We start from the raw sequence: 55704 nt of genomic DNA, 5'->3' as shown, positions 1-55704 counted from the left end.
GGGCCCAGTGGTCGAGCACGACCTCGTCCCCGCCGATGTGGAAGAAGGGCACCTCGCCCAGCGCGCCGATGATCTCGTCGAAGATCGTGATCAGGAACTCGACGGTCGGCGGCAGCGGCGACAGGATCGCCGGCGAGATGCCCCACCGGTCGAGCACGTCGTAGGGCTCGCCGGTGGCGCCGAGCGCCGGGTAGGCGGCCAGGATCGCCGAGGCGTGCCCCGGCACGTCGATCTCGGGCACCACCGTGACGAACCTGGACCGCGCGTACGCGCCGATCTCGGCCAGGTCCTCCAGCGTGTAGTAGCCACCGTGCGGGATGTCGTCGTACGCCTCCGGCTCCCGGTAGTAGTTGACGGCCGTGCGCGGCCGGTGCGAGGAGACCTCGTGAAGCAGCGGGTACGCCCGGCTCTCCACCCGCCAGCCCTGGTCGTCGACCAGGTGGAGGTGCAGCCGGTTCAGCTTGTGCACGGCCATCAGGTCGATCAGCCGGAGCACCTCCCGCTTGGGGGAGAAATGCCGGGCCACGTCGAGGTGCAGCCCTCGCCAGGCGAACCGCGGCGCGTCCTCGATCCGCACCCCGGGCACGGGCCACGACGCGCCCTCGGCGAACCGGTAGGAGGCGTCCGGCAGCAACTGGTGCAACGACTGCGCGGCGTAGAACGCGCCCGCCGCCCCGCCGGCGACGATCTCGATCCCCCGCGACCCGGTGATCAGCCGGTAGGCCTCCGCGCCGAGCGCGGGGTCCTGGCGTACCTCGATCTCGCCCGAGTCACCCGGGCGCAGGTCGAGGAGGGGCAGCGCGCGACGTACCGCGTCCGCGTACGGACCGGCGACGGTCGCGCCCGAGGTCAGCTCGAAGGAGCCGGAAAGATCACTGAGCAGCTCTGGGCGAGGAATCATGCTTCGAGATAGTGCTGCATCCCGTTCGCGAGCGCCAATGCGATCCGCTGCCTGAACTTCGGATCCTGGAACTTGGCCGCGTCGACGGCGTTGCGCATGTTGCCGCACTCGACGAGCACCTTCGGCACGGTCGAGAGGTTGAGCCCGCCGATGTCGTTGCGGAAGTCCAGTGCCTTGCTGCCGATGTAGTTGGAGTAGGGGATGCCCGTGCCCTTGAGGTAGGCGTCGCGTACGTCGATCCCCAGCTTGGTCGAGGCGCCCACGACCTTGTCGACCGGCCCGTTGATCTTCTTCGGCAGGATCACGTGGAATCCCCGGTGCGAGGGGTTGTCCGAGCCGTCGCCGTGGACCGAGATCGCGGCGTCGGCCCCGGCCTTGTTGCCGATCGCGGCCCGCTGGGTGATGCACGGCCCGACGCTGTCGTTGTCGGACCTGGTCAGCTTGACGGTCGCGCCGCGCTGCTTGAGGATCTTCGCCATGCGGTTGGAGACGTCCCAGGTGAAGGCGGCCTCGGTGTAGCCGCTCTTCGTGGCCGTGCCGGTCGTGTCGCAGGCCTTCTTCTTGGTCAGCACGTCGACTTGGCGGTTGATCTCGGCCGGATGGCGGTAGTTGCCGCCGTTGTGCCCGGGGTCGATGACGATGACCTTGCCGGCGAGCGGTTTGGCGCCGGGCGGCGCCTGCTTCGCCGTGGCCGTCTCCTTCGGCCCGTCCTGGACGGCCGCAGTGCCGGGCTCCTGGGCGGTGGAGGGGGCCTGACCTGCCGCGGCGCCACCAGGCTCGGTGCCGCCGCACGCGGAGGCGATCAGGCCGCAGACGGCGAGGACGGTGGCTGGTAGAGCACGCATGAGCTCCAACTTACGTGAAGCCACGCGTTCAGGCCCGTATCAACAGCAATCCTGCGAGTCGGGCCGCGACCCTGCCGAAGTGCCGGACCGGGACCGCTGCGACGGTCCGCCTGGCGGTTTCGCCGTCCGCTTCACCACACGTGCTCGCCAACCTCCTGCCGTTCGAGCAGGGCGGCCAGCTCCCGCGCGTCCTCGGCGTCCAGGCCGAGGACGACGCGGGGGCGGCCCCACGGATGGTCGAGGGAATGCGCCACGTAGCTGGCGACGGACTCGGCGCCGACGTCGGTGCCCCGCCCCCTGCCCGCGCGCCAGTGCCCCCAGGCGCGTTCGAGCTCGGCCGCCGCGCGCTGGGCGCAGGACACCAGTTCTGGATCACGCATGACTGTCCCCCGGATCAGATCGTGACCGAACCAGATTCGGCCACAATTAGCATGACCCTGACGAGTAAACCGCCGTCCGGCGACGCTGCCGTACGGCTTGACCCAGGCTTTGGGCGGGCTTGCTGACGAGAGACCTGCGCATTGGCCCGCCGTGCCATTGCGGCGCCGGTAAAGGCCCGCAACGGCAGCGCAACCGGCAGATATCCCCTCAGGCGGGTCCCGTGCTGCGGCGCACGATCAGCTCGGGTTGGATCTCGCGCAGCCGGGCGCCCTTGGCCGGCTCGCCTATCCTGTCGCTCAGCAGCGCGGCCGCCGACCGGCCCATGGCGCGGCGCGGCTGGTCGACCGAGGTGAGCGAGATGTGCCGCGAGGCCGACAGGTGGGTGTTGTCGTAGCCGACCACGGACAGGTCGTCCGGCACCCGCAGCCCCAGCTCGGCCGCGGCGGCCAGCACGCCCAGCGCCACCACGTCGTTGGCCGCGAACACGGCCGTCGGCCGCGGGTCGCGGGTCAGCAGGGCGATCGCCGCCTCGCGGCCGCCCTCCTCGGTCGCGTCCGCCGCCTCGACCATGATGTACGGGGCCAGCGAATGCCTGCGCATCGCCACGAGGTAGCCCTCGCAGCGCGAGGACCGGGGGCCCTCGATGTGCGCGATCCGCTTGTGCCCCAGGTTCACCAGGTGGTCGATGGCCAGCCTGGCGCCGAGCTGGTCGTCGTCGACCACGATGTCGACGCCGTCGAGCTCGATGTCACGTTCCCCCACGACGACGGTCGGGGTGTAGGCGGTCGCCTCGATCAGCGTCTCGCTGGTCGGCGCGATGCCTAAGAGCACCAGCCCGTCGACCCGGAGCTCCAGGAAGGCCTCGACGGCCTCGTCCTCGAACGCCGGGTCCCACTGGCTGTTCCCGATCAGCATGCGCAGCCCGTCGCCGTGCAGGCTCTCCTGCAGGCCGTCGAGGAACTCGGCGTAGAACGGGTTGTGCAGGTCGGCGACGAGCGCCCCGACCAGATGTGTACGTCCTTCCACCAGGCTGCGCGCGACCGCGTTCGGCCGGTAGCCGAGCTCGCGCGCCGCCTGGAGCACTGCCTGCCGCCGATGCTCGCTCACGTGCGGGGATCCGCGCAGCACGAGTGAGACCAGCGACTTCGAGACGCCGGCTCGCTCGGCGACGTTGCGGATGGTGGGTCGTGGCCGAGGCAATGGGTCTACCTCGCGGAGCTCGGCGATGGTTGAAGTGTTGACGGGCGGTCCTGACATGTGTCTCCCCCGCGATGCGGATATGGGCACCTGTCTCACCAAACGATCGAGTAAGCCGCAGGGTACGGCTTCGGGTTAGGGAAGCCCGATATTGACCCATTCGCCACACGTCCGCTATTGGGCATGCCGTCGGATACTGTGCAGGTGTGACACCCGGGAAGTCAGCCGAGACGGCACGCCCCGCACGCCGAAGGCTGAGCGTGGACCGCCGTCGCGAGGAGCTCATGGCGGCCGCGCTGGAGCTGTTCAGCACCCGTGACGCCGAGGACGTCTCGATCGACGACGTCGCCTCCGCGGCAGGCGCCTCGCGGGCGCTCGTCTACCACTACTTCGGCGGCAAGCAGGAGCTCTACGTGGCCGCGCTGAGGAGCGCGGCCGAGCAGCTGGAGTCGCGGCTGCGCCCGGCCGAGGGCGGCAGGCCGCTCGACGAGCTGGCCGCGGGCCTCGGGCGTTACTTCGACTTCGTCGAGGAGCACGCCGCCGGCTTCGCCGCGCTGCTGCGCGGGGGGCCCGCCAACCGGGCGGGCGAGGTGGGGGAGATCGTCGACGGCGTGCGCCGGAGGCTGTTCCGCCTCATCCAGAAGCAGATGCGCGTCGAGGAGCCGAGCCCGGTGCTGCGCACCACGCTGCGCTCGTGGATCGCCTCGGTGGAGACGGCCGGCCTCGACTGGCTGGAACACCGTGACGTCGAGCGGCCGATCCTGGAGAAGATGCTGGTCGACCACATGGTGGCCCTGCTGGGCGTGGCCGCCTCCTACGACGGCGAGGTCGGCGAGTTGCTCGACGTGCTCACCGGCGAGCAACTGGCGTAGCGGGGGAAGAGTGGCGCCGGGCGGGCGACGCCAACTTCCCCGTGCGACGTCACGTCGGTGGACCGGGCAAGCGTACCTGGTCCACCCTCAACCCCCCTGAGGTTCGTGACGACCCTTGCGACTACTCGGAACGCTGCTGCGGAATGCCCGCCAGCAGTGCGCGAACCTCGGTCTCCCGGTAACGCCGATGACCGCCGAGGGTACGAATCGACGTCAACTTGCCCGCCTTGGCCCACCGCGTAACGGTCTTGGGGTCGACCCTGAACATGGTCGCGACCTCAGCGGGCGTGAGCAGTGGCTCGGCCTCGGGTGTACGAGCTGACATTTGTGCGGCCTCTCCTCCGTGTGGACCGGCTTAGCGATCCTGTGACTGCCTTTGCGCGTGTCACGGATGTCCCCCTATGGCGCAGAGCGTGCGGCTTTTCTGAGCCATATGCGGCATCACCCGATGTGACCATACCGCCACGCAGAGCGATTGGCGAGCCCTTCTTTGACCCAACTGCCCGCCCCCATGGCGATGTCACGCTCGGTGATTCTAGCGACACGGTTCGTGGTATCGCAGTGAAAACGGCAAACTACTCAGTTCGCAGAAGAGAGCAGCCGCGAGACGTGACCTACTCATGCAGGTCAGACGGTTGTTTTGGGGGTCAGTTGGCAGATTCCAGCTGTTGCATTGACTTCCACCGAAGGATGACGCGCTGGTACATGGCATAGGCAAGTTCTTCTTGACCCGTGTCCAGACCGGTCAAAGCGGCCGAAAGCTCAGCAACCGACTGGTCGGCCTGGAGGGCGTCGTCGTTCATCAGGTGGACCAGGCCGCCGTAGTCGAGCTCGACCAGCGAGTGCGGGTGGAACTCCTCCAGCCAGCGCGCGATGTCCTCCACGTCGAAGTTGGAGGACGCGTCGCCGAGGTGCCGGCGCATCACGTTGAGGGCGCGGGCCGCCCGCCTCCTGGCCTGCGCCATGGAGGTGACGTAGATGAGGTTACGGCCCGTAGTGGTCGTCACGTCCTGTCCCGGGGTGGAGGAGCCGAGCACCAGCCAGCGCTCGTTCCCATCAAACGGCACGAACCACGATGGCGGCACATGCCACGCCGTGGTGCGAATGTGCGTACGCAAGGCGGACGAACCGGCCCGGCGCTTGAACCGGTCGAAGTCGTCGGCGGTCTGCTCGGCGATGGCCTTGGGCACGAGCCGGTCCATCAGCTTCACGGGAGTGGCGCCACGAAGCCGTGAGAAGGCCAGCCACGACCGCAGACGGGTCTGCCAGGGACATACGTACAAACGGTCCTCAACGCGCCGCAGATAGGCATTGGGGCTCTCCTGGGCGGGAACGGGCTGAGGGGGCATGCCGAGCAGGCGCATGACCGACTCGCTGTGCTCCGCGTTGAGCGCGTTCGCCCGGCGCGGACGGTCGCGTGAGTCGGCGTAGTCGGCCCACAGCTTGCGCTCGGACTCGGCGAACGCGGTCAGTGGCTCATAGACGCGGAGGTAGGCGGCATAGGGCAGCACGGAGGCATCGTGTCACGAAGAGCACCTGCGCGCACCGTCGGGCTCACTAGTCTGAGAGTGACCTCCGCCGCGAAGGAGCGGTGGACCGGACAGGGAGTCACTACCGTGACCGACGTCTTCGGCACGTCCCACAAGGACGTCCACGAGCAGGTCGTCTTCTGCGCCGACGAGCAGAGCGGCCTGCGTGCGATCATCGCCGTCCACAGCACGGCCCTCGGGCCCGCGCTCGGCGGCACCAGGTTCTATCCGTACGAGAACGAGCAGGCGGCCCTGGCCGACGTGCTCAATCTGGCCAAGGGCATGTCCTACAAGAACGCCCTGGCCGGCCTCGACCTCGGCGGCGGCAAGGCCGTGATCATCGGCGACCCGGCCAAGGTCAAGAGCGAGGCGCTGCTGCGCGCCTACGGCAGGTTCGTCGAGTCGCTCGGCGGGCGCTACATCACCGCCTGCGACGTCGGCACCTTCAGCGAGGACATGGACGTCGTCGCCCGCGAGTCCCGCCACGTCACCGGCCGCACGCTGGCCCACGGCGGCGCCGGCGACTCCTCCGTCCTGACCTCGTTCGGCGTCTTCCAGGGCATGCGCGCCTCGGCCGAGCGGGTCTTCGGCACGCCGTCGCTGCACGGCAGGCGGGTCGGCGTCGAGGGGGTCGGGAAGGTGGGCCACCGCCTGGTCGACCTCCTGCGCGAGGACGGCGCCGAGGTGGTGATCTGCGACGTCGACCCGCGGGCCGTCGAGCGGGTGCGCCAGCGGCATCCGGAGGTCGAGGTGGTCGCCGACGCCCAGGCGCTCACCACGTCCGACATCGACGTCTTCGCGCCCTGCGCGCTGGGCGGCGCGCTCGACGACGCCACGGTGGCCGGGCTGCGGGCGAAGATCGTCTGCGGCGCGGCCAACAACCAGCTCGCGCATCCCGGCGTGGAGAAGCAGCTGGCCGACCGCGGCATCCTGTACGCGCCCGACTACGTGGTCAACTCCGGCGGCGTCATCCAGGTCGCCGACGAGATCGAGGGCTTCAGCATGGACCGGGCCAGGGCGAAGGCGGCCCAGATCTACGACACGACTCTGAAGATCTTCGGGATCGCGGCGGACGAGGGCGTTCCTCCGGCTGTGGCAGCGGATAGGCTAGCTGAGCGCAGAATGTCGGAAGTCGGGCGTATTAGGGCCATTTGGCTGGGCCACTGACGCCCCACGCCCATACGACGTACCGAGCTGGGCACAAAACAGGTACGGTAATAGGCGAACGATAGGCTGACGTCCAAAGTCAGGCGGCGTCAGTGTGTGGTGCGTTAGCGACGAGGGGTCGGGGACGACCCCACACGAGGGGGTCGAGCCAATGGGGCGCGGCCGAGCAAAGGCCAAGCAGGTCAAGGTTGCTCGCCAGCTGAAGTACAACAGCGGTGGCACGGATCTTGACCGTCTGCGCGACGAACTCGGGGTCGGAGACTCCAGCAATGACGACGCCGACGACCTCAACGATGAGCTGGCGGATCGCTATGCCGATTACGCCGATGACTACGGCTCCGGGGACGACGAAGACGGCCGTCCTTCTGGTCGCCGATAGCCGTTCTTCAGAGTGACGTGGCCGAGGATCCGGCTGATGCCGGATCCTCGTTCATGAGCGTCGGGCCCCACGGGCAACCGTGGGGCTTTCGTCACGCTTGCGTGCGGTCGAGGAAGTCCGCGACCAGCGGCGCGATCTCGGGGAGCTTGTCCTCCAGCGCGAAATGCCCGGTGTCGAGCACGTGCAGCTCGGCGTCCGGCAGGTCCCGCAGGTAGGCGTGCGCGCCCGGCTCCGGGAAGAAGGCGTCGTTGCGGCCCCACACGATCAGCGTGGGCGGCCGGTGGCGGCGCAGCCATGCCTGCCAGTCGGCGTAGAGCGCGAGGTTGGAGCGGTAGTCGAGCGCGAGCGCGAGCTGGGCTTCCCGGCGTCCTGGCAGGTCCAGGAAGTGCTGGTCGAGGGTCCATCCGTCGGGGGCGACGGCTGAGACGTCCGACGCGCCGCCCTCGTACTGGCCGCGGGTGACGGGCAGGGTGAACAGGTCGCCCAGGCTCTCCGCGGGCGCGTGGATCGTGGTGCGCGCCAGGTCCGACAGGCCCTCGTCGTAGGCGTTGGCGTTCTGGACGATCAGGCCGGCGATCCATTCGGGGTGCCGGGTGGCCAGGCGGAAGCCGACGGGGCCGCCGAAGTCGAAGGCGTACCAGACGAAGCGGTCGAGCCCGATCTTCTGCACGAAACCCTCGACCACGTCGGCCAGGTGGTCGAAGGAGTAGACGAAGTCGCCGGGGGCCTCGGTGTGGCCGAACCCGGGATAGTCCGGCGCGATCAGGCGGTAGCGGGCGCCCAGCGCGTCCATCAGGCGCCTGTACTGGTGGGAGGCCGAGGGGAAGCCGTGCAGCAGGAGCACGGGGATGCCGTCGCGCGGGCCCGCCTCCCGGTAGAACACCTGCACGCCTGCCACGTCCACGAAACCGTGGCGGATCTGCGGGATCTCCATGCCTAATGCCTTTCTCGCGCAATGATGCGTTAGTTATAGCGAGCATGCTTCTAACGCGTCAAGGGGGAGATGTAGCATTAGGACTCATGGAGTTCCTGATCGGTGAGCCGCTCGCGCTGGACCTGGTGAACACCCGGGCCCAGGACTTCGACGTCCTCGACACGCCCGAGGTGTTCGGGAACTGGCTCGATCGTCAGGCGGGCCGGCTGAGCGCCGTCCGGGGGCCGTACACGGCGGACGACCTGGGCGCGGTCCGGGCGTTGCGGGCGCACGTGGCGGCGGCGGTCGACGCCGTTCGCCGGGGGGAGAGCCCGTCGGGCGAGGCGGTCGGGGCGATCAACGACGCGATGCGCGCCGCGCCCGCGTACGGGCATCTGGACGTCGCGGACGGCGGGCTCACCAAGGGCGCGCGCAGGGACGGCGACCGGCTCGCCCGCCTGCTCGCGCAGCTCGCCGAGGCCGCGGCCGACCTGCTCACCGATCCGGCGGCGAGCCGGATCCGGGCCTGCGAGGGGCCCCGGTGCCGCATGATCTTCCTGCCCGCCCACCCCCGGCGGCGCTGGTGCTCACCGGAGCTGTGCGGCAACCGGGTGCGCGTCGCCCGCCACTACCAGCGGCACAAGGGCGACTGAACGGAGGGCCGGACCGGGCCGGCCCTCCCGGGTCAGCGGTAGCGGGCCTCGCCCGAGCCCTGGACGATCTCGCCCAGCACCCACGCGTGCAGACCGCGCTCGGCGAGCAGGCGGATCGCCTCGTCGGCCGAGCCGGGCGCCACGACGGCCGCCATGCCCACGCCGAGGTTGAACGTACGGTCCATGTCCTTCTGGGCGATCTGCCCGTGCCCGGCCAGCACCTCGAAGATCGCCGGCGGGGTCCAGGACGACCGGTCGAGCAGCGCGTCGAGGTGGCCGGGCAGCGACCGCGACAGGTTGGCCTCCAGGCCGCCGCCCGTGATGTGCGCGAAGGCGTGCACCTCGGTCGTGCGGGCCAGGTGGAGGCAGTCGAGCGAGTAGACGCGGGTCGGCTCCAGCAGCTCCTCGCCCAGCGGACGGCCCAGCTCGGGCAGCACCGCGTCGAGCGACAGCGACGCCTCGCGCAGCACGTGCCGCACCAGCGAGTAGCCGTTGGAGTGGATGCCGGAGGAGGCCAGCCCGAGGACCACGTCGCCCTCGCGGATCCGGTCGGCGCCCAGCATGGCGTCGGCCTCGACCACGCCGGTGCCGGCTCCGGCCAGGTCGTACTCGTCGGGGCCCATGGCGCCCGGGTGCTCGGCGGTCTCGCCGCCGACCAGCGCCGCGCCGGCCAGCCGGCAGCCCTCGGCCACGCCGCCGACGATCTCGGCGACGCGCTCGGGGACGACCTTGCCGACGGCGATGTAGTCGGTCATGAACAGCGGCTCGGCCCCGCAGACCACCAGGTCGTCGAGGACCATGCCGACCAGGTCGATGCCGATCGTGTCGTGCTTGCCGTAGCGCTGGGCGATCATGACCTTGGTGCCCACGCCGTCGGTGGAGGAGGCGAGCAGCGGACGCCGGTAACGCAGCAGCGCCGAGGCGTCGAAGAGCCCGGCGAAGCCGCTGGCGTCGTCGACCACCTCCGGCCGGCGGGCCCGCGCCACCTTGTCCTTCATCAGGGTGACGGCGCGCTCGCCCGCCTCGATGTCGACGCCGGCGGCCTCGTAGGTACTCACGCTTTGCTCTCCAACACGAACTTGCCCACGTTGTCCTGGTCGATGGGGATCGGGTACGAGCCGTCGAAGCAGGCCCGGCAGAGCCGCTCGGCGGGGATGGTGGTGGCCTTGGTCAGGCCCTCCAGGGAGATGTACCCCAGCGAGTCGGCGCCCAGCGAGGCCCGGATCTCCTCGACCGACAGCGAGCCGGCGATCAGCTCGGCGCGGGTGGCGAAGTCGATGCCGTAGAAGCACGGCCAGGCCACGGGCGGCGAGGAGATGCGGACGTGCACCTCGCGCGCCCCCGCCTCGCGCAGCATCTTCACGATGGCGCGCTGGGTGTTGCCGCGCACGATCGAGTCGTCGACGACCACCAGGCGCTTGCCCGCGACGACCTCGCGCAGCGGGTTGAGCTTGAGCCGGATGCCGAGCTGGCGGATGGTCTGCGAGGGCTGGATGAACGTGCGGCCCACGTAGGAGTTCTTCACCAGGCCCTGGCCGTAGGGGATGCCGCTCTCCTCGGCGTAGCCGACGGCGGCCGGGGTGCCGGACTCGGGCGTGGGGATGACCAGGTCGGCCTCGACCGGGTGCTCGCGGGCCAGCACGCGGCCGACCTCGACCCGGGTGACCTGCACGCCGCGGCCCGCGATCGTGGTGTCGGGACGGGCGAGGTAGACGTACTCGAACAGGCAGCCCTTGGGGTCGGGCAGGGCGAACCGGCGGGACCGGACGCCGTCCTCGTCGATGGTGAGCAGCTCGCCGGGCTCGATCTCGCGGACGAACGTGGCGCCCACGATGTCGAGGGCCGCCGTCTCGGAGGCCACCACCCAGCCGCGCTCCAGGCGGCCCAGGACCAGCGGGCGGATGCCCTGCGGGTCGCGGGCCGCGTAGAGGGTCTTCTCGTCCATGAACACCAGCGAGTACGCGCCCTTGACCTGCGGCAGCAGCTCGGCCGCCGAGTCTTCGATGGAACGCGTGCGGTCCTGGGCCAGCAGCGAGGCCAGGACCTCGGTGTCGGTGGTCGCCCGGGTGGAGCCGGGAGCCAGGCGCTCGGCCAGCTCCGGCGTGTTGATCAGGTTGCCGTTGTGCGCGAGCGCGAGCCCGCCGACCTCGGTGGAGCTGAGGGTCGGCTGCGCGTTCTCCCACACGCTCGAACCCGTGGTGGAGTAACGGCAGTGGCCGATGGCCAGGTGGCCGCGGAGGGTGCCCAGCACCGACTCGTCGAAGACCTGGGCCACCAGGCCCATGTCCTTGTAGACGAGGATGCGGCTGCCCTCGCTGACCGCGATGCCCGCGGACTCCTGGCCGCGGTGCTGCAACGCGTACAGCCCGTAGTAGGTGAGTTTGGAAACTTCCTCGCCTGGTGCCCAGACGCCGAAGACACCACAAGCGTCTTTGGGTGCGCGGTCGTGGGGGTCCAGGTCATGGCCGAGCCGGCCGTCGCCCTTCAGCACATGCCTCAGTTTAGGTTGCGGGCTTCCGTGCTCGCACACCCGGGTGCTTCATCAGCCGGCGTGGGAGGATCTGCCGGCGTTGGATCCGTCGCGGACGAACTCTCCGGTGACGTTGCGGTTCGCCGCCGATCCGAGGAAATGGATCAGCGCCGCCATGTCGTCGGCGGTCGAGAGCCGGCGGCTCGGCGTGCGGGCCGCGACGCGGTCCAGGGCCTCCTGGGTGACCGGGCGCTCGGCCTCGGTGATCGTGAGCCCGGCCACGGCCACGTTGACCAGCACGCCGTCCCTGCCGGCCTCCCAGGCCAGGGCGCGGGCCATGCCGTGCAGGGCCATCTTGGCGGTGCCGTACGGGCCGGGGCCCGGCTGGCCCTCCTCGGCGGCGCCCGAGGAGACGAAGACGATCCGGCCGAAGCCGTTCCTCCGCATCGTGGGCAGCACGGCCTGGACGAGCAGGGCGTTGCCGACGACGTTCGCGTGCAGGGCGGCCGTCCATTCGGCGGCGGGCACGTCCTCAAAGCTCATGCTGTTGGGCATGATCGTGCCCCAGCGGACGGCGTTGAGCACGAGGGCGTCCACCGGGCCCGCCTGGGCGGCGGCGGGCGCGATGGTGGCGTGGTCCTCCAGGTCCAGATGCACGGCCGCCGCCTGGCCGCCCGCCTCCTCGATGCGCTTGACGACCTCGGCGGCGCGGCCGGGCCCGGTGTTGTAGGTGATGGTGACCCGCGCGCCGGCCCTGGCGTAGGCGAGCGCGGTGGCGGCGCCGATGCCGGAGGAGCCGCCGGTGATGAACGCGTGCATGGGGATGCCTCTCTTCGATTAGCCGACTAATTAGCCAGCTAAGTCGCTTTTGGGTGTCGGAGGCAAGAGGGTTTCGCTCTTGGTGAAGAGGGTTACCGGGGGGCCGTGCGGAAGAGGCGGGACAGCAGGGCGCGTTCGGCGTCGTCCAGGCCGTGCTGGAGTTCCTCGTCGGTCCTGGCCCAGATCTCCTCGACCGGCCCGCGCAGCGCCCTGCCCGCCTCAGTCAGATGGACGCGGCCCACCCGCGGGCGGTCGGGGTCGGGGGAGCGGTGGACGAAGCCCGCGCGTTCCAGGCGCTGGAGGGTCTTGGTGACGGTCGGCGGCTCCACGCCCAGCCGGGCGATCAGCTCGCCCTGGGTGAGGCCGTCCTGCCGCCACAGCTGGTTGAGCAGCAGCTCCTGGCCCGTGTGCAGGCCCAGTGGCGCCAGGGCGGCGGCCATCCGGTTGCGGTGGGTCTTCATGACCATGATCAGGGCGTACGTCAGGGTCTCGTCCAGCATGCACTCATCTTGCCCGCCGCCTGCCGCTTTGGCGCATGGTGACCCAAGGATGGCGCCCGTCTTACCGTGTCGTGCGCTTTAGCCGATGCCCTCCGCGAAAAGGTGAAGTATCCGGCATGCAGACCCGTCGGGAGACGCAGACGTGACCACACCTGGGGACCCCAACGAACCCCGCGAGGGGCAGGACCCGCAGCACCCAGAAGGCCACCCCCGCGAGGGCCGGCCCGAATCCGCGCCGCCGCCGGGGCACACGCCCGAATGGTGGCGGGAGGGGGCGGCCGAGGAGGATCGACCGGCGCCAGAGGAGGAGCCGCCGGAGATCGGGCCGTACGAGGGCGGGCCGACGAGCAGCGAGTGGCGCCCGAGCGAGTGGGCCGTCGGCGGCCCGCCCGGCGCGGGCCCGACCGGCGGCGCAGGCACCCCAGAGGGTTGGACCACCCCGGACCACGAACACCCGCCCGGACACGAGCACGCGGCGGGACACGAGCACGCGGGACACGAGCAGGGCTCTGGACGCGAGCATGATGCGGGACACGAGCAGCGGCCCGAGGGTGGGCTGCCTGGGGGTGAAGGAGCTGGGGGGCGGCCCGGGGGCGGGCGGTGGGCGGATGAGTGGCCGTTCGAGGAGGAGCGGCAGGGTGAGGAGGAGCGGGAGGGCGAGGAGCCGATCGCGCCCGTGCCGCCCGTGGTGCCACCGCCGCCGCCTGACGTGCCGCCGTCGCACGAGCCCAGGCCCGGAGGGCGTCCGGACCATCCCGACTTCCCCACCTCGCCCGAGACGCCGGGACCGGCGGAGGGCGGCCCCGGCAGGACGCGGTGGTCCGGCGGGGACGCCGAGGAGACGCAGGTCTATCCGGTGCCCGGCGGCACCCCGGCCTATCCGGGCTGGGGCACGCAACCGGACGAGGAGCCGAGCCGCCCCGCGCCCTCCCGGTACGAGTACGGCGACGTACCCACCTTCGAGCCCCCGCCCACCGGCACCCACGCGGCCAGAGGCCCCGACGAGCCAGCCGCCCGGCCGGGCGGCGCAGAGGGCGGCGCAGAGCGCGGCGCGGCGGGCGGCACGGTGGGCGCTGAGGGCGGCGCTGAACGCGGCGCGGCCCGCGCGGAGGGCGGCGCGGTGGGGGCAGAGGGCGCAGAGGGCGCAGAGGGCGCAGGAGGTGTCGAAGGCCACGGAGGCGCCGTAGGCACGGGCGCCACCGCGGGCGCGGGCGGCGTGCCGGCGCCCCCGGGAGGCGCGGCCGTGCCCCCAGGAGGACCAGGCGCGCCTTACGGCGGCGAAGGAGCTTACGGCCGGCCAGGGGCACCGTACGGCGGCGAAGGAGCCTACGGCGGACCGTCGGCGTCCGGCGGCGGTGCCGGCCCCACGACCCCCGGCGGGGCCTACGGCGGTCCCTCGGAGACCGGCGGGACCCGTGGCGGTCCCACGGCGTCCGGCGGGAGCGGCGAGGGTCCTTACGGCGGGCCGGGGGCCGGTGGTCCGGGTGAGGGGGCCTATGGGGGAGCGGGGGCTTATGAGGGGGCTCCGGGGGCGTACGAGGCTGGGGGGCGGGATGCGTCCGTGCCTGGCACCACGCCCTCCAGCCCCTACGGCGGGCCGCCCGGGTACGGGCCGCCGCCGGGAGCACCCCCCTACGGTCAGTACGGCCCCTACGGCGCCCAGCCGCCCGCGCCGCCCGGCAGCGGCCTGGCCACCGCCTCGCTGGTGCTGGGCGTGGCGAGCCCGTTCCTGGTGTTCGTCTGCTTCACCGGCGTGCTCACGGCGATCCTGTCGATCGTCTTCGGCTGTGTGGCGCTCGCCAAGCGCGTGGGCCGGGGCCGGGCCATCGCCGGGATCGTGATCAGCGCCTTGTCGCTGGTGTTGTTCGCGATCGTCGCGATCTGGTTCTGGAAGGTGGTCCAGGAGTGCGGCCAGCTTCCCGGCCAGCTCGCCGACCAGTGCTTCGAGAGCAAGTTCCCCTGGATGGGCAAGGGCCGCTAGAGCGGCAGGTGGGCTGAGAGGTCGGCGCGGGAGCCGCTGGCCGCGACCGAGCCTCTGGCCACGGCCTCGTCCCAGGTCAGGCGGCCGAGCGCGAGCTCCAGCCAGGTGCGGGCGTCGGTCTCCACCACGTTCGGCGGCGTGCCCCGGGTGTGGCGGGGGCCGGGGACGGCCTGGACGGCCGCGTACGGCGGCACGCGCACCTCGACCGTGCGGCCGGGAGCCGCGGCGGCCAGCTTCTCCAGCAGGTGGCGCACCGCCTGCCTGGCCGCGTCGCGCTCGGGGGTGAGCCCGCGGTCGTAGGCGGTGAGCACCGCGGCGACCAGGGCGTCGGGCAGGGCCGAGGCGGGGCCGTCGTAGGGCGGTTCGTCGAGGGCGACGAGCTGGCCGTCGAGGGCCGCGCGCAGCTTGTCGGGGTCCATCTTGCGTGGTGGCACGGGTCCATTCTCTCGCGGCAAGCGTTCATCGGGACGGAGGTCGTCGTTCACCCCGGGTTTCGTTGACGACCGTAACGTCCCCGCCGTACAACCGCGCACATATCTGGAGGACCTGTGGCGAACCCTGAGGCGGGGCGGCTGCTGCCGCTGCTTTCCACCCCGCACAAAGGTGGCCGATCCGCTCTGACCTGTCAGTTCCGTTGCGGGAACGCGTGCGCGCACGAGGTCGCCAACACGACGGGCAACGCCTACTTCGGCGACGTGGTGAAGGAGGCGATGTCGCGCCGCGGCGTCCTGCGCGCGGGCGCGCTCGGCGCGCTGGTGGCGGGCGTGGGCGTGGCGGGCGCGGTCCCGGCGCTCGCCGACGAGCCGGCGGCGGAGACCGCCGCCGCGCCGGTCGCGGCGGGCGGGCGCCGTCCGGGTGAGATCGCCTTCACCCCGGTGCCGCCGAACAAGGACGACGCGCTGCGCATCCCCGACGGCTACAACTCCTCCGTGGTCGTGCGCTGGGGCGACCCGGTGCTGCCCGACGCGCCGGCCTTCGACTTCGCCAACCAGACGGCCGACGCCCAGAACAAGCAGTTCGGCTACAACTGCGACTACGTGACGTTCTTCCCGATGGGCCACAACCGCGGCCTGCTGTGGGTGAACCACGAGTACACCGACGAGAACCTGATGTTCCGCGGCTACACGGGCGGCGCCGCCGCGACCGAGGAGCAGATCAAGATCGCGCTGGCCGCGCACGGCGGCTCGGTCGTGGAGATCGAGCGGGCGCACGGCACCGGCGAGTGGAAGCTCACCACCAAGGGCCGCCGCCGCTACAACCGGCGCGTCACCGCGCAGACGCCGATGCGCTTCTCCGGCCCCGCCGCCGGTCACGCCCTGCTCAGGACGGCCGCCGACCCCAAGGGCCTGGCGCCGGTGGGCATGCTGAACAACTGCTCGGGCGGTTCCACGCCGTGGGGCACGGTCCTGACCGCCGAGGAGAACTTCGACCAGTACTTCGTCAACGGCGACAAGGTGCCCGAGGCGCAGCGGCCGTACATCTCGCGGTACACGATCACGACGGGCACCCCGGCGAGCAGCCGCCGCTTCGACCGGGTCGAGGAGCGCTTCGACCTGGCCAAGCACCCGAACGAGGCCAACAGGTTCGGGTGGATCGTGGAGATCGACCCGTTCGACCCCGACTCCACGCCGATCAAGCGCACCGCGCTCGGCAGGTTCAAGCACGAGGCCGCCAACACCACCCTCGCCAGGGACGGCCGTCTGGTCGTCTACATGGGTGACGACTCGCGCTTCGAGTACATCTACAAGTTCGTCTCCAAGAACCGGTACATCCCGGGCTTCGACCGTCACAACCGCACCCTGCTGGACGAGGGCACCCTGTACGTCGCCAAGTTCACCGGCGACAGCCCGGCCGCCGAGATCGACGGCTCCGGCAAGCTGCCCTCCGACGGGCTGTTCGACGGCTCCGGCCAGTGGATCCCGCTGGTGTCGGGCGACAAGTCGTACGTGGACGGCATGACCGCCGCCGAGGTGCTGGTCTACACCCGTACGGCGGCCGACAAGGTCGGCGCGACCAAGATGGACCGTCCGGAGGACATGGAGCGCAACCCGGTCACCGGCGGCGTCTACGTGGCCCTGACCAACAACTCCAACCGCACCGCCGCCCAGGTGGACGAGGCCAACCCGCGCCCGTCCAACAAGCACGGTCACGTCCTGGAGGTGGCCGAGCGGCGCAACGACGCGGGCGAGACCACCTTCGCCTGGTCGCTCCCGCTCGTCTGCGGCGACCCGAACGACCCCACGACGTACTTCGCCGGGTTCGACAAGACCAAGGTCTCGCCGATCTCGTGCCCGGACAACGTGACGTTCGACGCCGACGGCAACCTGTGGATCTCCACCGACGGCAACCAGCTCGGCAGCAACGACGGCCTGTTCGTCATGCCGGTGCGCGGCTCCGACCGCGGCCACCTGCGCCAGTTCCTGACGGTCCCGGTCGGCGCCGAGACCTGCGGCCCGCTGGTCACCGAGGACCAGAAGAGCGTGTTCGTGGCCGTGCAGCACCCGGGCGAGATCGACGGCGCGACCCCGGACAACCCGGCCAGCCGCTGGCCCGACGGCGACCAGCCGCGCCCGTCGGTCGCGGTGGTCTGGCACGGCAGGGGCAGGAAGATCGGCAGCTGATCCCGGCGAAAACCAGTTGACCTCAAGTTAACTTGAGGAAATAGTCTCCCATGCATGAGCATGGAAGTGACCGCCTGGCATCAGCTTTACTCGATGAACAACCGGCCGGAGCGTCGCCCGCTGAACAGGGCGACGCTCCGGCGTATCGGCGGGTTCGCCCGTCCCCACCGCCGCAGGATCGTGCTGTTCCTGGTGCTCAGCGTGGTGCTGGCGGGTTTGGCCGTGGTGTCGCCGCTGCTCGCGGGGCGGGTGGTCGACGCGATCTTCAACGGTGAGCCGCTCGGCGTGGTGGTCGTGGTCGCGCTGCTGATCGCCGGCCTGGCGCTCGCCGAGGCCGGGCTCGGCCTGCTGAACCGCTGGCAGTCGGCCACCATCGGCGAAGGGCTGATCCTCGACCTGCGCACGGCGGTCTTCGACCATGTACAGCGGATGCCGGTCGCGTTCTTCATGCGGACGCGCACCGGGGCGCTGGTGAGCCGGTTGAACAACGACGTGATCGGCGCGCAGCGCGCCTTCACCGACACCTTGTCCAGCGTGGCGGGCAACCTGGTGCAGCTCGTGCTGACGCTCACCGTGATGATCGGCATCTCCTGGCAGATCACGCTGCTCGCGCTGCTGCTCCTGCCGGTGTTCGTGCTGCCCGCGCGGCGGATGGGCGTCAGGATCGCGCGGCTGCGGCGCGAGGCCGCCGACCACAACGCCGCCATGGGCACCCAGATGACCGAGCGGTTCTCCGCGCCGGGCGCGACGCTGGTGAAGCTGTTCGGCCGTCCGGCGCGCGAGTCGGCCGAGTTCGCCGCGCGGGCGCGGCGGGTGCGCGACATCGGCGTGCGCTCGGCCATGAACCAGTCGGTGTTCGTCACGGCCCTGACCCTGGTCTCGGCGCTGGCGCTGGCCCTCGTCTACGGCCTCGGCGGCTTCTACGCCCTGCGCGACCAGCTCGAACCCGGCGCCGTGGTGTCGCTGGCCCTGCTGCTGACCCGCCTTTACGCGCCCCTCACCGCCCTGGCCAGCGCCCGGGTGGACGTGATGAGCGCTCTGGTCAGTTTCGAGCGGGTCTTCGAGGTGCTCGACCTCAAGCCGCTGATCCAGGAACGCGCCGGCGCCCGCGACGTCCCCGAGGGTCCGGTCGCGGTCGAGTTCGACGACGTGCGCTTCGCCTACCCCGCCGCCGACAAGGTGTCGCTGGCCTCGCTGGAGGAGGTCGCCACGCTGGACTCGCGGGGCGGCGAGGAGGTGCTGCACGGCATCTCGTTCACGGCCCTGCCGGGCCAGATGGTGGCGCTGGTGGGCTCGTCCGGGGCCGGCAAGTCCACGATCGCCCAGCTCCTGCCCAGGCTGTACGACGTCGACTCCGGCGCGGTCCGCCTCGGCGGCGTGGACGTACGGGACCTGACCTTCGACGCCATCCGCGACACCCTCGGCATGGTCACCCAGGACGGCCACCTCTTCCACGACACGATCAGGGAGAACCTGCTGCTGGCCAGGCCGGCGGCGAGCGAGGAGGAGATCTGGGACGCCCTGTCCAGGGCCCGGCTGCGCACGCTGATCGAGTCGCTGCCCGACGGCCTGGACACGGTGGTCGGCGAGCGCGGCTACCGGCTGTCCGGCGGCGAGCGCCAGCGGCTGACGATCGCCCGGCTCCTGCTGGCCAGGCCGCGCGTGGTGATCCTGGACGAGGCCACCGCCGCGCTCGACTCCACCTCCGAGGCGGCCGTCCAGGAGGCTCTGGGGGAGGCGCTGGCGGGCCGGACCGCCGTGGTGATCGCGCACCGGCTGTCCACCGTGCGGGCGGCCGACCAGATCCTGGTGATCGAGGACGGCCGCGTGGCCGAGCGGGGCACGCACGCCGAACTGCTGGCCATGGGCGGCCGCTACGAGGAGCTGTACCGCACTCAGTTCGACGAGCCGACGGTCGCGGGGGCGGTGGCCTGAGGCTCGTCCATAACCGGCGGGCGGCGGGACGGGCGCAGCGCGTACAGGCCGAGGGGGACGGCGGCCAGCACGATCACCGCCGCGATGACGAGCGTGAACTGGTAGGCGTCGAGGAAGGCGGCCAGCGGCGGCTGGTCGCTCCCGCTCTGGCGGGAGCCGAGGATCGCGCCCAGCACGGTGATGCCGAGCAGGCCGAACACCTCGCGCGAGACGTTCAGCACGCCTGAGGCCACGCCCGCCCTGTCCTTGGGCAGGCCGCCGAGGATCGCCGAGGTCAGCGGCACCAGCAGGCCGCCGCCGAGGCCGTAGAGCAGGAACCAGGGGGCCACGTCGGCGTAGTCGCCGTCGGCGCCGACGCCGGAGATCAGGTAGATCGCCGCGCCCATGAGCGCCATGCCGAGCGCCACCGTGCGCCCGGTGCCGAGCCGCGCGGAGATCCGCTGGGACGTGATGGCGACGACCGCCATGACCAGGGCCATCGGCACGAACGCCAGGCCGGCCTGCGTGGGGGAGAAGCCGAGCACGTTCTGCAGCCACAGGGCGCTGAAGAAGTAGATGCCGAACACGCCGAACGACCAGATGCCCATGGTCAGCGCGCCGCCGCTGAACACCCGCGAGCGGAAGAGCGACAGGTCGATCATCGGGCGCTCGGAGCGCGTCTCGACCAGCGCGAACGCCAGGGCGGCCGCCGCCGCGAGCCCGAACGCCGCCAGGATCTCGGCCGACGTCCATCCGGCGCGGTCGCCCTCGATGAGCGCGTAGGTGAGGGAGACCAGCGCGAGCGCCGAGGTGGCCAGGCCGGGCCGGTCGAGCCGGTGCCGACGGCGGGTGAAGGCCGGCCGGACCGCCCACAGGGCCAGGCCGAGCGTGGCGATCCCGATCGGCACGTTGATCAGGTAGATCCAGCCCCAGTGCAGGTGCTCGCTGATGAAACCGCCGGCCGCCGGGCCGAGCGCCATGGACAGCGCCCCGGACGCGCTCCAGACGCCCACGGCCCTGCCGCGCTCGCCGGGCTCGGGGAAGATCTGGCTGATCAGGGTGAGCGACGTGGGCGTGAGCAGCGCCGCCCCCACGCCCTGGACGGCCCGCGCCGCGATCAGCGCGCCGCCCGAGGTGGCCAGCCCGGCGCCCAGCGAGGCCGCGGTGAAGACCGAGAGCCCGGCCAGGAACACCACGCGGGCCCCGAACAGGTCCGCGAGCCGCCCGCCGACCAGCATGAGCCCGGCGAAGACCAGGATGTACGAGCTCACGATCCACTCCAGCCCGGAGATCGTCAGCCCGAGCTCCCGCTGGATCGTCGGCAGCGCGACGTTCCCCACGTTGTTGTCGAGATAGGTCATGAAGGTGCCCAATGTCACGGCACCCAGCGCCCACCATCGCATGTCGCAACCCCCTATACGCCGTACTTGTACGCCGTACAGTTCAACTTGTACGGCGTATAGTTGTCAACCGTGATGGGAAAACTGGGCGCACGGGCCATCGCCGAGCGGGCGCTGGAGATCGGCGACACCGAGGGGCTCGACGCCGTGACGATCCGCCGGCTGGCGACCGACCTGGGCGTGACGCCGATGGCCCTCTACTGGCACTTCAAGAACAAGGACCAGCTCCTGGTCGGCATGGCCGACCACCTGATCGGCGGCTTCGTGCCGGAGCCGGCCGACGAGCGGCCCTGGCAGGACCAGCTCCGCGACCTGACGCAGGGGCTCATCAGGGTTCTGCGCACCCATCCCTGCGCCAAGAACGTCATCGAGCAGATCGACCCGATCTCCGTCCCGAACTTCCTGGTCGTCTGGGACAAGGCGCTGGGCCTGGCCCGTACGGCCGGGTTCGACGTGGAGGAGAGCTGCCTGATCACCAAGTACCTGCTGCAGAGCGCCCTGGCGATCGCCGACGCGCCCGTGCACCTCAAGGCGGGCCGGACCGGCGAGGAGATCGCCGAGATGGTCAGGGTCAAGCGGGCCGGCCTCCAGTCGCTGCCGCCCGAGAAGTACCCGCACCTGGTCGAGATGGCCTCACCGCTGGTCGCGAGCGCCGACCCGGCCTTCTACGACTCCTTCGGCGTCGATCTCGTGCTGCGCGGCATCGAGGCGCTGGCCGCCGGGCGTTAGGGTCGGGATCATGCCTTTCGAGCTGGTCTGCGAGATCGAACCGCCCACCAAGCCCGATCTGAAGCGCGTACGCCACCAGATCGGCACGCTCAGCCAGGTCGCCCACTCGTTCCTGATCCCCGACAACCACATCGGCCGGGCCACCGTGTCCAGCGTGGCCGTGGCCCACGAGGTGGAGGCGATGGGCGGGCGCAGCATCGCCTGTCTCAACTCCCGCGACCGCAACCTGCTCGGCTTCCACCGCGACCTGCTGACGGCCGCGGCGTACGGCGTCGACCAGTTCCTGTTCGTCCACGGCGACAAGCCCGCCAGCGGCAGCCGGACCAGCGACCTGACGGTCCGCTCGATGATCGAGGAGGCCAGGGGCTTCTCGCCGGCCTTCCGCGTCGGCGCGGCGGCCGGGCTGCGCCCGCTGCCCGCCTGGAAGCGCACGGCCGACTTCCTGTTCGCCCAGGTCAGCTTCTCGGTCGAGGCGCAGGTCCGGTGGCGCGAGGCCAACCAGGTCGACGTGCCGGTCTACGCGGGCGTCATGGTGCTGGCCAGCGAGCGCCACGCCCGTACGCTGGCCGCCGCCATCCCCGACATCGCCCTGCCCGGCGAGCTGGTCGAGCGGGTGGCCGCCGACCGCATGGCGGGCGTCGAGGCGGCCTGCGAGCAGGTGTTCGCGCTGCGCGACTCGGGCGCGTTCGACGGCGTGCACCTCATCCCGGTCTCGCGCTACCGCGACGTGGAGTCCAGGCTCGCCGGAGCCCTCTGAGACCTGGCGAGCGCGGCCAGCACCGCGCCGGCCAGCGCCACGGCGAACAGCACCGCGTACGCCCGCTGGAAGCCGTCCATGAGCTGCCCGACGGCCACCGGGGAGAGCGTGGACAGCGTGCCCGCGTACACCTGGGCGCGCAGCGCCGGGCCCACCGAGCTGGTCACGACGCTGAGCGACAGGCCCACGCTGATCACGATGCCGACGTTCATGATCATGACGCGGAAGCCGTTGACCACGCCCAGGCTGCCGCTCGGCAGGGCGGCCATGACCTGGGTGGTGTTGCCGGTCAGGAACGTCCCGCTGCCGCAGCCGGCCACGAACAGGGCGATCCCCGTCACCCAGTACGGCGTCGCCGGGTCGGCCGTCAGCATGAGCGCGCCGAGCCCGAGCGCGCTCATCGCCGCGCCGCCGATCGACAGCCCGTACGGCGAGACCCGCGGCCCGAGCAGCCCCGCGATCGGCGAGGCCAGCCCGATGCCCACCGGCACCGGCAGCACGCTCAGCCCGGCCGAGAACGCGTCGAGCCCGCGCGCCGCCTGGAAGTAGAGCGCGACCACCAGGATCAGCGCGGACCGCGCGAGCGCGTTGCAGAAGGAGGCCAGGTTCGCGTAGGCCAGCAGCCGGCCGCCGAACAGCCGCAGGTCCAGCACCGGGTTCAATGAGCGCCGCTCGGCCAGCACGATCAGCGGCACCAGCAGCACGAACAGCGCCGCCCCCGTCAGGACGACCGGGCTGGTCAGGCCGCCCGACCCGGCCTCGTTGACCGCCAGCAGCACGGCCGACAGCGCGGCGAACACCAGCACGTTGCCGAGCGCGTCCACCGGCTGCCTGGGCCTCTTCGGCATCTTGCGCAGGATCACCGCGCCCCAGCCGAGCGCGACCAGCCCGGCGGGCACGTTCACCCAGAAGATCCACTGCCAGCCGGCGGTCTCGGCGATCAGGCCGCCGAGCGTCGGGCCGGCGAGCTGGGCCACCGACAGCGTGCCGATGTAGACGCCCATGCCCTGGCTGAGCCGTTCGGGCGGGAACGCGTCGGTGATGATCACCGTGCCGTTGGCCAGGATCATGGCCGAGCCGATCGCCTGGAGCACGCGCATGCCGACCAGGAACCAGACGTCCGGCGACAGCCCGGCCAGCAGCGAGGCCACGGTGAACAGGGCGAAGCCCGCCAGGTACACCTCGCGCCTGCCGAGCAGGTCGGCGACCCGGCCGAAGAACACCAGGCTCGCGGTGTTGACCAGCAGGAACGCCAGCAGGATCCATCCCGACTGCGTCGCGTCGGCGTGGAAGTGCCGCACGACGGTCGGCAGCGCGACGTTGAGCGTGCTGCCGGCGATGCCGATGAGGACGAGGCCCAGGCTGGTGACCGAGCACACGCGCCAGGCGTAGCGCATGCGGGTGCCGGCTTCGGGGGTGACCGCGACCATGCCTCCCACTATGACGTACGACGTACGTCCGTTTTGTACCAGGGGTCACCTGGCTCGCTTGCGTAACCCCTCGACGTCGTGGATGACCACCCGGCGCCGGCCGGTCTCGATCAGCCCGCGGTCGCGCAGGCTCCGCAGCGCCTTGCTGACCGCCTCCCGCGAGGAACCCGTCCAGCCGGCCAGCTCGTCCTGGCTGAGCGGCAGGGCCACGCGCACGCCGGTGCTGGTGCGCTCGCCGTACCGGTCGGCCAGTTCGAGCAGCCGGGTCGCCACCCGGCCGGTGGTGTCGAACGCGCCGTACTCGACCCGCTTGCGGTCGGCGTCGCGCAGCCGGCCGACGAGGAGCTGCAGGAGCAGGACGGCGATGCGGCCGTGCGCGGCCAGGAAGCCGCTGAAGTCGCGGACCACGATGCCCTGGATCGGCTCCAGCGCGGTCACGGTGGCCGAGCGGGGCGAGCCGTCCACGGCCGACATGTCGCCCAGCAGCGCCCCTGGACCGCGTACCGCGAGGACCACCTCGGTGCCGCTGCTGGTGTGCGAGGACACCTTGACGCGGCCCTCCGTCAGCACGAGCACCCAGTCGGCCGTGTCGCCCTCGGTGATCACCGTCGTGCCGCGGTCCCACCGGCGCGGGCGCCCGGCGGCGCGCAGCGCCTCGATCTCCTCGGCGGTGAGCATGGAGAGGAACTCGCCGGGCTCTGGATCCATGCGCCGATTATGTACGCACGGCTATTGCCGTTCTATGGCATTCCAGTCAGAACGTACGCGGCCACGAGTTCCTCCCTGCCCTTGAGGCTGAGCCGTCCGAGGGCGTTCACCGAGGCGTCGCGGCCGAGCTGCCTGAGGGTCGTCTCGCCGATCACCACCGTCCCCGGCTCGGCCAGGGCCTGGAGCCTGGCGGCCACGTTGACGCAGTCGCCCATCGCGTTGAAGCCGCGTAACTCGGGGCTGCCGATGTTGCCGACCAGCGCGGGGCCGGTGTTGACGCCCACCCGGAAGGTCGGCCACTCCACCTCGTCCACGCGTCTCCAGGCCATCTCCTCGGCCACCTCGGCGGCGGCCCGCTGCATCTCCAGCGCGGCCCGGCAGGCCGCCCTGGCGTGACCGGCCTGCGGGGCGGGCGCGTTGAACAGGGCCAGCATCGCGTCGCCGACGAACTGCACGATCGTGCCGCCGTTGTTCAGCACGCACGGGACGGCGGCCGTGTGGTAGCGGTTGAGCATCTCGACGATCTCGCCGGGCGCGACCTGCTCGGAGAACGAGGTGAACCCCTTGAGGTCGGCGAAGAGCGCGGTCAGCTCCCGCAGCTCGCCGCCGAGCGCCGCCCGCGCCGGGTCGGCGAGCAGGGCGTTGGCCACGTCGGGCGACATGTACTGGCGGAAGAGGGTGTCCAGCTCCTGGTAGAGGCGGGCGTTCTCCAGCGAGATGGACAACTGGCCGGCGAGCGTGGCGGCCAGCGCCTCGTCGTGGCCGCCGCGGCCCACCGGCACCTCCAGCACGCCGGCGAGATGGCCCCTGACCGTGAGCGGGTAGGCCAGCCGGTGGTCGCGGCGGATCGGGGCGTCGCCCTCGAACTCGTACGCGCGGGAGCCGATCTGGGTCTTCCCCTCCGACACCAGTGCGATCTTGACGTCTCCGTACGCCTGCCTGACCCGGTCGAGCGCGGTGGTCAGCAGCTCGCCCTCCGGCAGGCCCACGCGGGTCTGCGCGCTCACCGCCACCAGCGCGGCCAGCCGCTCCGACAGCTCACGCTCGTGGGCCAGCGCCGTCCCGGCCCGGTCGAGCACGGCGGCCTGGCTCTCGTTGAGCCGGAACTTGCCCGACAACCGGGCCGCGGCCAGCGGCTCGCCCCGGCGTACGTGCTCGACCAGCTCCTCCAGGGCCTGGTCGTAGTCCTGCTGGAGGCGGGCGACGGTCGCCGCCAGCGTCACCGAGTCGAACAGCCCCGCGCTCGACCCCTCGCGCCGGAACTGCAGGTAGGCGCTGTAGGCCACGAACACGAAGGCGAGGGTGAGCAGCGCGTGCCACTCCCACCACGTCAGGTGCCAGTTGAGCTGCGACATCCCGGCGACCATCGCCTCGGCCAGCAGCGCGTACGCGGTGATCAGGCTGACCAGCATGGCCGACGGACGGCGGCGATGCAGCAGGAACATCAGCACGCCGGCCGCGCCGTACAGCAGGACGCCGGGGATCGAGGCAGGGCCCAGCCAGCTCATCGGCGCGACCGGCGGCGGCCGGCTGAGCTCGGTCAGCTCGGGCACCAGCGAGACCAGCGCCCACAGCAGCATGAACCCGAACAGCACCGCCCGGAGGAAGTGCTGCCCCGCCAGGACGCTCCTGGCGGCCCGCTCGCCCAGCGGCAGGGCCGAGGCGAACGCGAACATCGAGGCGATGGTGAGCCCCACCTGCTGGCCGAGGTCGAAGCCCAGCGAGCCGGTCGGCAGGATGATCCCGGGGGTGGCCAGGCCGTGCAGGAGGAAGAAGCCCGCGCTGCTGAGGAACACCATGGAGACCAGGAAGAGCCGGGCGTCCTGACGGCGGCGCGCGGCCTCGGTGATCAGCCCGCCGAGCGCCACGTTGATCCCGGCCACCGCGAGGATCATCCAGAAGTGCCCCGCGTTGTGCTGCCAGACGACGTTGAGGTGCGGCTGGGCGAGCAGCAACCAGAGCCCCAGCAGGGGAAGGGCGAGGTGGATGACCCAGACCACGCCTCGGACGGGCTGCGTGGCCGGCGGCAGGTAGGTGCTGGGCACAGACCCGATTATGCACGCGGGATCGCCGCCGCCAATGCGTCCTTTTACCCACTGCGACGACGACAGTCGGTCAATCCGGTCAGTAACCCTCCGTTTCGTGACAAATACGTTATGTAGTTTCTGCCAACCTTTGGAACGGTTGAAACGTGAATCTCATGCATCACCTGAGCATCACTCGTTCCCTGGAAGGAAAGCCGTGGCTATCAAGGTTCGCGGTGGGCGTACGCTCACCCTCGCCACTGTCGGAGCGCTCGCCGCCTCGCTCCTCGCCGTCGGTGGCGTGGCCACCGCCTCGTCGGCGGCGAGCGAGGTGTACGCCTGCGTGCACAAGAAGACGCGGTACGTCCGCATCGTCAACCCGACCACGCCGTGCCGCAAGACCGAAGAGCGGATCGTGATCGGCGGCAGCACGACGCAGCTGAACGGCGGCACCTCCGGCCCCAAGGGCGACCAGGGCCCCCAGGGCAAGCAGGGCCTCAAGGGCGACACCGGCGCGCAGGGCCCGCAGGGCCCGAAGGGCGACACGGGCCCGGTGGGCCCCCAGGGCAAGCAGGGTCTCCCCGGCAAGGACGGCCAGGACGGCAAGCAGGGCCTCCCCGGCAAGGACGGCAAGGACGGCCTCCCGGGCAAGGACGGCCAGGACGGCAAGCAGGGCCTTCCCGGCAAGGACGGCAAGGACGGTCTTCCCGGCAAGAACGGCCAGGACGGCAAGAACGGCCTCCCTGGCAAGGACGGCAAGGACGGCGAGCGCGGCCCGGCGGGCCCCCAGGGTCCCCAGGGCCCCAAGGGTGAGCCCGGCAAGGACGGCGCCGGCGCCACGTACGCCACCTACACCAACGACGCCTCCATCAACGGCCTCGGCTCGGTGACCGCCTCCTGCGACAAGGGCGGCACCCCCACCGGCGGCGGCTTCTCCTTCGGCACCCTGAAGAACGCCGAAGTCATGGGCAGCTACCCCGGCGCCTCCGGCTGGACGGTCACCGTCGCCAAGGACGACAACGGCGGCGGCAACAACCTCACCGCCGACACGCAGAGCACCCAGAGCCACGGTGGCGGCAACAACGGCACCAGCGTCTCCGGCAAGGTGTTCGTCGTCTGCATCAAGAAGGTCTGACGACCAGAGAAGGTCTGACGACCAGAGAAGGTCTGACGACCAGAGAAGGTCTGACGACCAGAGAAGGTCGAATGACCAAGAAGGTCTGACAACGCTGAAAGGGCCGGTGCGGGGTCATCCCGCACCGGCCCTTCTCGTTGCGAACGTCAGCCGAACAGCGCCGGAAGCGTCGCCGAGTGGGTCTCGCGGAGCTCCTCGACCCCCACCTCGAACACGCCCTCGACCACCAGCGACGCCCCGCCGGTGACCCCGAGCCCGTAGCACGGCACCTCGTGCCGCCCGCACAGCGCCGCGAACTCCTCGAACGCCTCCGGCCGCACCACGACCAGGGCCCGCGCGGCCGACTCGCTGAACAGGTCGGTGAACGGCTCGCCGCTCAGCGCCACCGTGGCCCCGATGCCGCGGGCCAGGCACGACTCGGCCAGAGCCACGGCCAGCCCGCCGTCGGACAGGTCGTGCGACCCCTCCAGCAGCCCGCGGGCGGCGGCCTCGACCAGCACGGTCGCCAGCGCCTGCTCGGCCTCCAGGTCGGCGTGCGGCGGCAGGCCGCCCAGGTGGCGGTGGGCCACGTGCGCCCACTCCGAGCCGCCGAACTCCTCGGCGGTGTCGCCGAGCAGCACCACCCGCAGCCCCTCGGCGGTGAACCCCGACGGCACCCGCTTGGCCACGTCGTCGATGACGCCGAGCACGCCCACGACCGGCGTGGGGTTGATGGCCGTCGAGCCCGTCTGGTTGTAGAAGGAGACGTTCCCGCCGGTCACCGGCACGCCGAGGGTGCGGCAGGCGTCGGCGAGCCCGCGTACGGCCTCGGCGAACTGCCACATGACCTCGGGGTCCTCCGGCGAGCCGAAGTTGAGGCAGTTGGTGACGGCGAGCGGCTTGGCGCCGGTCACGGCCACGTTCCGGTACGCCTCGGCCAGCGCGAGCTGCGCCCCCGCGTAGGGGTCGAGCTTGGCGTAACGGCCGTTGCCGTCGGTGGACAGCGCGATGCCCCGCGTCGTCGGCTCGGCCCCGGCGATGACCTCGGAGATGCGCAGCATCCCGGCGTCGGCGGGCTGGGCCAGCACGGTGTTGGAGCGGACGTAGCGGTCGTACTGGGAGGTCACCCACTCCTTGGAGGCCAGGTTGGGCGAGCCGAGGAGCTGCAGCAGGGTGGCCCGCAGGTCGTCGGGGCGCGCCAGCCGGTCGGGGGTGTCGGCGTTGAGCGCGCCCTGCCCGGCCGGCTCGTGGTAGGGACGCTCGTAGACCGGGCCCTCGTCGGCGGCGGTGCCCGGCGGGATGTCCACGATGACCTCGCCGTCCCAGGTCATCACCAGGCGGCCGGTGTCGGTGACCTCGCCGATGACGGTGGCCGGGACGTCCCACTTGGCGCAGATCGCCATGAACGCGGGGATGTCGTCGGGCCGGACCACGGCCATCATCCGCTCCTGGGACTCGCTCATCAGGATCTCCTCGGGCTTGAGCGAGGAGTCGCGGAGCGGGACCAGGTTGAGGTCGACCTTCATGCCGCCGGTGCCCTTGGCGGCCAGCTCGGTCGTGGCGCAGGAGACGCCGGCCGCGCCGAGGTCCTGGATGCCGACGACCACGTCGGCCGCGTAGAGCTCCAGGCAGCACTCGATGAGCAGCTTCTCCATGAACGGGTCGCCCACCTGCACGGCGGGCCGCTTGGCCTGCGACTCGTCCTCGAACGTCGCCGAGGCCAGCACGGACGCGCCGCCGATGCCGTCGGGACCCGTGGACGCGCCGAACAGCACGACCTGGTTGCCCGGCCCCGGCGCGGTGGCCAGCTTGATCTGGTCTTTGCGCAGCAGGCCGACGCACAGCGCGTTGACCAGCGGGTTGCCGATGTAGCAGGGGTCGAAGACGACCTCGCCGCCGATGTTGGGCAGGCCCAGGCAGTTGCCGTAGTGGCTGATGCCCTCGACCACGCCGGGCAGCACCCGCCGGGTGTCCACGGCGTCGGCGCCGCCGAAGCGCAGGGCGTCCATGACGGCGATCGGGCGGGCGCCCATCGACATGATGTCGCGCACGATCCCGCCGACGCCGGTGGCCGCGCCCTGGTGCGGCTCGACGTAGGACGGGTGGTTGTGCGACTCGATCTTGAACGTGGCCGCCCAGCCGTCGCCGATGTCGACGACGCCCGCGTTCTCGCCCATGCCCACGAGCAGCGCCTCGGACTTGGGCGCCTTGGTGGCGAACTGCCGCAGATGCACCTTGGACGACTTGTACGAGCAGTGCTCGGACCACATGACGCTGTAGATGGCCAGCTCCGAGCCGGTGGGACGGCGACCCAGGATCGCCTTGACCCGGTCGTACTCGTCCTGCTTCATCCCCAGCTCGGCGAAGGGCATCGGCTCGTCGGGGGTCTCGGCGGCCCGCTTGACGTTGTCGGTGCTCATGCGTTCACCAGATTCTTCAGGATGGACGTGAAGAAGCCGAGCCCGTCGGTGCTCGGCGCGCCGACCAGCTCCTCCACGGCGTGCTCGGGGTGCGGCATGAGGCCGACCACGTTGCCCGCCTCGTTGCGGATGCCGGCGATGTCGTTGAGCGAGCCGTTGGGGTTGCCCCCGGCGTAGCGCACGACGACGTGGCCGCCGGACTCCAGCTCGGCCAGCGTCTCCTCGGAGGCGACGTAACGGCCCTCGCCGTGCTTGACCGGCAGCACGATCTCCTGGCCGCGCTCGAAGGAGCCGGTCCAGGCGGTGGCGGTCTGCTCCACCGTGAGCCGCTGGTCGCGGCAGACGTAGTGGAGCGAGGCGTTGCGGGTGAGCGCGCCGGGCAGCAGGTGGGCCTCGCAGAGGATCTGGAAGCCGTTGCAGGTGCCGATGACCGGCAGACCGGCCTTGGCGGCCGGGACGAGCTCGTCCATCAGCGGGGCGAACTTGGAGATCGCGCCGCAACGCAGGTAGTCGCCGTAGGAGAAGCCGCCGGGCAGGAAGACGGCGTCGACTCCCTTCAGGTCGTGGTCGGCGTGCCACAGCGGGACCGCCTGCGCGCCCACGAGGCGCACGGCTCTGGCGGCGTCCTGGTCGTCGAGAGTTCCTGGAAACGTGACTACGCCCACACGGGCAGCGCTCATGACAGTCGTCCCCTCCGAGGAATGCGCACGCGCGTGCCACCGTCTCTTTGGGGGCGGACGGCGGTCTACGGCGGTGTACTCAGATTATCGGGTGCGCGGCTGTGTTCCGGGCAGCGGGTCGGCCCCGGGTCGGACAGCGGTCAGACGGCGGCCAGCTCGCGGTGACGGGCGCCCTCGGCCTCGTCGTCCCAGGCGAGCGTCTTGCGCAGGTGGACCGTCGTGCCGCGGCCGGGCGTGGTGCCGAAGGAGATCTCGTCCACGACGGACCGCATGATGAGCAGGCCGCGGCCGTTCTCGGTGTCGGGCGGAGGGAAGTGCAGCGGCATCGACGGGAGGCCGTCGCCGCTGTCGGCGACGCGCACGTCGCAGCGGCCGTAGCCGATCGACGCCGAGACCTCGTAACGGTTGGCGGGGCCGCCGTGTCGCACCGCGTTGGAGCACGCCTCGGAGACGGCGAGCAGCATGTCGGCGATGCAGGTCTCACTCACGTTGAGTGATCGCATCGCGTCGCCAAGCACTCGCCTGACCATCGGTATGCCGATCGCATCCCGAGGCAGCGCCAACGAGAACTCAATATCCACCGGACTCCTCCGGGCTCCGGAATGTCACCTGGAGTAGGTTTCCCTGTGAAATCGGGGCTAACCGCAAAATCACGTTGTTGTTATTTAGTGTTGGCACGCCCGTGGCATTGTGGCATGCCCGAACGCGACTTTAACTCACCAGGGGTAAAACCAGGCATCAAATGTGCCTTCTACCCCTCAACCCGGACGCTGTAGTCCTCGATCACGGTGTTGGCCAGGAGTGTCTCGGCCATCTTCCGTACCTCGTCGAGGGCCGCCTCGTCGGCCGGGCCCTCCAGCTCGACCTCGAACCGCTTGCCCTGACGGACCGCCGAGACGCCGGAGAAACCGAGCCTCGGCAGCGCCCTGGCGATGGCCTGGCCCTGCGGGTCGAGGATCTCGGGCTTGAGCATGACGTCGACGATGACGCGCGCCACTACGTTCCTCCTGGGTGGAGTGGGTGCTTGGGAAAGCAAGCCTACCGGCGCGCATGGCCGTCAACACAACGGGAACGGGGAGGACATGGGGCTTGCGCGGAGGGCTGTGACGTCTGCCACGATGTCCCCAAACGCGTATGAACCACCACCACATGGTTCGCACGCACACACGGCTGGCCTCAGGTGGCGACCCCATCGACACCGGCCCCGATCGCACAGGAGCGGCACGTGACAGTCGACGCCTCTCGTGGTGCCGAAGCACCCCCTGAGCTCGTGCAGTTGCTCACCCCCGAGGGAGTGAGGGTCGAGCATCCCGACTACGACATAGACCTGACGGCCGAAGAGGTCAGGTCGCTCTACCGCGACCTGGTGCTCGTCCGGCGCATCGACCTGGAGGCCGTGGCGTTGCAGCGTCAGGGCGAGCTGGGCATCTGGGCCTCGCTGCTCGGCCAGGAGGCCGCCCAGATCGGCTCGGGCCGCGCGCTCACCGACTCCGACATGGCCTTCCCCACCTACCGCGAGCACGGCGTCGCCTGGTGCCGCGACGTCGACCCGGTCAAGCTGCTCGGCCTGTTCAGGGGCGTCAACCACGGGGGCTGGGACCCCGAGGAGCACAACTTCCACCTGTACACGATCGTGATCGGCAGCCAGACCCTGCACGCGGTCGGCTACGCCATGGGCATCCAGCGCGACGACGCCTCCGCCGCCACGATCGTCTACTTCGGCGACGGCGCCACCAGCCAGGGCGACGTGAACGAGTCGTTCATCTGGGCCAGCGTGTTCAACGCGCCCGTCGTCTTCTTCTGCCAGAACAACCAGTGGGCCATCTCCGAGCCGCTGGAGAAGCAGAGCCGCATCCCCCTCTACCGCCGGGCCTCCGGCTTCGGCTTCCCGGGCATCAGGGTCGACGGCAACGACGTGTTCGCCTGCCTCGCGGTGACCAGGAAGGCGCTCGAAGCCGCCCGTACGGGCCAGGGGCCGACGCTGATCGAGGCGTTCACGTACCGGATGGGCGCCCACACCACGACCGACGACCCGACCCGCTACCGGGTGGCCAGCGAGCTGGAGGCGTGGAAGCTGAAGGACCCGATCGAGCGGGTCAAGTCGTACCTGTTCCGCAACGAGCTGGCCGACCAGGGCTTCTTCGACGCCGTGACGGCCGAGGCCGACCAGCTCGGCGCCGACCTGCGCAGGCGGTGCCTGGCGATGCCCGACCCCGAGCCGCTCGATATCTTCGACCACGTCTATCGCGAGCCCCACGCGCTCATCGACGGGGAGCGCGCTCAGTTCGCCGCCTACTTGGAGGGCTTCGAGAAATGACGGTGTTGAGCCTGTCCAAGGCGCTTAACGAGGGCATGCGCCGCGCCATGGAGGACGACCCCAAGGTCCTCATCATGGGCGAGGACGTCGGCAAGCTCGGCGGCGTCTTCCGCGTCACCGACGGCCTGCAGAAGGACTTCGGCGAAGACCGGGTCATCGACACGCCGCTCGCCGAGTCCGGCATCATCGGCACCGCGATCGGCCTGGCGCTGCGCGGCTACCGGCCGGTGTGCGAGATCCAGTTCGACGGGTTCGTGTTCCCGGCGGCCGACCAGATCATCACGCAGCTCGCCAAGATGCCGATGCGCTCGCTCGGCGCGATCAAGCTGCCCGTCGTCGTGCGCATCCCGTGCGGCGGCGGCATCGGCGCGGTCGAGCACCACAGCGAGTCGCCCGAGGCGTACTTCGCGCACACGGCCGGCCTGCGCGTGGTGGCCTGCTCCAACCCGGCCGACGCCTACACCATGATCCAGCAGGCCATCCGGAGCGACGACCCGGTCATCTTCTTCGAGCCCAAGCGCCGCTACTGGGAGAAGGCCGACATCGACACGGCCTCGACCGACTGGTGGACGCCGTTCGACAAGGCCACGGTCGTCCGGCCCGGCTCCGACGTCACGCTGCTGGCCTACGGCCCGATGGTCAAGACCTGCCTGGAGGCCGCCGCGGCCGCCGAGGACGACGGCCGCTCGCTGGAGGTGATCGACCTGCGCTCGCTCAACCCGCTGGACGAGCCGCTGGTCATGGAGTCGGTACGCCGCACCGGCCGGGTGGTCGTGGTGCACGAGGCGCCCGTCTACAGCGGCTTCGGCGCCGAGCTGGCGGCCCGGATCACCGAGCAGTGCTTCTACCACCTGGAGTCGCCCGTCCTGCGGGTCGGCGGCTTCTCCACCCCCTACCCGCCGTCGAAGCTCGAAGAGCACTACCTGCCCGACCTGGACCGGGTGCTGCACGCCGTCGACCGCGCCTTCGGGTTCTGAAAGGGGGACGCGCTTCCATGCGACGCGAGTTCAAGCTTCCCGACGTCGGGGAGGGGCTGACCGAGGCCGAGATCGTCCGCTGGCACGTGCGGCCGGGCGACGAGGTCAAGGTCAACCAGATCGTGGTGGAGATCGAGACCGCCAAGTCCATCGTCGAGCTGCCGATCCCCTGGGACGGCGTGGTCGCGGGCGTGCTGGTCGAGGAGGGCCGCACGGTCGACGTCGGCACGCCGATCGTCGCCGTGGACACCGGCGGCGAGACGGGCGGCGCCGGCCAGGGCCCCACCGGCCAGACCCTGGCCGATCAGGGCCCCGCCGATCAGGGTCTGAAGGCGCTGGCCGACGACATGGTCCCCAAGCCGCCGGAGGAGGGCGCGGTCGAGCCAGGCGCCCACGGCAGCCCCGCCCCCAAGGAGGAGCGGCAGGCGGTCCTGGTGGGCTACGGGGTCAAGACCGGCGCCTCCAAGCGCCGTCCCCGCAAGCAGCCGGCGGAGCCGATCCCGGCCGCGCCCGTGGCCAACCCGGCCCGCGTGGAGGTGCCCGGCCCGGCCCCGACGGCCCGCCCGGCCGAGGCCGTCCCCGCCGCCGCGCCCGCCGGGGCCGCGCCGGCCGGTCCCGGCCGCGTGGCCGTGCTGGCCAAGCCGCCGGTCCGCAAGCTGGCCAAGGACCTGGGCGTCGACCTCACCACGCTCACCGGCACCGGCCCCCAGGGCTCCATCACCCGCGACGACGTGCACGCCGCCGCGCAGGGCGGTCTCCAGGCGGCGCCCGAGCCCGTCCGGCAGGCCGAGCCCCAGCGGCGGGAGGAGCGCGTGCCCGTCAAGGGCGTGCGCAAGATGACCGCCCAGGCGATGGTGGCCAGCGCCTTCACGGCCCCGCACGTCACCGAGTTCCTCCAGGTGGACGTGACGGAGACCATGGAGGCGGTCCGGCGGCTGCGGGCGCTGCCCGACTTCGCCGAGGTCAAGGTCTCCCCGCTGCTCCTGGTCTGCCGGGCCCTGCTCACCGGGGTCAGGCGGTACCCGATGATCAACTCGTCCTGGGACGAGGCGGCCCAGGAGATCGTGGTCAAGCACTACGTGAACCTGGGCATCGCCGCGGCCACCCCGCGCGGCCTCGTGGTGCCCAACATCAAGGACGCCCACGCCCTCCCGCTCCCCGAGCTGGCCAGGCAACTGGGCGCGCTGGCGGAGACGGCCAGGGCGGGCCGCACCCAGCCGGCCGAGATGGCGGGCGGGACGATCACCATCACCAACGTGGGCGTGTTCGGCGTCGACGCCGGCACCCCCATCCTCAACCCGGGCGAGTCGGCCATCCTGGCCTTCGGCCAGGTCAGGGACATGCCGTGGGTGGTCGACGGCGAGCTGGCGGTGCGCAAGGTGACCACCCTCGCGCTCAGCTTCGACCACCGGATCGTCGACGGCGAGCTGGGCTCGATGTTCCTGCGCGACGTCGGCGCGATGCTGGAGGACCCGCTCCGCATGCTGGCCTGGGGCTGAAGCCGGGCGGCGACCGCCGGGAGGACCCCTCTCCCCGGCGGTCACCGCAGGCTCGGCCAGGGCGCCTTCTTGTCCCGCGCGCGGGGGCCGTACGACTCCAGCCACACGGGCGCGCCCACGACATGAGAGACCGCCGCGGGCCAGTCTGATACACCGTCCTCGTAGACCGGCGCGGCCCGCAGCAGCCGGGCCGTACGGTCCGGCTCGGCGAACGTGACGGGCCGGTCGTAGCGCACGCACATGCGGGAGACGTCCGCGTCGAGGTGGGTGAGCGCGAGACCGTCCACGCCGCCGGCCGCCTCGGCCGCGTACCGGTGGGCGACCGCGTCGAAGTGCCCGCGGCGGAAGGCTCCCTGCCACGGCCCGGTCACGTTGTGCGGCTCGGGCAGCTCCAGGGCCGGGTCCTCGGTCACCAGCGGGCCAGGGCCGTGCCGGGTGGTGTAGGTCCGCAACACCCCGAGCCGCGCCGCGCCGGCCCCGTCCAGCAGTTCCAGCGCGTTGGCGAAGGTGGTCGTGCTCCACGTCGTGTACGGGTCGAACCCCCACTGCTCGTCCAGCAGCACGCCCTGCGCGCCCTCGAACACCACCGGCCCCCGCCGGACCAGCCCAGCGGTGTACGACGAGTCCACCAGCCGCACCCGCTCGGCGAACGCCCGGTAGACGGCCACGCAGTCGGCCACCGGCGGCCCCTCGACCCCCAGCGCCTCCCGCAGCGTCTCCCGCAGCACGGTCAGTTTCCGCGTCAGCTCGCCCGGCGGGTCGCCCGCCCGGGGCGCGAGCGCGCCGTGCTCCAGGTGGTACGCCATCGTCTCCCCGACGCCCATCCCGCACGACCCGTGCCGCGCCCGCCCGCGCGCCAGCTCCCGCCTGCGCCCGGCCTCGACGTGGTACGGCGTCGCCAGCAGGCAGTCCCGGTCCACCGTGAGCAGCCCGAAGGGGTCGGGCACGCCGAGCCGGGCCAGGTGCTCCGCCTCGGCCGACAACGCCAGCGGATCGACCACCACGAACCGCGAGAGATGCGTGCGAACCCCCCGGAACGTCCCGGCGCCGAACTGCGCGAACGTGTGGTGCCGCCCGTCGTCCAGGACGACGTTGTGCCCCGCCTGGGCGCCCCCGTTGAACCGGACCACGGCGTGGACGGGCAGCGTGGCGCACGCCCAGTCCACGACCGTGCCCTTGCCGGCGTCGCCGTACCCGAGGTCGACGACGACCAGGTGCTCGTTCACGACCGGAGCCCGCCGAGCCCGCGCCCGCCGCCGCTGTCGAGGCCGTCGAGCGGCTCGGCGGTGACCACCGTGCCGCGGTCGAGCCTGGCCAGGGCCCGCGACACCGACGCGCCGGCCGTCGAGCCCAGGTCGGCCAGGTCCGCCAGGCCCTCGTCCAGGCCGATAGCGTCCTCGCCGAGCCCGACGGTGAGCGCGATCGTCTCGCACACGGCGTCGAGGTCGTCCAGCTCAAGCACGTTCTGGCCGAGCAGGCGGCGCCAGGAGTCGAGCACCTCGGGGTCGCCGGCGTAGCTGGCCCCCTGCGGGAGGATGAAGTAGACGTCGTACTTGCGGGTCAGCTCGGCCACGACGTCGTCCACCCCGAGCGGCGCGGTCAGCCGGTCGCCGACGAGGTCCTTGACGTGGTTCCTGGACACCCGCTGGTAGGGCATCTCGTCGCCGATGACGAACAGGTAGCCGCGCTTGCCGCGCTTCTCGTGGCAGTCGATCGAGGTGTGCCTGGCCATGAAGTACAGGGCCAGCTCGTAGGACTCGCGCTTCTGCCCGCCGCCGCCGCCCTCCAGCAGGATCAGGCCGAGCTGGTCGTCCATGCGGTTGTCGGACTCGAACTGGCCGATCTGCAGCGGCGCCCGGTCGCAGGTGGCGTCGCCGATCGCGCCGAACATGATCTGCGGGTCGGTGGCGTACCCCTTGCGCAGCAGTAGCCCGAGCAGGTCGGGCAGGCGGGTCTGCAGCGCGCGGGGGACCGCGCGCATCGAGCCGGTCACGTCGAAGAGCACGGCGATGGCCAGCGAGTCGGGGTGCTCGGCCGAGTCGCGGCTCTCCCGCGTCACGCCGAAGGGGTCGAGGTCGGGGTGGACGCGCCGGGCCCCGCCGTCGCTGTAGGCGAAGGCGCTGGAGCCGGTGGCCGCGCGGTAGCGCGCGGCGGAGTCGTAGACGTTCGTGGACCAGATTCCGCTGCCCATGGCAGCCTCCCTCAAAGGTGGAGCGGACGGTACGTACGGGGCCCGTAGAGGTCGTCGAGCAGGTCGTCGAGCTCGCGCAGCAGCTCCCACGCGTCCGACGGCGGGCGCAGCAGGCAGCCGCGGACGAAGGCGCGCATCCGGCGCGGGCACTCGCCCATCAGTCGGTCGACGCACCGGGTCAGGGCGGCGATGTCGGCGCGCTCGTCGAGCCGGTCGCCGTGGCACCAGTCGACCAGCACGAGCCCGTGGTCGAGCGGATGGACGAGGACGTGGCGCGGGAGCACGGCGCCGTGCGCGACGCCGGCCCGGTGGGCGAGCCCGGCCGCCACGAGCAGCCGCCGCCAGATCCAGGCCACGTCGCGCGGGTCGAGGCCGGTGCCGGCGCGTTCGAGCGTGACGAACCCGGCGGGCGCCCGGCTGATCACGTTGGCCTGCCGGACCACGTCGCCGCCGCGGTAGCGGAAGCTCGCGACGAGACGGGGGACGTACGGCAGGAAGCGCGGGTCGCCGTCGGCCGCGATCTTCCGCAGCGCGGCGGCCTCGCGGACCAGCAGCCGGTCGGCGGCCGGGTCGCGGGCCACCTTGAGCAGCGAGTCGCGCGAGGAGGCCGCCTCCGTGCCGCGCCCGGCCGGGTACAGCACGGCCGTGCCGCCCTTGTGCAGCGGCGGCCCGACCAGGAAGTCGCCGACCCGCTGACCCCGGTGGTAGCTCTCCCAGAGCGCGACCAGCCGCTTGAACGCCTCCTCGCCGCCCGGCGCGAGGTCGGGATGCAGCGCCCGGGCCAGCCGCCGGTAGACGCGGGCCGCGGACCCGCCGGCGAAGAGCTCCTGGGCCGATCGCGCCCCCATGACGATCGCCGCCGCCCGCTCGGTGTTCATCGCACCTCCTCCTCCCGGGCGGGCCGCAGCAGCGCGGGGTGGAGCAGCCGGGCGTCGCCCGCGCGGTAGAGCTTGGCCCGCGGCCCGCCCCTGGGGCCGCCGGTCTCGGTGGTCTGGCCGGTGCTCTCGACGAACCCGGGCACGGACAGGACCTTGCGGTGGAAGTTGCCCGCGTGCAGCGGCGTGCCCCACACGGTCTCGTAGATCAGCCGCAGCTCGGAGACGGTGAACTCGGCGCCGGCGAAGGCCGTGGCCAGCGGCGTGTACTCCAGCTTCGACCGGGCCCGCTCGACGCCGTCGGCCAGGATGCGGGCGTGGTCGAAGGCCAGCGGCGGCACGTCGTCGACCGGGTGCCAGACGGCCGCGGCGGCGTCCGTGCCGGGCCGGGGGTCGGGCAGGTCGGGGGCGAAGGCGAGGTAGGAGATCGACACCACCCGCATGCGGGGGTCGCGGCCGGGGCCGCCGTAGCTGGCGAGCTGCTCGATGTGCGCCGGGCGGGTGGCCACGCCGGTCTCCTCGGCCAGCTCGCGCACCGCCGCCTCGGCCAGGTCCTCGTCCGGCTTGATGAAGCCGCCGGGCAGGGCCCAGCGGCCCGCGTACGGCTCCACGCCGCGCTCGACGATCATGACGTGCAGCCGCCGGTCGCGGATGGTCAGCGCCACCACGTCGACGGTGACCGCGACCGGCGCGTAGAGCCGGGGGTTGTAGCCGGCCAGGAACTCTTCCATCCCCAAGTCCTTCTCAGTTAGAGTCAATCTCAACATGAGAATAACCAGGCCGACGGGGATGTGTCGATAGGGTTGGTGCATGATCCGTCACATTGTGCTGTTCACCTGGGCCGACGACGCCACCGACGAGCAGAAGGCCGCGGTCGCGACCGAGCTGCGCAAGCTGCCGGGCGAGATCCCGCAGCTACGGGCGTACACGGTGGGCCCCGACGCCGGCATCACGCCGGGCAACCACGAGTTCGCCGTGGTCGCCGACCTCGACAGCGTGGACGACTTCGTGATCTACCGCGACCATCCCCGGCACCAGGCCGTGATCGCGGAGTACATCAAGCCGATCCTGGCCACGCGCGCCGCGGTGCAGCTCAGCCTCTAGAACTCGGGCGGGTGGTTCTCGCGGTGCATCAGCCGGTCGTCGGAGGTGCGCCCGCGCCGGGGCGCGAGCACGATGCTGAGCACGACGCCGACGCCTCCGACGATCATGAAGATGACGCCGATGATGTCCATGTGCACGCTCTGGCCGAACACGTCGGGTTCGATGGCGAACCGCAGGATGGCGCCGAGCGTGAGGAAGAAGATGCTGACCCCGACACCCATGACGACCTCCAGGCAAAGGCGAGATGTGCCCACGGTCATACCCGGGTATCGGTGACCACACCCCCGCCGCGTCAGGCGAGACAGGACAGTGGCCGCCCGCCGTTGCAGGCGATCATGTCCTGGACGGCCGCGCCGACGTCGATCGGCGCGCCCGGCGGGCGGCCGTCCAGCTCGGCGTAGGCCCGGTGCAGGTTGCCCACCAGGCGTTCGGGGTCGAGCAGCGCGCCCCACTCGCCGAGGTCGGTCTCCCGCGCCGTCTCCAGGGGCGTCCGGCCCGCCGCGTGCCCCCGCCGGGCGGTCTCCTGGACGAACCGCAGGTATCCCTCGACCCGGTCGTAGACCTCCGGCCCGCACACCTCGCCGTGCCCGGGGACGATCGTCTCCGCGCCCAGCCCCCTGAGCGTGCCGAGGGCGGCGATCGCCCCGGCCACCGACCCCATCAGGACGAACGGCGTGCCGCCGTTGAAGACCAGGTCGCCGGAGAACAGCACCCGCCGCTCCGGGATCCAGACGATCGAGTCGTTGGTCGTGTGCGCGGCCGGCCCGACGTGCCGCACCTCGCAGCGCAGGTCGTCGGACCAGAGGGTGACCCCCTCGGTGTACGTCAGGAACGGCGGCGCGACCTCCATCGCCCCCCACACCACCTCCGGCGACCAGGCCCCCCGGTACGCCGGGACCCCGTCGGCCAGGATCTGGGCGCGCACGCCCTCGTGCCCGACGATCGTGGCCTCGGGGAACAGCCAGTTGCCGAAGGTGTGGTCGCCGTGGTGGTGGGTGTTGACCAGCGTGGTGATCGGCCTGCCGCTGACCTTGCCGACGGCCGCCCGCAGGTCGCGGGTGCGGCGCTCGGTCGAGCAGGCGTCCACGCAGATCACGCCGCGCCGCCCGGCCAGGAAGCCGGTGTTGTTGATCCACCAGCTCCCGTCGGGCTGGACGTAGGCGTAGACGCCCTCGGAGACCTCTTCGACGCGCGGCGGGGGCAGGGGGTGGTCATGAGGTGAGGAGCTCATGGCCGGAACCTAACAGCGACGCCCGCCCCCGGACGGGAGGCGGGCGTCACGGACTTCGCGGATCAGGCTCAGAAGGCCTCTTCGGGCAGCTCCATGAGCTCCTGGCCGGTGGCGGCGAGCACCCGCCGCTCGGCCGCCAGCCTGGGCAGCACGGTCGTGGCGAAGAACGACGCCGCGGCCACCTTGCCCTGGTAGAACGGGTCCTCCGACTCCGCCAGCCGGGCCAGGGCCACCTCGGCCTGGCGCAGCAGCAGCCAGCCGATCACCAGGTCGCCCAGCGAGAGCAGGAACCGGGTGCTGTTCAGGCCGACCTTGTAGACCTCCGCCGGCTTCTCCAGCGAGCCGAGCGCCCAGCCGGCCATGGTGTCGCCCATGACCTTGACCTCGGCGGCGGCCTCGGCGAGCAGCTTGCGCTCCTCCTTGAGCCGGCCGTTGCCCGCCTCGGAGGCGGCGAACTCGTTGATCTCGGCGAGCAGCGCGCCGACCGCGGCACCCTGGTTGCGCAGGATCTTCCGGAAGAACAGGTCGAGGCCCTGGATCGCGGTGGTGCCCTCGTACAGGGAGTCGATCTTGGCGTCGCGGATGTACTGCTCGATCGGGTAGTCCTGCAGGTAGCCCGAGCCGCCCAGGGTCTGCAGCGAGCGGGCCAGCAGCTCGTACGAGCGCTCCGAGCCGACGCCCTTGACCAGGGGCAGCAGCAGGTCGTTCATGGCCTCCGCGTGCCGGTCGGCCGGGTCGATGAGGAGGGCGTCCTGGAAGGTGGCCGTGTAGAGGACCAGGGCGCGCATGCCCTCGGCGTACGCCTTCTGCAGCATCAGCTCGCGGCGCACGTCCGGGTGGTGGGTGATGGTCACCCGGGGGGCGGACTTGTCGGCCATCTTGGTCAGGTCCGCGCCCTGGTAGCGGGACTTGGCGTAGTCGAGGGCGTTCAGGTAGCCGGTGGAGAGCGTGGCGATGGCCTTGGTGCCGACCATCATGCGGGCGTGCTCGATCACCATGAACATCTGCTTGATGCCCTCGTGCACGTCGCCGACCAGCCAGCCGATCGCCGGGTGCTTGTCGCCGAAGGTGAGCTCGCAGGTCGTGGAGACCTTCAGGCCCATCTTCTTCTCGACGTTGGTGACGTAGGCGCCGTTGCGCTCGCCCAGCTCGCCGGTCTCCAGGTCCACGTGGAACTTGGGCACCAGGAACATCGACAGGCCCTTGGTGCCGGGACCATGGCCCTCAGGGCGGGCCAGGACCAGGTGGAAGATGTTGTCGGCCATGTCGTGCTCGGCGCTGGTGATGAACCGCTTGACGCCCTCGATGTGCCAGGTGCCGTCGGGCTGCTGGACGGCCCTGGCCCGGCCGGCGCCGACGTCCGAGCCCGCGTCCGGCTCGGTGAGCACCATGGTGGCGCCCCAGTTCTTCTCGATGGCCAGCTCGGCGAAGCGCTTCTGCTCCGGCGTGCCCAGCTTCCACAGGGTGTAGGCGAAGTTGGGGCCGGCGGCGTACATGTACAGGGCCGGGTTTGAGCCGAGCACCATCTCGGCCGTCGCCCAGGCGAGGCTGCGCGGGATGCCGGGGCCGCCCAGCTCGGCGGGCAGGTCGAGGTGCGCCCAGCCGCCGTCCACCAGCGCCTTGTACGACTTCTTGACGCCGGCCGGGACGGTCACCGTGCTCGTCGCCGGGTCGAACACCGGCGGGGTGCGGTCGCCCTCCTCGAAGGAGTCGGCGAGCACGCCGGTCGCCAGCCTGTTGACCTCGTCCAGGATGCTTCGCGCGACGTCCTCGTCCACTTCGCCGAAGGGCCCGGTGCCGAGGATCTCGCGTCGACCGAACACCTCGAAGAGGTTGAATTCCAGGTCACGCACGTTGCTCTTGTAGTGGCCCATGGGTGCAGATCTCCTTGAACCGAGGTCTTCATGTACTGGCCAGTAACCTTACCTGCAATGCTACCCGCGGGTAACCCCGCCCATGCGTGGCATGCTCGACTCCATGGACGCCGAAGAACTCGCCACAAGATGGCGGGAGCGACTGGAATCCTGGGCCATCCCCGAGGAGATCCTGGCCAAGGCTCCGGCCGATCCGTGGAGCCACTCGCCGGCCCGGTTCGCCACGCGGACCGACCGGGCGCTGGCCGAGCCCGACGACGGCCCGACCATGACCCGGCTGGCCGAGGCGCTGCCCGACAAGGGCACGCTGCTCGACGTCGGCTCGGGCCCGGGCGCCGCGTCGCTGCCGCTGCGCGAGCGCATCGGCCACCTCTACGCGGTCGACACGTCCGCACCCATGCTGGAGGGCCTGAAGGTGCGGGCGATGAACCTCGGCGTGCCCGCCACCACCGTCGAGGGACGGTGGCCGGACGTGGCCGACCAGGTGCCGGTGGCCGACGTGTCCGTCGCCGCGCACGTGGTCTACAACGTGCCCGACCTGGCGGAGTTCCTCCAGGCGCTCGACCGCCGCACCCGCGGACGGGTGGTGCTCGAACTGCCCCACCGCCATCCCATGAGCTGGATGACGCCGCTCTGGCGGCACTTCCACGGCGTCGACCGCCCGGTCCGGCCCATCGCCGAAGACTGCGTGGCGCTGGCCGCGGCGCTGGGCTTCCCCGTGCGCGTGGAGGAGCGGGAGGCGCCCCTGGAACGTTTCACGACCGTCGAGGAGCTGGCCGAGAGCGCCTGCCGCCGGGTGTGCCTCGACCCGTCCAGGGTGGAGGAGGTGGCCGAGACCGCCGTCGAGCTGGGCATGTGGCCGGTGCCACGTGACCGGTGGGTCACCGTCTGGTGGGAATGATCCGTTTCGTTCGGACGTTGTAGGCATTGAGCTGACCGCTCCCGGACGAGACGCGCCGTACCCGGACACGCCAAGACGACGCACGTACCCGTACGTCTCGTCCCAGGAGTACTGATCATGGCGTGGATCCTCATCGTGCTGGCCGGCCTGTTCGAGGTGGTCATGGCACTGTCGCTCAAGCTCAGCAACGGCCTCAGCAACCTGTGGTGGACCCTGTCCTTCCTGGCCACGGCCGCCCTGAGCTTCGGGCTGCTCTCCTACGCGCTCAAGTCCCTGGAGGTCGGCACCGCGTACGCCGTGTGGACCGGCATCGGGGCCGTCGGCACCGCGATCCTCGGCATGGTCGCCATGGGCGACGACGTCTCGCCGCTGCGCCTGACCTCGATCGCGCTCATCCTGGCGGGTGTCGTGGGGCTCAATCTGGCTGGTGGACACTAGTGCGATGATTGAGATCCATGCCATCACCGTCGACGCCGCCGACCCCTACGAGATCGCGAACTGGTGGAGCCAGGCCACCGGGTGGCCGCTGGGCGAGGGTGACAAGCCGGGCGCCGACGAGGTGATGCTGCGTACGCCGCAGGACCCGTTCCTGCTGTTCATCCGCGTGCCCGAGGGCAAGACCGGCAAGAACCGGGTGCATTTCGACGTCAACGGCACCGAGGGCCGTACGCGTGACGAGGAGGTCGAGCGGCTGCTCGGCCTCGGCGCGACCGTCTTCCAGGACCAGCGCAGGCCCGACGGCACGGGCTGGGTGACCATGCTCGACCCCGAGGGGAACGAGTTCTGCGTGTGCCGGAGCGAGGCGGAGAGGGCTTTGCCGGAATGATGTTCTGTCGGTGAGCTGGCCCCATGAGCGTGAGGGCCGTCGTCTGCACTCGCGGCGGCGGCGTTCCCGCAGAGCTGCTGCACCGCCACGTACGCGCTCAGGGAGCGCGGCCGGCTGCTGCGCGGCGAGAAGAGGGAGCGCGCCCGGCGGGCGGGAGCCGACGACGTGATCGGCTACGACGGGCTGAAGGAAGCGGCCAGGGCGTGGTCCGTGGACGTGGCCGTCGACCCGGTCGGCGGCGAGCTGTCCGAGCAGGCCCTTCGCGGGCTGCGCGAGGGCGGGCGGCTCCTGGTCGTCGGATTCGCCTCGGGCGGGATCGCGAGGCTGCCGGCCGACCAGGTGCTGCTCCGCAACCGCGCGGTGGTGGGCGTCGACCGGGGCGCGTGGTCGATGGGCCACGCCGCGGAGAACCGGGCCATGGACGACCTGCTGGAGCGGCGGGTCACTGGGAAGATCGTGCTCGTCCCTTCATCGTGAGGGTCAGGATCGCGGCGATCAGGTAGACCAGCGCGCCGTGCCACATCGCCTGCACGGCCGAGCCGAAGACGCCCTCGTCGTCGAGCACGAGCTGCACCGGGTAGTCGAGCACCGCCGTGATCGCGGCGGGCAGGAGCGCGAACTTCCACGGGTGCCGCAGCGACCAGAGCCGGGCCTGGCGGGTGACGCGGTCGCCCTCGTGCGGCTTGGCGACCGCGCCGATCGCGGCGATCAGCGCGAACAGGCTGATGCCGAGGCCCAGGGCCCAGACCAGGTCGCCGCCGCCGGTGATCAGGCCCATCCCGAAGCTGGCGGCCGACACCACGACGCCGCCGATGGCGGCGCTCTTCCAAGGGGCGCCCCGCAGGGCCGCCGCGGACAGTGAGACCTCATCGCGTCTACTGATTTCGTTCATGTCCTCATGGTGCCGCCGCGGGCCCCCAAGAGGCATCGGGGACGGACCCTGACCTGTCCCTGACATGATTCCCATATGACGGAAATCGCCATTGTGCAGTTGGGACCGGACGAAGGGGAGCGGCTGAGGGACGTCCGGCTGCGAGCGTTGCAGGAGTCACCGGACGCGTTCGGCTCCTCCTACGCGCGCGAGGCCGCCTTCTCCGCCGAGGACTGGGCCGAGCGGCTGAAGAACCCGCACTCGCGGTGGTGGGTGGCGGCCGGCGACGGCCTGGGTGACGTCGGCCTGGTGTGCATGCTCCTGGAGGAGTCCGGGGCCCATCTGCTGTCCATGTGGGTCGCCCCCGAGGCCAGGGGACGCGGGCTCGCCTCCCGGCTGGTCGACCGGTCCGTCGAGTGGGCCCGTTCGACCGGGGCCGAGCAGGTGCAGCTCTGGGCCGTCGACGCCAACCACGCCGCCCGCGCGCTCTACGCGGCCAAGGGCTTCGTGCGCAGCGGCAAGGTCATGGCGCTGCCCTCCAACCCGTCCCTGATGGAGTCCCACTACGTGCTGTCGCTGCTGTTCCGGCAGGCGCGCAGGGAGGACGTGCCGGCCATCGTCCGGCTGCTGGCCGACGACCCGCTCGGCGCCGCCCGCGAGGGCGCCCCCGACGACACCCGCTACCTGATGGCCTTCGACCGCATCGAGGCCAACCCGCACGACGAGCTCATCGTGGCCGAGCGGGAGGGCGAGGTGGTCGGCACGATGCAGCTCACCTACCTGGCCGGGCTGTCGCGGCTGGGCGCCGAGCGGTGCCAGATCGAGGCCGTCAGGGTGGCCGCCTCGACGCGCGGCCAGGGGCTCGGCGGCAAGATGATCCAGTGGGCCGTCGACCGGGCGCGGGCCAGGGGGTGCGCGGTCGTCCAGCTCACCTCCGACAAGTCGCGCACCGACGCCCACCGCTTCTACGACGCGCTCGGCTTCACCGCCTCCCACGAGGGCTACAAGCTCTCACTCGGCTGACCCGCAGTCGGCGGCCAGCTGGGTCAGCATCCAGCGGCACCACTCGGCCCGGTGCCGCTCGTAGCTCAGCCCGCAGCGCAGCGTCGCGTAGCCGCCGAACCCGGGGTCGCCGAAGGCCGGCCGGCCGCCGAACGACGCCTCCTGCCGCTCGTAGTCGGCCAGCCGCTCCTCGTGCGCGGCGAGCTGGTCGGCGAACAGCCGCCGCAGCTGCTCCGGCTCGGCCAGCCACGCCGCGTACGTCTTCAGCACCAGCTCGTCGCGCTCCGGCCGCTCGCGCGGCGGCTCGGTGACCCATGCCCGCAGCGCCGCCAGGCCCTCGGCGGTCAGGTGGTAGACCTTCTTGGCCTGCGGCCCCGGCCCGTGCGCGCTCTCGAACCCGACCAGCCCGGCGGCCCGCAGTTTCTGCAGCTCGGCGTGGATCTGGCTGTGGCCGGCTGTCCAGAAGTAGCCGACCGGCCGCCGCATGGCCGCAGCGAGGTCGTAACCGGTGCGATCGCCGCGCGCCAGCACGGCCAGGATCGCGTATCCGAGCGTTGAGGTCATGGTGGGTCCAAGGATATGGTGCTTGCGGCTCTATGTCAGTTCAGACATAGTCAGAAGAAGGGCGCGGCGGCCATGCGAAAGATCGTCGGATGGATGGCACTGCTCACCATGGGGCTGACCGGCTGCGGGGGCACGGTCGGCGCCGGCACCACCGCCGTCCGTACGACGGCCGCCGAGTCCCCCGCCCAGAGCGCGACGACGAGCGCGCCCGCGAGCGCGCCGCCCACCGGCCCCAACGTCTCGGGCTGCTTCACCGAGCAGGACGGCAAGATCTTCACCCACGTCCGCGGCCTGCCCGGCGTGATCACCGGCGACGGCCCGGTGGGCGTGGTGATCAGCTACGAGCGCCGCGGCACCGTGTGCTCCTGGCGCCCGCTGTCGGACCGCCTGGTCGCCGCCGGCTACCGCGTCCTGCTCTACGCCAGGGACGCCGGCCTCCTGCCCGAGGACGGCGCGGTCGCCATGGGCAAGCGCCTGGCCAAGGAGAAGGGCGTCGAGCGGCTGTTCCTGGTCGGCGGCTCGATCGGCGCCACGGCCTCGGTTCCGGCGGCCGAGCGGCTGGGCGCCGGGGTGGCCGGCGTCGTCGCCCTGTCAGGCGAGATCGACAAGGGCGACGCCGCCGCGCTCACCGTGCCGCTGCTGCAGATCGGCTCCGAGCACGACTCCTACGGCGGCGCCGCGTCGATGCGCGAGGCCGAGGCCGCCGCGACCAAGGCCCCGGACAACCAGGTGCTGGTCATCCCCGGCGAGTCGCTGCACGCCTCGGCCCTGCTCACAGGCCCTCACTCCGCCAAGGTGCTCGACACGATCGTGGCCTTCATGGACCGGCACAAGGGCTGATCTCGACCAGGTTGTCGTGGAAGGCGGGCCCGCGGCCCATGTCGCCGTCCCGCTCGGCCACGACCGCGTTGGCGTTCGCGCCGCCCGGGGTCAGCTTCGGCCACCGGCCCTTGGGCGAGGCCACCACGCCGGGCGCGACCCGGTCGCTGATCTCCACGTCGGCCAGGAACTCGCCGCCGTCGTTGTGCACCCGTACGCGCTGCCCGGCCACCAGGCCCCGGGCCGCCGCGTCGGCCGGGTTCACCAGCACGGCCGGCCCCTTGGCCCGCCGCCGCAGCTCCCGATTGTTGGCGAAGATCGTGTTCAGGAACGTGTGCGAGGCCGGCGTGACCAGCGTCAGCGGGTACGCCGACCGGTCGGCGACCGCCGTGTGCGAGGGCACGTACGCCTTCCCCGCGCGCGGGAAGCGCAGCCGCCCGGAAGGCGTCGGGAAGCCCTCGGCGAACGGCGCGAACGGCTTGGGGTAGTTCATCCGCACCCACCCCTCCTTGCGCAGCCGGTCCAGCGTGACGCCTTCGAGCGACGGGTGCCCGCCCGACAGCAGCGACTCGGCCAGCTCCAGGTCGGAGTCGTACAGGGACGGCTCGGTCAGCCCCATGTGCGCGGCCAGCCGGCGGAAGGTCTCGGTCGTGGACAGGCACTCGCCGGGCGGCGGCACGGCGGGCTCGTTCCACAGCAGGTACATGTGGCCGTAGCCGGCGTGCAGGTCCATGTGCTCGGTCTGCATGGTCGCGGGCAGCACGATGTCGGCGTAGTCCACGGTGTCGGTCGGGAACTGCTCCATGACGACCGTGAACAGGTCCTCGCGGGCGAGCTGCCGCCTGATCGCGTTGGCGTCGGGGGTCGAGCCGAGCGGGTTGGCGGCGTACACCCACAGGCACTTGACGTCGTCGAGCTGGGAGCCGAGCTTGGTCATGACCAGCGTGCGCACCGGCTTGGCCAGCAGGTCGTCACGCGTGTCGACGGTCACGCGCACGTGGCCGCTCGTCGAGTACGCCACGCCACCGCCCGGATGCCGCCAGTCGCCGGTCACGCCGGGGATCGCGGCGATCGTGCGCATCGCGGTGCCGCCGCCGGCGTGCCGCTGGATGCCCATGGTGGCGCGGATCGCGGTCGGCCGGGTGTGGGCCAGGCGCATCCCCAGGCTGTGGACGTCCTCGGCGGGGATGCCGGTGATCTCGGCCACCCGCTCCACCGGGTACTCCAGGATCTCCTCGCGGAACTCCGCCCAGCCCTCGGTGTGCTCGGCCAGGAACTCCTCGTCCTGGGCGTTCTCCGCGAGCACGACGTTGAGCAGCCCGAGGGCGAGCGCGGCGTCCGTGCCGGGCCTGATCGCCAGGTGCTGGTCGGCCTGGTCGGCGGTCCTGGTGCGGATGGGGTCGATGGCGACCACGTGCGCGCCGTCCGCGCGGGCGTCCTGGATGAACTTCCACAGGTGGTGGCCGCTGGTCAGCGTGTTCGTGCCCCACAGCAGGATCAGCCTGGCCTGGGCGAAGTTCTCCGGGTCCATGCCGCCCGCGGTGCCGTTGGCCTTCATCAGCCCGCTGCTGCCGGCCGCCGAGCAGATGTTCAGCCAGTGCTTGGACGCCCCCAGCACGTTCCAGAACCGGCGGCCCGCCACGCCCTCGCAGCCCTGGAGGTAACCCAGCGACCCGGTGCCCAGGTACGGCCAGATCGCCTCGCCGCCGTGCTCGTCCACGATGGCGCGCAGCCGCGCCGAGATCTCGTCGAGCGCCTCGTCCCAGGTGATCCGCTCGAACTGCCCCGACCCCTTCGGCCCGGTGCGCCGCATCGGGTACAGGATGCGGTCCTCCGCCTGCGTGTGCTCCAGGTACCGGTTGACCTTCACGCACAACGCGCCGCGGGTGTAGGGGTGGTCGGGGTTGCCGCGCATCTTGACGGCCTGCCCGTCCTGTACGGTCACGATCCAGGAGCAGGTGTCCGGGCAGTCAAGCGGACATGCCCCCAAAACCCTCAAATCACCCGACATGCGCACAGCCTACGTCGGGAGACAGCCGTGGCGGGTGACCCCCCGCGCCCGCGACACCGCCGAGCCGACCTCGGACAAGAACGCAAAGGTGAACGGTTGGAGTTCCACCGTGTACCCTGCCTCGCGCAGCCTGGCCGCGGCGTTCTCGGCCGACGCGTCGTGACCGGGCCCGCCCGGCCGCGCGGTTTCCCCGCGTACGCCGGGCATCGGGGGCGACGAGGCCGGCGCCGGCGTCGCGGACGTGAACATGCCAGACACGCGGGCAGGTCAATGCCGGTCGGGTCCTCACCCGGTGCGCGCGCCGGAGCGGCGAACGAGGACACTGGAGAACAGAGATCGTATGGTCCGGCCGGGAAGGTGCAGAATCACTGTCGGTGGCCGAAATCAGGGAACGAGACGATGACACGGAGGACCTCGCGGAGGGGGATCCAGCCGTGGCCGAGCCACGCGCCGACGGCGGCGTCTACGTAGTCGAGCCGCTCCTTCCCCAGCGGTTGCGGCGGCCGTCCGACCTGCTGCGCTTCTTCGCGACGCTGGCGGTGCTCGCGGCGGTGATCCTGCTCGCCCTCGTCGCCAAGCAGACGCTCAACGGCCTGGAGCAGGACGTCAAGGTCGGCGCCGAGATGGTCCCGCTGCTCAGCCGGGTCGCGGCCTTCATCGGCAGCGCGGCCGTGCTGATCGTGCCCGCCGCGTTCGCCGTCGAGCGGGTCTTCCACCGCGACGGCCTGCGCGTCGCCGAGGGGCTGATCGCGGCCATCATCGGCATGGCCGGGTCGTTCCTGCTCGGCCAGTGGATCGAGGCCAGCAGCCTGACCGACCTGCGCATCCTGCTCACCGGCGACCGCGCGATCGAGCCGCTGAACACGCTGCTCACCTCGGTGATCGCCTACACCACCGCGGTCCGCATCGCCCGCCGCCCCACGTGGCGCATGCTCATGTGGACCTCGATCGCCCTCTACATCCTCACCTACTTCTCCGGCAGGCAGATCACCCTGCCCAGCGCCATCGTGACCGTCCTGGTCGGCATGGCCATCGGCTACGCCACCCTCTACGGCGTCGGCAGCCCCAACACCCGCCCGCCCGGCAGCGCCGTGGTCGCCGCGCTGCGCAAGCTGTCCTTCTCGCCCGTCTCCGCCCGCCGCATCGAGGACGACCACCAGGGCAGCCGCCGCTACGCCATCGGCCTCAAGGACGGCACCAGCCTCGACGTCACCGTCCTCGACCGCGACCGCCAGGTGGCCGGGCTGCCGTACCGGCTGTGGCGGCGCATCAGGCTCAACTCCGAGACCAGGCGCCGGGCCATCCGCTCGCTCCGGGCCGAGCTGGAACGCGAGGCCCTGATGGCGTACGCGGCCCAGGCCGCCGGCGCCAGCACGCCGCGCCTGCTCGGCACCAGCGAGATCGGCACCGAGGCCGCCCTGCTCGCCTACGAGCACATCGAGACCCGCCCGCTCGACGAGGTGCCCGACGCCGAGATCGACGACGCCCTGCTCGCCCAGATCTGGGAGCAGGTCGAGCTGCTGCAGATCCAGCGGCTGGCACACCGGCGGCTCACCGGCGACAGCATCCACCTCGACCGCGCGGGCCGCGTCGTGCTGACCGACGCCCGCAGCGGCGAGATCGCCGCCGGCGACCTGCTGCTCCGGCTCGACATCGCCCAGCTCCTCACCTACCTGGCGCTGCGCGTCGGCGCCGAGCGCTCGGTCCGGGCCGCCGCCGCCGTGATGGGCCCCGACGCCCTCGCCGCCGCCATGCCGCTGCTCCAGCGCATCGCCCTGACCAGGGAGACCCGCTCGGCCCTGTCCAAGGCCAAGAACGTGCTCACGAGCCTGCGCGACCACATCGTCGCCCTCAAGCCCCAGGGCAAGGTCGAAGAGGTGCGCCTGGAGCGCTTCCGCCCGCGCACCCTGATCACGATCATCGCCAGCACGGTCGCCGCCTACGTCGTGCTGTCCCAGCTCAGCAAGGTCGACCTCTACAAGGTGGTGACCACCGCCAACTGGGCGTGGTCCGGCCTGGCGCTGATCGCCTCGTTCACCAGCTTCGTCGCCGCCGCGCTCATGCTGCGCGGGTTCGTCCCGGAACGCCTGCCGCTGTGGCGTACCGTCCTGGTGCAGTTCGCGTCGTCGTTCGTCAAGCTGGTCGCGCCCGCCGCGGTCGGCGGCGTCGCGATCAACACCCGCTACCTGCAGAAACGCGGCATCGCGCCGGCGCTCGCGGTGGCCAGCGTGGGCGCCTCGCAGCTCATCATGCTGGTCTTCCACATCGCCCTGCTGCTGCTGTTCGCCTACATCACCGGCTCCGACGCCGCCACCTCCTTCACCCCCTCGCGCGGCCTGGTCGTGGCGATGCTCGCCATCGCGCTGCTGGTCGCGGTGGTGCTCGGCGTGCCGCCGCTGCGCAGGATGGTGACCGTGCGGATGCGCAGGCTGTTCTCGAACGTGCTGCCCCGCCTGCTCGACGTGCTCCAGTCGCCGGCCAAGATGATCGAGGCCGCCTTCGGCACGCTCATGATCACGATCGCCTTCGTGGCCTGCCTCGACGCCTGCGTCGCCGCGTTCGGCGGCCAGCTCAGCTTCACCGCCGTCGCCGTCGTCTACCTCACGGCCAACGCCATCGGCTCGGCCGCCCCCACTCCGGGCGGCCTCGGCGCCGTCGAGTACGCGCTCACCCTCGGCCTCGTCGCGGCCGGCCTCGAATGGGACCTGGCGGCCTCGGCCGTGCTGCTGCACCGGCTGCTCACGTTCTGGCTGCCGGTGCTGCCGGGATGGGCCGCCTTCACCTACCTCCAGCGGCACGAGGCCCTGTAGGGCCATACAGGACCCCGTGCGCCGCCGGTGATCAGCGGGCCGACGTGACCGGCTCGGTGACCTTGTCGATCGCCGCCAGCTCGCTCTCGGTGAACACCGGGCCGTCCACGCACGCCACGTTGTCCTCCAGCTGCCGGACGCTGCTCGCCCCGATCAGCACGCTCGTCACGCGCGGATCGCGCAGCGTCCACGACAGCGCCATCTGGGCCAGCGTCTGGCCCCGGCCCCGCGCGATCTCGTTGAGGTCGCGCGCCAGGTCCCGGTCGATCTGCTCGGCGCTCAGGAACCGGCTCGTCGCCGCCCGCGAGCCCTCGGGCACGCCCTCCAGGTAGCGGTCGGTGAGCAGCCCCTGCGCCAGCGGCGAGTACACGATGCAGCCCATGCCCGCCTCCTCCAGCACGTCGAGCAGACCGTCGTCCTCGATCCACCGGTTGATCATCGAGTACGACGGCTGGTGGATGAGCAGCGGCGTGCCCAGCTCGCGCATGATCCGCGCGGCCTGCGCGGTCTGCTCGGCCGAGTAGTTGGAGACGCCCGCGTAGAGCGCCTTGCCCGAGCGCACCGCCCGGTCCAGCGCCCCCATCGTCTCCTCCAGCGGCGTCTCCGGGTCCGGACGGTGGCTGTAGAACACGTCCACGTACTCCAGGCCCATGCGGGCGAGCGACTGGTCGAGGCTGGCCAGCACGTACTTGCGCGACCCCCACTCCCCGTACGGCCCCGGCCACATGTCGTACCCGGCCTTGGTCGAGATGACCAGCTCGTCCCGGTACGCCGCGAAGTCCTCCCGCAGGATCCGCCCGAAGTTCCGCTCCGCCGACCCGTACGGCACGCCGTAGTTGTTGGCCAGGTCGAAATGCGTCACCCCGAGGTCGAACGCGCGCCGCAGCACCGCCCGCGAGTTCTCGATCGGCCGGTCGTCGCCGAAGTTGTGCCACAACCCCAGCGACACCGCCGGCAGCCTCAGCCCGCTGCGCCCGCTGCGGTTGTACGGCTGACGCTCGTAACGCCGCTCATCGGCCACGAAGCTCACACCGTCCCCCTCTCGATGATCCACGACAGCGCGAACGCCTCCTCGCGCCAGGCGTCGTACCGGCCGCTGCGCCCGCCGTGCCCCGCGCCCATCTCCGTCTTGAGCAGGAACGGCCCGCCGGACGCGGTCGCCCGCAGCCGCGCGATCCACTTGGCCGGCTCGTGGTAGAGCACCCGCGTGTCGTTCAGGCTGGTGATCGCCAGAATCGGCGGGTACACCCTGCCGTCCACGTTCTCGTACGGCGAATAGCTCTTCATGTACGCGTAGACGTCCGGGTTGTGCAGCGGGTCGCCCCACTCGTCCCATTCGATCACCGTCAGCGGCAACGACGGGTCGAGGATCGTGTTGAGCGCGTCCACGAACGGCACCTCGGCCACCACCCCCGCGAACTCCTCGGGAGCCAGGTTCGTCACCGCGCCCATCAGCAGCCCGCCCGCCGAGCCGCCGCGCGCGACGATCCGCCCGCTCCAGCCGCTCGCCTTGAGATGCCTGGCCGCCGCCACGAAGTCGGTGAACGTGTTCCGCTTCCTGGTCAGCTTGCCGTCCTCGTACCAGTGACGGCCCATCTCGCCGCCGCCCCTGACATGCGCGATGGCGAAGACGAACCCGCGGTCCAGCAGCGACAGCCGGGGCACCGAGAACCCGGGGTCGATCGAGGTCTCGTAGCTGCCGTAGCCGTAGAGCAGCGTCGGGGCCGGCGTCGTGGTGTCCTTGCGCTTGACGATCGAGATCGGCACGCGCGTGCCGTCCTCGGCCGTCGCCCACTCACGGAACTGCTCGTAGTCGCCCGCGTCGTAGCCGCCCAGCACCGGACGCTGCTTGAGCAGGATCAGCTCGTGCGAGTCCAGCTCGTAGTCGTAGACGCTCGGCGGCGTCACCATGCTCGTGTACGCCAGCCGCAGCCGCGTCGTCGTGAACTCGGGGTTGCCCGCCGGGCCGACGTCGTACAGGGGCTCGGGGAAGTCGATCTCGTACGCGTTCCGCTCGGCACCCTCGATCCGCTCCCGCCAGCCCGCGCCCGCGGCGCTGTAGGGCAGCACCCGCAGGCCGGTCAGGCCGTCCCGGCGGAAGTGCACGACGGCGTGGTCGGAGAAGGCGTCGATCTCCAGCAGCCGGGTGTCCTCGCGGTGCCCGATCAGCGGGGTCCAGGAGCCCGGCTCGTCGATGGGGGCCGTGGCCAGCTCGAAGTTCTCGGCGTTCTCGTTGTGCAGGACGTAGAAGAAGTCGCCCGCGTGCTCGACGCCGTACTCCACGCCGGTCTTCCTGGGCCGGACGACCTGGAACTCGCCGGTGGGGTCGGCGGCGTCGAGGATGCGCACCTCGCTGGTGATCTTGCTGCCCGCGCCCAGCACGAGGTACCGCTCGCTGCGGGTCAGCCCGATGCCCACCCAGTAGCGCTCGTCGGTCTCCTCGTAGACCAGGACGTCCTCTTCCGTCCCGAGCGTGTGCCGGTAGACCTGGTAGGGACGCCAGGCGTCGTCCACCCGCGTGTAGAAGAACGCCGAGCCGTCGGCCGACCAGGCGCCGCCGTAGAAGATGTCCTTGATCTCGTCGGGCAGCACCTCGCCCGTGTCGAGGTTCCTGAACCTCAGCGTGAAACGCTCGTCGCCCTTGTAGTCGGTGGAGTAGGCCAGCATCGTCCCGTCGGGCGTGACGGCGCTGGTGCCGACGGAGAAGAACGCGCTGTCGCCGGCGAGCTCGTTGCCGTCGAGCACGACCTGCTCGCGCTCAAGGCGCTCGCCCGGGGTGATCTGCGGCGGCGCGTCACTGTCGGCCGGCACCCGGCAGGACACCGCGTACTGCTTGCCCTCCTCGGTACGCGTGAAGTACCACCACGCCCCCTTGCGGCTCGGCACCGACAGGTCGGTCTCCTGGGTGCGTCCCTTGATCTCCTGGAAGACCTGCTCCTGGAGCTCGGCGAGATGCGCGGTGTGCTCTTTGAGAAAGTCGTTCTCTGCCTCCAGGTACGCCGTTGTGTCCGGGTCGTCCTTGTTGCTTAGCCAGGCGTACTCGTCGATGAACGTGTCGCCGTGATGGATGCGCTCAGTCGGTACCTTCTTCGCCACTGGCGGCGTGTTGCTGCTCACGGGGGGAGTCTATGTTCGGCCGTGATCGTTCTGTGGCCGGGAGAGCTGCCGAACGCGTCCCGAGTGGTCGGGAGCGCTGCTAATCTTTAGAAGCCGACGAGGTGCGGCGCAACCCACTCCCTTCACTCCGGTGACTTTGGTGCGTTGCCGACGCGTAACGTCGGCAATCCCTTCTGGCTCGCGGGTTTGAAGATCGGTTCGCTAACCGAGCGACAGGCTGGTAAGTTAGAGGGGTTGTCCCGGAAGCGGGGCGCGACTTAATTCCAGCAGGTCGAGCAAGTCCGGTCAATTTGACAGAGACTTGAACGGCT

Annotated in this window: 53 protein-coding genes and 1 riboswitch (1 of these 54 only partly in view); of the genes, 21 read left to right on the top strand and 32 right to left on the bottom strand. The window is 71.4% G+C overall.

Going from position 1 to position 55704, the window contains the following annotated elements; translation table 11 throughout:
* The 4 genes from ACIBQ8_RS44045 to ACIBQ8_RS44030 all read right to left on the bottom strand — a co-directional run.
* Positions 1-901: the 5' portion of a beta-N-acetylhexosaminidase gene (locus ACIBQ8_RS44045; protein WP_397195115.1), read on the bottom strand. Its footprint begins 692 nt before the window's first position; only the first 901 of its 1593 coding nucleotides appear in the window; the start codon lies at positions 899-901; the stop codon falls past the left edge of the window.
* A complete protein-coding gene (locus ACIBQ8_RS44040; RefSeq protein ID WP_397179235.1) occupies positions 898-1746 on the bottom strand; it encodes an N-acetylmuramoyl-L-alanine amidase in 849 nt (282 codons plus the stop codon). The genes ACIBQ8_RS44045 and ACIBQ8_RS44040 overlap by 4 nt, the downstream gene beginning before the upstream one ends.
* Positions 1747-1877: 131 nt before the next feature.
* Positions 1878-2126 carry a hypothetical protein gene (locus tag ACIBQ8_RS44035; RefSeq protein ID WP_125645653.1) on the bottom strand — a complete coding sequence of 83 codons (249 nt, stop codon included), beginning with the start codon at positions 2124-2126 and terminating at the stop codon, positions 1878-1880.
* 208 nt (positions 2127-2334) lie between these two features.
* Complete coding sequence (locus ACIBQ8_RS44030; protein ID WP_397179236.1) at positions 2335-3327, bottom strand: LacI family DNA-binding transcriptional regulator; 993 nt, start codon at positions 3325-3327, stop codon at positions 2335-2337.
* Positions 3328-3584: 257 nt separating this feature from the next.
* Here ACIBQ8_RS44030 and ACIBQ8_RS44025 point away from each other — a divergent pair, with 257 nt between their 5' ends.
* Positions 3585-4196, top strand: coding sequence for a TetR/AcrR family transcriptional regulator (locus ACIBQ8_RS44025; RefSeq protein ID WP_397179237.1), 612 nt, complete (start codon positions 3585-3587; stop codon positions 4194-4196).
* Between the two features lie 121 nt (positions 4197-4317).
* On the opposite strand, the gene bldC is transcribed toward ACIBQ8_RS44025, so the two are convergent.
* Together bldC and ACIBQ8_RS44015 are read right to left on the bottom strand one after the other, a co-directional pair.
* The gene (gene bldC / locus ACIBQ8_RS44020; protein WP_013133571.1) at positions 4318-4521 is read right to left on the bottom strand and encodes a developmental transcriptional regulator BldC; all 204 of its coding nucleotides are present in this window, start codon (positions 4519-4521) and stop codon (positions 4318-4320) included.
* A gap of 322 nt (positions 4522-4843) precedes the next feature.
* A complete protein-coding gene (locus tag ACIBQ8_RS44015) occupies positions 4844-5707 on the bottom strand; it encodes a hypothetical protein (RefSeq protein WP_352320456.1) in 864 nt (287 codons plus the stop codon).
* Between the two features lie 105 nt (positions 5708-5812).
* Here ACIBQ8_RS44015 and ACIBQ8_RS44010 point away from each other — a divergent pair, with 105 nt between their 5' ends.
* Together ACIBQ8_RS44010 and ACIBQ8_RS44005 are read left to right on the top strand one after the other, a co-directional pair.
* Positions 5813-6892, top strand: coding sequence for a Glu/Leu/Phe/Val dehydrogenase dimerization domain-containing protein (locus ACIBQ8_RS44010; RefSeq protein ID WP_352320458.1), 1080 nt, complete (start codon positions 5813-5815; stop codon positions 6890-6892).
* Positions 6893-7043: 151 nt separating this feature from the next.
* The gene (locus ACIBQ8_RS44005) at positions 7044-7271 is read left to right on the top strand and encodes a DUF3073 domain-containing protein (protein WP_352320460.1); all 228 of its coding nucleotides are present in this window, start codon (positions 7044-7046) and stop codon (positions 7269-7271) included.
* A 91-nt stretch (positions 7272-7362) separates the two neighbouring features.
* On the opposite strand, the gene ACIBQ8_RS44000 is transcribed toward ACIBQ8_RS44005, so the two are convergent.
* Positions 7363-8205: an alpha/beta fold hydrolase gene (locus tag ACIBQ8_RS44000; RefSeq protein WP_397179238.1), complete on the bottom strand. Its 843-nt coding sequence runs from the start codon at positions 8203-8205 to the stop codon at positions 7363-7365.
* Positions 8206-8291: 86 nt separating this feature from the next.
* Here ACIBQ8_RS44000 and ACIBQ8_RS43995 point away from each other — a divergent pair, with 86 nt between their 5' ends.
* On the top strand, positions 8292-8837 hold the full coding sequence (locus ACIBQ8_RS43995) for a CGNR zinc finger domain-containing protein (RefSeq protein ID WP_397195114.1): 546 nt from the start codon (positions 8292-8294) through the stop codon (positions 8835-8837).
* A gap of 32 nt (positions 8838-8869) precedes the next feature.
* Here the strand turns inward: ACIBQ8_RS43995 and purM are convergent, their stop codons facing one another.
* From purM to ACIBQ8_RS43975, 4 genes are all read right to left on the bottom strand, one after another.
* Positions 8870-9895 (bottom strand): phosphoribosylformylglycinamidine cyclo-ligase, encoded by a 1026-nt coding sequence (gene purM, locus ACIBQ8_RS43990; protein ID WP_397195113.1) that lies wholly within the window; start codon positions 9893-9895, stop codon positions 8870-8872.
* Entirely contained in the window at positions 9892-11328 is a 1437-nt protein-coding gene (purF, locus tag ACIBQ8_RS43985; RefSeq protein WP_352361025.1) for an amidophosphoribosyltransferase, read from the bottom strand. Before purF ends, purM begins: the two co-directional genes overlap by 4 nt.
* Before the next feature lie 51 nt (positions 11329-11379).
* Positions 11380-12126 (bottom strand): SDR family NAD(P)-dependent oxidoreductase, encoded by a 747-nt coding sequence (locus ACIBQ8_RS43980; protein WP_397195112.1) that lies wholly within the window; start codon positions 12124-12126, stop codon positions 11380-11382.
* Positions 12127-12218: 92 nt separating this feature from the next.
* The gene (locus ACIBQ8_RS43975; RefSeq protein ID WP_397195111.1) at positions 12219-12626 is read right to left on the bottom strand and encodes a MarR family winged helix-turn-helix transcriptional regulator; all 408 of its coding nucleotides are present in this window, start codon (positions 12624-12626) and stop codon (positions 12219-12221) included.
* A gap of 1561 nt (positions 12627-14187) precedes the next feature.
* Here ACIBQ8_RS43975 and ACIBQ8_RS43970 point away from each other — a divergent pair.
* Positions 14188-14607, top strand: a complete 420-nt coding sequence (locus ACIBQ8_RS43970; RefSeq protein WP_397195110.1) for a DUF4190 domain-containing protein — start codon at positions 14188-14190, stop codon at positions 14605-14607.
* Here ACIBQ8_RS43970 and ACIBQ8_RS43965 read toward each other — a convergent pair.
* On the bottom strand, positions 14604-15026 hold the full coding sequence (locus ACIBQ8_RS43965) for a sterol carrier family protein (RefSeq protein WP_397195168.1): 423 nt from the start codon (positions 15024-15026) through the stop codon (positions 14604-14606). The genes ACIBQ8_RS43970 and ACIBQ8_RS43965 overlap by 4 nt on opposite strands.
* Before the next feature lie 129 nt (positions 15027-15155).
* On the opposite strand from ACIBQ8_RS43965, the gene ACIBQ8_RS43960 reads away from it, so the two are divergent.
* The gene (locus tag ACIBQ8_RS43960) at positions 15156-17228 is read left to right on the top strand and encodes a PhoX family protein (RefSeq protein ID WP_397179244.1); all 2073 of its coding nucleotides are present in this window, start codon (positions 15156-15158) and stop codon (positions 17226-17228) included.
* 54 nt (positions 17229-17282) lie between these two features.
* The gene (locus ACIBQ8_RS43955) at positions 17283-19163 is read left to right on the top strand and encodes an ABC transporter ATP-binding protein (protein ID WP_397195109.1); all 1881 of its coding nucleotides are present in this window, start codon (positions 17283-17285) and stop codon (positions 19161-19163) included.
* Here the strand turns inward: ACIBQ8_RS43955 and ACIBQ8_RS43950 are convergent.
* Positions 19124-20545 carry an MFS transporter gene (locus ACIBQ8_RS43950; protein ID WP_397195108.1) on the bottom strand — a complete coding sequence of 474 codons (1422 nt, stop codon included), beginning with the start codon at positions 20543-20545 and terminating at the stop codon, positions 19124-19126. The two genes, ACIBQ8_RS43955 and ACIBQ8_RS43950, sit on opposite strands and share 40 nt — an antisense overlap.
* Before the next feature lie 72 nt (positions 20546-20617).
* Between ACIBQ8_RS43950 and ACIBQ8_RS43945 the strand changes: the two genes are divergently transcribed.
* Positions 20618-21271, top strand: a complete 654-nt coding sequence (locus tag ACIBQ8_RS43945; RefSeq protein ID WP_397179272.1) for a TetR/AcrR family transcriptional regulator — start codon at positions 20618-20620, stop codon at positions 21269-21271.
* 10 nt (positions 21272-21281) lie between these two features.
* Positions 21282-22028 (top strand): methylenetetrahydrofolate reductase, encoded by a 747-nt coding sequence (locus ACIBQ8_RS43940; RefSeq protein ID WP_397195107.1) that lies wholly within the window; start codon positions 21282-21284, stop codon positions 22026-22028.
* Here the strand turns inward: ACIBQ8_RS43940 and ACIBQ8_RS43935 are convergent.
* The 3 genes from ACIBQ8_RS43935 to ACIBQ8_RS43925 are packed head-to-tail and all read right to left on the bottom strand — an operon-like array spanning position 21989 to position 26211.
* Complete coding sequence (locus ACIBQ8_RS43935; RefSeq protein WP_397195106.1) at positions 21989-23458, bottom strand: MFS transporter; 1470 nt, start codon at positions 23456-23458, stop codon at positions 21989-21991. The two genes, ACIBQ8_RS43940 and ACIBQ8_RS43935, sit on opposite strands and share 40 nt — an antisense overlap.
* A gap of 45 nt (positions 23459-23503) precedes the next feature.
* Entirely contained in the window at positions 23504-24166 is a 663-nt protein-coding gene (locus ACIBQ8_RS43930; RefSeq protein WP_397179248.1) for a Crp/Fnr family transcriptional regulator, read from the bottom strand.
* Positions 24167-24198: 32 nt separating this feature from the next.
* Positions 24199-26211, bottom strand: a complete 2013-nt coding sequence (locus ACIBQ8_RS43925) for an adenylate/guanylate cyclase domain-containing protein (protein WP_397179249.1) — start codon at positions 26209-26211, stop codon at positions 24199-24201.
* Positions 26212-26407: 196 nt separating this feature from the next.
* On the opposite strand from ACIBQ8_RS43925, the gene ACIBQ8_RS43920 reads away from it, so the two are divergent.
* Positions 26408-27325 carry a hypothetical protein gene (locus ACIBQ8_RS43920; protein ID WP_397195105.1) on the top strand — a complete coding sequence of 306 codons (918 nt, stop codon included), beginning with the start codon at positions 26408-26410 and terminating at the stop codon, positions 27323-27325.
* A 146-nt stretch (positions 27326-27471) separates the two neighbouring features.
* On the opposite strand, the gene purL is transcribed toward ACIBQ8_RS43920, so the two are convergent.
* The 4 genes from purL to purS all read right to left on the bottom strand — a co-directional run bounded on the left by purL (position 27472) and on the right by purS (position 31401).
* Complete coding sequence (gene purL, locus ACIBQ8_RS43915; RefSeq protein ID WP_397195104.1) at positions 27472-29724, bottom strand: phosphoribosylformylglycinamidine synthase subunit PurL; 2253 nt, start codon at positions 29722-29724, stop codon at positions 27472-27474.
* On the bottom strand, positions 29721-30404 hold the full coding sequence (gene purQ / locus ACIBQ8_RS43910) for a phosphoribosylformylglycinamidine synthase subunit PurQ (RefSeq protein ID WP_352361051.1): 684 nt from the start codon (positions 30402-30404) through the stop codon (positions 29721-29723). Before purQ ends, purL begins: the two co-directional genes overlap by 4 nt.
* 140 nt (positions 30405-30544) lie before the next feature.
* Positions 30545-30934, bottom strand: a complete 390-nt coding sequence (locus ACIBQ8_RS43905) for an ATP-binding protein (protein ID WP_397179252.1) — start codon at positions 30932-30934, stop codon at positions 30545-30547.
* 221 nt (positions 30935-31155) lie between these two features.
* Entirely contained in the window at positions 31156-31401 is a 246-nt protein-coding gene (gene purS / locus ACIBQ8_RS43900; protein ID WP_352320496.1) for a phosphoribosylformylglycinamidine synthase subunit PurS, read from the bottom strand.
* Positions 31402-31629: 228 nt separating this feature from the next.
* Here purS and pdhA point away from each other — a divergent pair, with 228 nt between their 5' ends.
* The 3 genes from pdhA to ACIBQ8_RS43885 are packed head-to-tail and all read left to right on the top strand — an operon-like array spanning position 31630 to position 35197.
* Entirely contained in the window at positions 31630-32721 is a 1092-nt protein-coding gene (gene pdhA / locus ACIBQ8_RS43895; protein WP_352320498.1) for a pyruvate dehydrogenase (acetyl-transferring) E1 component subunit alpha, read from the top strand.
* Positions 32718-33698: an alpha-ketoacid dehydrogenase subunit beta gene (locus ACIBQ8_RS43890; RefSeq protein WP_352320500.1), complete on the top strand. Its 981-nt coding sequence runs from the start codon at positions 32718-32720 to the stop codon at positions 33696-33698. Before pdhA ends, ACIBQ8_RS43890 begins: the two co-directional genes overlap by 4 nt.
* A gap of 17 nt (positions 33699-33715) precedes the next feature.
* Positions 33716-35197, top strand: a complete 1482-nt coding sequence (locus ACIBQ8_RS43885; protein WP_397195103.1) for a dihydrolipoamide acetyltransferase family protein — start codon at positions 33716-33718, stop codon at positions 35195-35197.
* 41 nt (positions 35198-35238) lie between these two features.
* On the opposite strand, the gene ACIBQ8_RS43880 is transcribed toward ACIBQ8_RS43885, so the two are convergent.
* From ACIBQ8_RS43880 to ACIBQ8_RS43865, 4 genes are read right to left on the bottom strand one after another with little or no spacing between them, the layout of a single operon-like run.
* The gene (locus ACIBQ8_RS43880; RefSeq protein WP_397195102.1) at positions 35239-36423 is read right to left on the bottom strand and encodes an adenylosuccinate synthetase; all 1185 of its coding nucleotides are present in this window, start codon (positions 36421-36423) and stop codon (positions 35239-35241) included.
* Positions 36420-37388 carry a hypothetical protein gene (locus ACIBQ8_RS43875; protein WP_397179255.1) on the bottom strand — a complete coding sequence of 323 codons (969 nt, stop codon included), beginning with the start codon at positions 37386-37388 and terminating at the stop codon, positions 36420-36422. Before ACIBQ8_RS43875 ends, ACIBQ8_RS43880 begins: the two co-directional genes overlap by 4 nt.
* A gap of 11 nt (positions 37389-37399) precedes the next feature.
* The gene (locus ACIBQ8_RS43870; RefSeq protein WP_397195101.1) at positions 37400-38266 is read right to left on the bottom strand and encodes a molecular chaperone DnaJ; all 867 of its coding nucleotides are present in this window, start codon (positions 38264-38266) and stop codon (positions 37400-37402) included.
* Positions 38263-38994, bottom strand: coding sequence for an NUDIX domain-containing protein (locus tag ACIBQ8_RS43865; RefSeq protein ID WP_397195100.1), 732 nt, complete (start codon positions 38992-38994; stop codon positions 38263-38265). The genes ACIBQ8_RS43870 and ACIBQ8_RS43865 overlap by 4 nt, the downstream gene beginning before the upstream one ends.
* 79 nt (positions 38995-39073) lie before the next feature.
* Here ACIBQ8_RS43865 and ACIBQ8_RS43860 point away from each other — a divergent pair, with 79 nt between their 5' ends.
* Positions 39074-39367, top strand: a complete 294-nt coding sequence (locus tag ACIBQ8_RS43860; RefSeq protein ID WP_358302030.1) for a Dabb family protein — start codon at positions 39074-39076, stop codon at positions 39365-39367.
* Here ACIBQ8_RS43860 and ACIBQ8_RS43855 read toward each other — a convergent pair.
* From ACIBQ8_RS43855 to ACIBQ8_RS43845, 3 genes are all read right to left on the bottom strand, one after another.
* Positions 39364-39588, bottom strand: a complete 225-nt coding sequence (locus tag ACIBQ8_RS43855) for a hypothetical protein (protein ID WP_397179257.1) — start codon at positions 39586-39588, stop codon at positions 39364-39366. The two genes, ACIBQ8_RS43860 and ACIBQ8_RS43855, sit on opposite strands and share 4 nt — an antisense overlap.
* 71 nt (positions 39589-39659) lie before the next feature.
* Positions 39660-40598, bottom strand: a complete 939-nt coding sequence (locus tag ACIBQ8_RS43850; protein ID WP_397179258.1) for an MBL fold metallo-hydrolase — start codon at positions 40596-40598, stop codon at positions 39660-39662.
* A 68-nt stretch (positions 40599-40666) separates the two neighbouring features.
* The gene (locus ACIBQ8_RS43845) at positions 40667-42472 is read right to left on the bottom strand and encodes an acyl-CoA dehydrogenase (protein WP_397179259.1); all 1806 of its coding nucleotides are present in this window, start codon (positions 42470-42472) and stop codon (positions 40667-40669) included.
* 103 nt (positions 42473-42575) lie between these two features.
* Here ACIBQ8_RS43845 and ACIBQ8_RS43840 point away from each other — a divergent pair, with 103 nt between their 5' ends.
* From ACIBQ8_RS43840 to ACIBQ8_RS43825, 4 genes are all read left to right on the top strand, one after another.
* Entirely contained in the window at positions 42576-43373 is a 798-nt protein-coding gene (locus ACIBQ8_RS43840; RefSeq protein WP_397179260.1) for a class I SAM-dependent methyltransferase, read from the top strand.
* Positions 43374-43396: 23 nt separating this feature from the next.
* Positions 43397-43458: riboswitch (guanidine-III (ykkC-III) riboswitch) on the top strand.
* 32 nt (positions 43459-43490) lie between these two features.
* Positions 43491-43811, top strand: a complete 321-nt coding sequence (locus ACIBQ8_RS43835; RefSeq protein ID WP_397179261.1) for a DMT family transporter — start codon at positions 43491-43493, stop codon at positions 43809-43811.
* A 4-nt stretch (positions 43812-43815) separates the two neighbouring features.
* Positions 43816-44199 (top strand): VOC family protein, encoded by a 384-nt coding sequence (locus ACIBQ8_RS43830; RefSeq protein ID WP_397195099.1) that lies wholly within the window; start codon positions 43816-43818, stop codon positions 44197-44199.
* Between the two features lie 114 nt (positions 44200-44313).
* Complete coding sequence (locus ACIBQ8_RS43825; RefSeq protein ID WP_397195167.1) at positions 44314-44676, top strand: zinc-binding dehydrogenase; 363 nt, start codon at positions 44314-44316, stop codon at positions 44674-44676.
* Here the strand turns inward: ACIBQ8_RS43825 and ACIBQ8_RS43820 are convergent.
* Positions 44642-45091, bottom strand: a complete 450-nt coding sequence (locus tag ACIBQ8_RS43820; RefSeq protein WP_397195098.1) for a hypothetical protein — start codon at positions 45089-45091, stop codon at positions 44642-44644. The two genes, ACIBQ8_RS43825 and ACIBQ8_RS43820, sit on opposite strands and share 35 nt — an antisense overlap.
* Before the next feature lie 75 nt (positions 45092-45166).
* Here ACIBQ8_RS43820 and ACIBQ8_RS43815 point away from each other — a divergent pair, with 75 nt between their 5' ends.
* A complete protein-coding gene (locus tag ACIBQ8_RS43815; protein WP_397195097.1) occupies positions 45167-46093 on the top strand; it encodes a GNAT family N-acetyltransferase in 927 nt (308 codons plus the stop codon).
* On the opposite strand, the gene ACIBQ8_RS43810 is transcribed toward ACIBQ8_RS43815, so the two are convergent.
* Entirely contained in the window at positions 46082-46636 is a 555-nt protein-coding gene (locus ACIBQ8_RS43810; protein WP_397195096.1) for a PadR family transcriptional regulator, read from the bottom strand. The two genes, ACIBQ8_RS43815 and ACIBQ8_RS43810, sit on opposite strands and share 12 nt — an antisense overlap.
* A 72-nt stretch (positions 46637-46708) precedes the next feature.
* Between ACIBQ8_RS43810 and ACIBQ8_RS43805 the strand changes: the two genes are divergently transcribed.
* On the top strand, positions 46709-47476 hold the full coding sequence (locus ACIBQ8_RS43805) for an alpha/beta hydrolase (RefSeq protein ID WP_397179266.1): 768 nt from the start codon (positions 46709-46711) through the stop codon (positions 47474-47476).
* Here the strand turns inward: ACIBQ8_RS43805 and ACIBQ8_RS43800 are convergent.
* A complete protein-coding gene (locus ACIBQ8_RS43800) occupies positions 47454-49466 on the bottom strand; it encodes a molybdopterin-dependent oxidoreductase (protein WP_397195095.1) in 2013 nt (670 codons plus the stop codon). The genes ACIBQ8_RS43805 and ACIBQ8_RS43800 overlap by 23 nt on opposite strands.
* A gap of 434 nt (positions 49467-49900) precedes the next feature.
* Between ACIBQ8_RS43800 and ACIBQ8_RS43795 the strand changes: the two genes are divergently transcribed.
* Entirely contained in the window at positions 49901-52276 is a 2376-nt protein-coding gene (locus ACIBQ8_RS43795) for a YbhN family protein (protein WP_397179268.1), read from the top strand.
* Between the two features lie 31 nt (positions 52277-52307).
* Here the strand turns inward: ACIBQ8_RS43795 and mgrA are convergent, their stop codons facing one another.
* Both mgrA and ACIBQ8_RS43785 read right to left on the bottom strand, forming a co-directional pair.
* Positions 52308-53306, bottom strand: a complete 999-nt coding sequence (gene mgrA, locus ACIBQ8_RS43790; RefSeq protein WP_352361097.1) for an L-glyceraldehyde 3-phosphate reductase — start codon at positions 53304-53306, stop codon at positions 52308-52310.
* The gene (locus ACIBQ8_RS43785) at positions 53303-55393 is read right to left on the bottom strand and encodes a S9 family peptidase (RefSeq protein ID WP_397195094.1); all 2091 of its coding nucleotides are present in this window, start codon (positions 55391-55393) and stop codon (positions 53303-53305) included. Before ACIBQ8_RS43785 ends, mgrA begins: the two co-directional genes overlap by 4 nt.
* Positions 55394-55704 lie beyond the last annotated feature (311 nt).

Origin of the sequence: Nonomuraea sp. NPDC049646 (genome assembly GCF_044465525.1) — a bacterium.
Lineage (GTDB): Bacteria > Actinomycetota > Actinomycetes > Streptosporangiales > Streptosporangiaceae > Nonomuraea.
The sequence above is the reverse complement of the archived record's forward strand: the minus strand, read 5'-3'. Positions and strand labels throughout refer to the sequence as shown.

Bases quoted from the DNA above. Each gene is read 5' to 3' on its own strand.
- ACIBQ8_RS44005 (WP_352320460.1), top strand. From the start codon at position 7,044: ATGGGGCGCGGCCGAGCAAAGGCCAAGCAGGTCAAGGTTGCTCGCCAG.
- ACIBQ8_RS43995 (WP_397195114.1), top strand. From the start codon at position 8,292: ATGGAGTTCCTGATCGGTGAGCCGCTCGCGCTGGACCTGGTGAACACC.
- ACIBQ8_RS43955 (WP_397195109.1), top strand. From the start codon at position 17,283: ATGAGCATGGAAGTGACCGCCTGGCATCAGCTTTACTCGATGAACAAC.
- purQ (WP_352361051.1), bottom strand. From the start codon at position 30,404: ATGAGCGCTGCCCGTGTGGGCGTAGTCACGTTTCCAGGAACTCTCGAC.
- ACIBQ8_RS43870 (WP_397195101.1), bottom strand. From the start codon at position 38,266: ATGAACACCGAGCGGGCGGCGGCGATCGTCATGGGGGCGCGATCGGCC.
- ACIBQ8_RS43805 (WP_397179266.1), top strand. From the start codon at position 46,709: ATGCGAAAGATCGTCGGATGGATGGCACTGCTCACCATGGGGCTGACC.
- ACIBQ8_RS44000 (WP_397179238.1), bottom strand. From the start codon at position 8,205: ATGGAGATCCCGCAGATCCGCCACGGTTTCGTGGACGTGGCAGGCGTG.
- ACIBQ8_RS43950 (WP_397195108.1), bottom strand. From the start codon at position 20,545: ATGCGATGGTGGGCGCTGGGTGCCGTGACATTGGGCACCTTCATGACC.
- ACIBQ8_RS43905 (WP_397179252.1), bottom strand. From the start codon at position 30,934: ATGGTCAGGCGAGTGCTTGGCGACGCGATGCGATCACTCAACGTGAGT.
- ACIBQ8_RS43815 (WP_397195097.1), top strand. From the start codon at position 45,167: ATGACGGAAATCGCCATTGTGCAGTTGGGACCGGACGAAGGGGAGCGG.
- ACIBQ8_RS43935 (WP_397195106.1), bottom strand. From the start codon at position 23,458: ATGGTCGCGGTCACCCCCGAAGCCGGCACCCGCATGCGCTACGCCTGG.
- purL (WP_397195104.1), bottom strand. From the start codon at position 29,724: ATGAGCACCGACAACGTCAAGCGGGCCGCCGAGACCCCCGACGAGCCG.
- ACIBQ8_RS43930 (WP_397179248.1), bottom strand. From the start codon at position 24,166: ATGGATCCAGAGCCCGGCGAGTTCCTCTCCATGCTCACCGCCGAGGAG.
- ACIBQ8_RS43820 (WP_397195098.1), bottom strand. From the start codon at position 45,091: ATGAACGAAATCAGTAGACGCGATGAGGTCTCACTGTCCGCGGCGGCC.
- ACIBQ8_RS43800 (WP_397195095.1), bottom strand. From the start codon at position 49,466: ATGTCGGGTGATTTGAGGGTTTTGGGGGCATGTCCGCTTGACTGCCCG.
- ACIBQ8_RS43850 (WP_397179258.1), bottom strand. From the start codon at position 40,598: ATGAGCTCCTCACCTCATGACCACCCCCTGCCCCCGCCGCGCGTCGAA.
- ACIBQ8_RS43840 (WP_397179260.1), top strand. From the start codon at position 42,576: ATGGACGCCGAAGAACTCGCCACAAGATGGCGGGAGCGACTGGAATCC.
- ACIBQ8_RS43835 (WP_397179261.1), top strand. From the start codon at position 43,491: ATGGCGTGGATCCTCATCGTGCTGGCCGGCCTGTTCGAGGTGGTCATG.
- ACIBQ8_RS43885 (WP_397195103.1), top strand. From the start codon at position 33,716: ATGCGACGCGAGTTCAAGCTTCCCGACGTCGGGGAGGGGCTGACCGAG.
- bldC (WP_013133571.1), bottom strand. From the start codon at position 4,521: ATGTCAGCTCGTACACCCGAGGCCGAGCCACTGCTCACGCCCGCTGAG.
- ACIBQ8_RS43845 (WP_397179259.1), bottom strand. From the start codon at position 42,472: ATGGGCCACTACAAGAGCAACGTGCGTGACCTGGAATTCAACCTCTTC.
- ACIBQ8_RS43940 (WP_397195107.1), top strand. From the start codon at position 21,282: ATGCCTTTCGAGCTGGTCTGCGAGATCGAACCGCCCACCAAGCCCGAT.
- ACIBQ8_RS44040 (WP_397179235.1), bottom strand. From the start codon at position 1,746: ATGCGTGCTCTACCAGCCACCGTCCTCGCCGTCTGCGGCCTGATCGCC.
- ACIBQ8_RS43875 (WP_397179255.1), bottom strand. From the start codon at position 37,388: ATGGGCAGCGGAATCTGGTCCACGAACGTCTACGACTCCGCCGCGCGC.
- ACIBQ8_RS43860 (WP_358302030.1), top strand. From the start codon at position 39,074: ATGATCCGTCACATTGTGCTGTTCACCTGGGCCGACGACGCCACCGAC.
- ACIBQ8_RS43980 (WP_397195112.1), bottom strand. From the start codon at position 12,126: ATGCACGCGTTCATCACCGGCGGCTCCTCCGGCATCGGCGCCGCCACC.
- ACIBQ8_RS43830 (WP_397195099.1), top strand. From the start codon at position 43,816: ATGATTGAGATCCATGCCATCACCGTCGACGCCGCCGACCCCTACGAG.
- ACIBQ8_RS43810 (WP_397195096.1), bottom strand. From the start codon at position 46,636: ATGACCTCAACGCTCGGATACGCGATCCTGGCCGTGCTGGCGCGCGGC.
- ACIBQ8_RS43965 (WP_397195168.1), bottom strand. From the start codon at position 15,026: ATGGACCCCGACAAGCTGCGCGCGGCCCTCGACGGCCAGCTCGTCGCC.
- ACIBQ8_RS44035 (WP_125645653.1), bottom strand. From the start codon at position 2,126: ATGCGTGATCCAGAACTGGTGTCCTGCGCCCAGCGCGCGGCGGCCGAG.
- ACIBQ8_RS43975 (WP_397195111.1), bottom strand. From the start codon at position 12,626: ATGCTGGACGAGACCCTGACGTACGCCCTGATCATGGTCATGAAGACC.
- ACIBQ8_RS43890 (WP_352320500.1), top strand. From the start codon at position 32,718: ATGACGGTGTTGAGCCTGTCCAAGGCGCTTAACGAGGGCATGCGCCGC.
- ACIBQ8_RS43855 (WP_397179257.1), bottom strand. From the start codon at position 39,588: ATGGGTGTCGGGGTCAGCATCTTCTTCCTCACGCTCGGCGCCATCCTG.
- ACIBQ8_RS43865 (WP_397195100.1), bottom strand. From the start codon at position 38,994: ATGGAAGAGTTCCTGGCCGGCTACAACCCCCGGCTCTACGCGCCGGTC.
- ACIBQ8_RS43945 (WP_397179272.1), top strand. From the start codon at position 20,618: ATGGGAAAACTGGGCGCACGGGCCATCGCCGAGCGGGCGCTGGAGATC.